The following is a 57,671-nucleotide window of genomic DNA, read 5'->3' on the forward strand; positions in this document are numbered from 1 at the left end:
ATGGGAGGATTACAAGGACAGAGCATACGCTTTCACCCATACGGAATATGGCAAGAAGATATACGCCAGAAGAAAAGAAACAATCGAGCGAAGTTTTGCAGATTCAAAAGAGCTGCATGGGCTTCGCTATTGCCGCATGCGCGGGCTTGCGAAAGCAGCGGAACAATGCCTGCTCACTGCTGCTGTGCAGAACATGAAAAAGATTGCAAATATCCTGTCAAACCGGGATATTATGCAATCCGTAAAACGTTGCCTGCTATTTTTGCCTACATACACAAAACCCGCCGGAAAAGGGCGGGTTTTGTCAGTAATCTGAGGGAGCAGTTTTAAAGCTGCTCCCTTTTGGTTTATTAATTTAAATCTGGAACTGCCTTACGGTTCTCTGCAGTGTTTCGGCCTGGGCAGAAAGCTCTTCACTGGTAGCCGCACTCTCTTCGGCGGTAGCGGCGTTATTTTGTATTACCGAGGATATCTGATCGATGCCCTGTGTCATCTGATCGATCGATTTTGCCTGATCTGCGGTAGACTGCGATATCTCGCTTACAATCTTAGCTGCCTGCTCGGAGCCTTCGATAACCTCTACAAGTGTTTCGGCAGTTTTATTGGCTATCTTGGTACCGTTTTCCACAGCCGTTATGGCATCCTGAATCAGTTGAGTGGTATCCTTGGCTGCCTGTGCGCTCTTACTGGCGAGGTTTCTTACCTCATCGGCCACCACCGCAAAGCCCTTTCCGGCAGCACCGGCTCTTGCGGCTTCAACCGCGGCATTCAGTGCCAAAATATTGGTTTGGAAGGCAATATCATCGATTGCCTTAATAATCTTTTCAATCTTCTTCGATGCAGCGCTAATGTCTTCCATCGCACTGAGCATCTTTTTCATCTCTTCGTTGCCTGCAATCAGTTTTCTGCTTGCTTCCGAAGTAAGCTTATTTGCGGTATCTGAATCCTTGGCGTTCTTGTTAACATTCTGAGATATTTCGCTAATCGTTGCCGACAGCTCCTGAATGGTTGCCGCCTGTTCGGTAGTGCTTTGAGAAAGCCCCTGCGCGCCGCCCGAAACCTGTTCGGAACCGCCTGCAACCTGATCGGCAGATTGCAGAATGTCGGAAAACGTAGTGGATAACGTGGTTTGGATGTTCAGCAGAGAATCTTTTATCTTGGCAAATTCGCCCTGATAATCGTAACTGAGCTCGTACCTGAGGTTGCCCTGCGCAATCTTATTCAGCACCTGGGATACCTCGTCTATGTAATTAATATACTCCTTCAGCCTCAGTACTGTCTTACCAATGGCGGCGGAAACCTGTCCAACCTCGTCGCTGGATTTTGTTTCAACCGTTACATCCAAATCGCCGTCCGCTATACGGTTGGAGGCAACCGACAGCTTTTTAAGCGGCTTTACAATGCCCCGTGCTATAAAAATAGTAATAAGCGCCAGCAGCGGCAGTAAGATACCCATGATGGCAAAGATAGTTCCCGCTACCGCCTTGCTTGCGGCTTCCAGTTCTTCCTGAGGCAGCCCGGTAAGAATCATCCACCCGGTATTGCCTACTGATGCAAGCTCGCCGGTAACCTTTTTCCCATTCAGCGTGTATTCCAAGGTTCCTAATTTCTTGTTCTGAATAGCTTCCACCGCATTCTTTGAAAGTGCAGTATCGGCAACGGCTTTTTGAATATCATCCTTGTTCGGGCTGTAAACAACCTGGCCGCTATCCGTACAGAGAACAATAAACCCCGATTCGCCTATCTTGTATTTACTAAGGATTGCATTCAGCTGATTCAGCTTAATATCCACCGCAGTAGCACCGATAATTTCATTGCTTGAGCTGTCAAAAACAGGGGCAACCATACTCACAATCATATTGCTGGAGGCTGAATCGACGTAAGGCTCGGTAAGCAGAGGTGCCTTGGTTTTCGTCACCTCATACAACGGTCGTGTCGTTACATCCCAATCGGCATTAGAGCTTGCGCCGTCGTGCTGAGCGTATTGGCTGGAATCAAAATCGCACACCCAGCTGGAGAGAATGTTTTGTTCATCCGTCTTTACAACGTTTTGTAGAGTACGACGAATGTTTTGCCATTCTAATGTATTGGAAATACGGGTTCCTTTTTGCGTATTCTTGAGCAGGTTCTCCACCTCATAATTCGTGGCTGCCTGCTTTGCAATTTCTACATATGTATTGAAGAACTCCCGGGTTTGGTTGGCTACGGCCTTCGATTCTGAGCTTAAACTGCGAAGGGCAACATTAGCAACCGATTGATCTACCGTGTAAATAATTACCGCACTGGCCAAGGAAAGCAATAAAACTACGGGCAAAATAATGCCGAGAAGCATTTTGGGGAGAATCCGCAGATTTTTCATAGATGTTTCCTCCATTTTTTAGTAAATTAAAATAACATAATTTGTTGAATATTGTATACATAATATACTATATATACTATATTACTATTACAGTTAAATCAACTGTATTTTAAACAGAATGTTTTATTGTGAAAGAACATATTGAATTAGCTTGGCAACAATCGGCTGTTTTTCATTACAATATGGCGTCTCTCTTATTCAAATTATTGCACTTGTATTTAAAGACGGTTTATATTATAATATGTAATGCTATTGCGGCTCAAATCAGAGTCTGCATGGCAAGTTGCACAGCAGTATAGAGCAGGTATATGTATACGTTCTGACATACGGGTGTGCGGGTCCTGTGCGACAAAGCGCCGTGAACCATGTCAGGCGGGGAACCGAGCAGCATTAAGCGGATGTCTTTGTGTGCCGCAGGGTTGCCTGCATGCCCGTATGTGAGGACGTATCTTTTTTATGCTTGGACATTGCGGCACTCAACCGCTGTTCTGAACAAGGGGGATGTTTTGTAAGATGTATAAAGCGCTTTACAGGACATGGCGACCCAAAACCTTTGAGGATGTTGTGGGGCAGGAGCACATCACCACCACCTTAAAAAACGAGGTTGTTCAGGGAAAGGTGGCGCATTCCTACCTGTTCACCGGCTCACGCGGAACGGGCAAAACCACCTGCTCTAAAATTCTTGCCAAGGCGGTAAACTGCCTGCATCCGGTAGACGGAAACCCCTGCGGTGAATGTGAGATCTGCCTCGGCATTGAGGATGGCTCGGTGACCGATGTGGTGGAGATTGACGCCGCCAGCAACAACGGCATTGACGATGTGCGCGCGCTGCGCGAGGAGGCGGTTTTCACCCCCGTTAGCGCAAAATACCGCGTATACATCATCGATGAAACCCATATGCTCTCCATCGCGGCGTTTAATGCGCTGCTTAAAATTATGGAGGAACCGCCCGAACACGTGCTGTTCATCCTGGCTACCACTGAGGTTCACAAGGTGCCCGCCACCATCCTTTCACGCTGCCAGCGGTTTGACTTTAGACGTATCGACACTGAGGTTATTAAGAACCGCCTGCTTGCCATTGCAACGGGCGAACAGATAACGCTCAATGAGGACGCGGCGGAGCTGATTGCGCGCCTTGCCGACGGCGGTATGCGCGACGCTATTTCGCTGCTCGACCAGTGTGCCACTGCCGCCGAGGTAATTGATATTCCTGTAGTGAGCAAGCTTGCGGCGCTCGCAGACACGCAGTACCTTTATGAGCTTGCCGATATCATTCTTTCTAAAGACGGCGCAAGGGCGCTGGAGCTTGTAGAACGGCTTAATGCGGAATCGGTGGATTTTGCAAGGCTGTTAAGCGAGCTGATTACCCTTTTCCGAAATCTGATGGTGGTGAAGGGAGCCAAGAAGCCCGAGAATCTGATTGTATGCACACCGGACGAGCTTTCGCAATTAAAAGGGCTTGCCGTGCGCTGCCCGATGGAGCTGACTTTACACGTTCTCACCGTGCTTGGCGACGCGCTGGACGGCATGGGCAAGACCCATTCCAAGCGGCTGGCCGCCGAAATCTGCCTGATGAGGCTTACCAACCCCGAGCTGGATACCGGTTACGATGCGCTGCTCAGGCGTATCGGCGAACTGGAGGCCCGGGTACAATCCGGCGTTGTATCCGCTACTGCGGCATCTGTTCCGCACAAGGGTGTTAAGAATTCAGCAAAGCAGCCGCAGGGCGAAGAGCCCCAAGCGGAGCTCCCCCCGCCCGTTACCCGTGAGGTGCTGGAGGTGGAGGAGAAGCTGAAATGCTGGAACGATGTGCTGGAGCATCTGGCAACCGTTAATCCCGCGCTGCACGGTACGATGGTGAACTCTACGGCATATGTGAAGGGCGACCTGATACTAATAGACGCGCCCGATTCGATGTTTACTGAAATGATGCGCAAAAATGACTACACCAAGCAAAGCCTGCGCGATGCTATCATGCTGAAAACCGGCAAGATCTACCGGCTTGGCCCTGTGAAGAAGAACACCGAGATAAAGGAAACGGGTGTTCTGCTGGCACAGCTGGAGCATGCTGCGAGGCAGGCAGGCATTGAGATAAACTAGTAAATTATTCAGACATGCAATAACAGGAGGATATCAACCATGAAATCAAGATTACCGCAGGGCTTCGGCGGAGGCCCCCAGAATATGAACAGCATGATCAAGCAGGCTCAGAAGATGCAGGAGGAGATGGCCAAGGCCACCGAGCAGATTGAGCAGATGGATTTTTCCGCTACCGTTGGCGGCGGTGCTGTTTCGATACTGATGTCGGGTAAGAAAGAGGTTAAGTCGCTTACCATTAAACCGGAGGTTGTAGACCCCGAGGACATTGATATGCTGCAGGACCTGCTGATTGCCGCCTTTAACGAGTGCATGAAGCAGATTGAAGATACCTCTTCGGAGACCATGGGCAAAATCACCGGCGGGTTGAATGTACCCGGCTTGTTTTAACGCCCCCTATGGGCAAAGGAATACTGCCCCAGCCGCTGATTCGGCTGATAGAGCAGTTTGAGCGGCTGCCGGGCATCGGACGCAAAAGCGCTCAGAAGCTAGCATTTTATGTTTTGAACCTTTCGGCGGAGCAGGCGCAGGCGTTTGCTACGGCCATTACCGACGCACAGCAAAATATTCACAACTGCCGTATCTGCCAAAACCTTACCGACGGTGAGATTTGCGCGGTATGCGACGATCCGGCCCGTGATAAATCCACTATTTGTGTGGTGGAAGACACCCGCTACGTGGTTGCAATTGAGCGAACCAAAGAGTATAATGGCTTATACCATGTGCTGCATGGATTAATCTCGCCGATGGATGGCATCGGCCCCGATGAAATCTATATCAAAGAGCTGCTGGAACGGGTAAAGCAAGGTGGAATCAAAGAGATTATCGTCGCCACCAACGCCAACGTAGAGGGCGAGGCCACCGCGATGTATATCTCCCGCCTGCTCAAGCCGCTGGGGGTTAAGGTTTCGCGTTTAGCCTATGGCATTCCGGTGGGCGGTGACCTGGAGTATGCCGATGAGGTAACGCTCTACCGCGCTATTGAAGGACGAAACGAGCTGTAAAAGATTCATCATCACGAAGGGAGGTGCCTGCGGTTGGCGAAAACGGAGAACAAGACCATCGCCCAAAACAAAAAGGCCTTTCACGATTATTTTGTGGAGGAAGCGTTTGAGGCGGGCATCGAGCTTTGCGGCACCGAGGTAAAATCCATTCGCGCGGGCGGCGTGAACCTCAAGGACAGTTGGTGCGAGATTAGTGACGGCGAAATCTACCTGCGCGGTATGCATATCAGCCCCTACGAGCATGGCAACATCTTTAACCGTGATCCGGTTCGCGTGCGTAAGCTGCTGATGCATAAACGTGAGATCTTGAAGCTGTTTGGGCTGGTAAAGCAGCAGACATTTACGCTGGTGCCGCTTTCCCTCTACTTTAAGGGCTCCCGCGTGAAGGTTCAGGTGGGTTTATGCAAGGGTAAGAAGCTGTACGACAAGCGCGACGACATGGCAAAACGCGCGGCGCAGCGCGACATTGAGCGTGCGTTCAAGGATAACGACAAGAGCAGATAGCATTAAAAACTGATTCTCGGGTATACTATAGTTACCTGAAATATATGGGGGCGTAAAGGTTTCGACGGGGATTTTGAACCATGATAAGCGAGTAGAGTTTGCTGGACACTCTTAAAACGCCGGTACTTTTAAATTAAACGCTAACAATAATAAATTAGCTTTAGCAGCTTAATTTAAGCTGCTCGTCCGGCTAAGCAGTACCACGGGCTTAGTTTGGGCGTCATTTAGTGGTGAACGTGCTGCGGGAGTTTCCCGGCCCGGAGCATGTATTAGGGAATACTGAGGCGCACAGCCTGCTTTTCGGCGGTGCGCGGAGGGAATGTAAAAAGAGAAGCTGCACTCGGAGAAGTTCATGGGAATAGGTTTTCGGACAGGGGTTCAATTCCCCTCGCCTCCACCAAACATTGACCGTAGCATTGATACAATGCTACGGTCAATCCTTTTATTATTCGTATCAAGAAAGCCTGCAATACAAGGGATTTGCCCCGTAAGGGTATGCAAAATCCTTTGTACTGCAGGCTTTTTGTGCGTTGTGTGGCCGTTCCGACACTCGCGGTTTAAGGCGCGATTTGAATACCCCTTGAGGAAAAATAAAATAGTTCTACGAAAAATAACGGAGTTCAAGGAAAAATAAAAGGGTTCAAAACGCTCTGCCCAAACACATTAAATCAAGGTGTTAATTGGGCTATTCCGGCTTTTTCGCTGAATACTTTGTGGATCTCCTCCGCTTGACGCCATCTTCACCGACCTCGATGTTGCTCCGGCGAGTACGCTCCTCCTGGACTCTGTTAAACATTTCTTCCGGGATAATCGGCTCGTTATTGCCCTCTGCGGCGTAACTACTCACTTCGCCGTCGTTGACTTTCCGTTTTGCCTTGTATTCCGGCGTGTGGGTTTTGAAGATAACGGCGGTACCATAATACTTTGTGTTGGTGAGCATGAACTCCAGCGTGTGCTTCGACCACCGATCTTTGCCCGTCGGGGACGGGATACCATCCTCCTCCAGCGCGGCTTTGATTTTCACGATGCTCATTCCACTCAAGTACATTGCGTAGACCCGACGGACGACAGCGGCTTCATTTTCCACGATTTCGAGGTCACCGTCATCGTTCTGGCGGTAACCGTAACAGGGTTTGTTGTAGAGTTTTGAAGTACCGTTTTCTGCATGGCGTTTCAAGCCCCACCGTACATTATCGCTGTGGGATTTATTCTCACCCTCGGCAACACCGCAGTAGAGGGATATCATCAATTCCGCTTCCGGGTTCAGGCTGCCAAATTTCTGGTCCTCAAAGTAGACCTCCACACCGTATTCCTGTAAGGCTCTAATGGCAATCAAAACATCCTCCGTTGAGCGTCCAAGCCGACTGACGGCTTTTGTGACTACATATTCAATTTTTCCGTCATGGGCTGATTTAATCATCCGCTGGAATTCCTGGCGGTCGACAGCATTGGAACCTCTTGCCACATCTATAAAAATATCCGCCACTTCCATGAACGGCTGTTTATGCACAAAGCGAGAAAGCCCGGACGCCTGGTCAGCGAGGCTGTGGAGCTGTGCGTGGGAATTGGAACTGACCCGGCAGTAAACGCCGACTTTTTTCATGTGGTAGTTCCACTGCGGCGGTCGATTTATTACTTGAACATCCTTTGGCATGGAACTCACCTCGTACACAATATGTTATCAGCTAATACTGCCGTATGGCCTTGCTATTATCCCGGTTTAGAGTGATATATGTAATACCAAAATAACCAGGAGGGACTGAATATGTATTATATGCGATTTATTAATGACGATGGGTCATCGGAGGAGTTTGAAGTTCATCAGGGGCATATCTTTTGCAAATGCCATGAGTGCGGTCAAGAATTTACGCCACGCTGCATCGAGTTCGATAAGCAGTTCGATTACGAAGAAGAGAGTTTCTTTTGGAACGCCTGCCCAGATTGTATTAAAATGCGTGAAGCAGAAAACAACAGACAGGCAATGAAATTGGCGCACATAGAATTGGCAGAAAAGCTTTCGCGGGTTTTTAAGAAAGAAATAACCCCAGCAGATGTACAACAATTCATTGATGACAATAAAGGCAGTGGATGCCAGGATATCGATGATGCTATACAGAAACGCTTCGGCAGCGGCTCTCGCTTTGTTTCAGCGAGAGAAGAACCCCAAATAGCCCAACAAGGAAAATCTATTACAATCTGATGTTTTTGGATTTGAATACCCTTGAATACCCCTACTGACGAAAAATAGAATTATTTCTGAGGTTTAGCCCCAACTCGTCATATAAGAACGTCAGTATTGATACAATGCTGGCGTTTTTATTTTGCACACGGTAGCCGTCAGAAGGTCTTGGTAGCAAGGCTTTCCGGCGGCTTTTTGTTTTCTGCCGTTTGTAGGGTGCAGAGAAAAAGGCCGTCTATTGAGCATATAGCTTGATTACGCCTTGCACTCGGCAAACGGCAGCTTGGGGGTATGCATAGGGTATGCACTCGGCAAACGGGAATATTGAGATTCCGAGCAGTGACTTCCCTCTGTTGTAACTGACTCCATGTTATTATCGTTTTTATACAAATTGAAAAATGCCTTTCCCGGTAGCAAGTACCGAAAAAGGCTTAAAATAAAGTGCGGCAAAAATAGAATTTATCGTTTTGATATGTTATCTCTGACCGTCTGGAACGATAGCATCAGATTGATGTCTGGTATGTGTTTTGCTGATTTTCCGTACAAGGGAACAGGTCGATAATGGATTTTATAAGCATTATCCGTGCGCGGAAACATGTCCACGGGAATTTTGGACTTTTACCCGTTCTGGAAAACAAGTCAATGGTTGGGTTTAATCCCGCCGTCTATGTTGACGTTAGTACTATCTATTGATAAGATTTACGCCCCTTGACGCGAACCGCTGAAATCGTAAAATTTGAACACCTCTACAGAAGATCGTTAAAAGGCAGATTTATTTACCTACCGATATGAACATACGCGACTCTGATCCATCGTCAGAAGGAAGGTATAGAATTTCACTATCTTCTGTAAAACTGCGTATCATTTTCTCGTCAGAACCGTCGTCAGACATAAGACCGATATACCCCTTCAAGTCAGCTTTTTTCGCATCTATTGATTGCAATTCGCCTTTTGCCTTTTTCGACTCGAACCATTGTCTTTTAACCAAGGCTACCGCTTTATCGTTAATCGGTTTATATAGGGTGTCAAGGAAGTCTGAAGCGTTGCAAATAAAAGATCTTTGGTACATAGAATTGAAAGCTTCAAAGACTTCTATTGCCTTTTGGGTCTCTCCAATTTTCATCCGTGTCGCAAACTCAGTCTTTTTACTTTCAAGCATTAGTTTACTTGCAAACAGGCAAATCTGAAAAGAATAATACAATTCATGTTCCTCGGTGTTCGCTCTCAAGTCTTTCAGTTCTTTTGCTGCAGACAGATGAGACCAGATCGTCCGGACTTGTATTTCTGTAATCTCACCTGTTTTACTTAGACGCTCAAGTCTCGTTATATACTCCATCAAAATACTATCGGCGTCACGAATTCCAGACTGTAAAGCAATAATGTCAGCTTCATCGACGTGCACCTTGCCGATGATTTCTCTCATACGGTTTTCGATGCTACGCAGTTTGCCAATGTTCGCATCGTGATGAAAACCGATAAGTCTTTCAATTCCGTGCTCTATACCATCTAACTGCTTCGAGATTTTGTCCATGTAATATTGTCCGGAAATCATAGCCATTGCCTGCATTCCAGCACCTACGACGGCTGCGGGATTTACAACTGACAAGGCTACTTCCTGAAAACCGGAATGGTTGGCCACTTTGCCGCCTTTCATCACAATAGAGCCTACAGTCCCGTCTTTGTATTTCATTAATTCGGAAAGTGGTCCAGTTGCTGTAAACAGTCCGTTTGGAGCGGCTTTTGCAATTTGGGAGAGAGTTTGCGCCTGCGCTAAAGCAGGCATTGCCCCTTGTATGAGGTTTGCTCCAATAGCACTACCTCGCGCCGTAATTTCTTGAAACTTCTTTGTGCTGAGATCGGCTGACGAATCGATCCTTGACAACATGAAACTTTGCCCAGAACGGTTAGCAATTTCGATTTTTTCAACAAGGTTCAGCATACTGGCAGATGGCTTCGTTGTCATCGGTTGCGTGTTCATTGTCGTAATTGATATTACTTCAGTTTCGGCAGCCTTTCCGCTTCCTGTTACCCGTTTTTCCCTAATAAAGAAGAACACGCCAACCACGACGATCGTAAGTATGACAGTTATGATTATTATTGCAATTGCAAAACCATCCATGTTTAATACCTCTGTTCGATTCTTCTTATAATATTACTTGATTCCAAGTAAGGCTTTTATTTCGTCGGGCTGATACGGTTCTTTGCGCCTGTGAATCATCGAGTGGCAATTTGAACAAAGAGGTATCAAATCCATTTCCGGGTCTGTACCCTCGTATCCTTCAGCGGTAGATAGCTTTCCCACTGGCGTGATGTGGTGAACCTCAATGTAGTCTTTTCCTAGTTCGCCATATACTTTCTCAAAATCAAACCCGCAAATATTGCAACGACAGCCTTTCAGCCGAATACATTCGGATCTAGCGGCTTGACTCCTGTAAATCTGCTTTGTCGATGTTATATATGTCCTGCTTTCATCGTGTAGGTGGTACTTATATTCATCACTTGAATTTGCCTGATTTATGAGTATCTCTACGTAGTCAAGCAAATCATTTTTCAATTTTTGGCGTTGTGGCTCATCAACATACCATACTGATTTTTGACCGTGTCCAACGCCGTTATTACGTGCTGAGTGTGGTAACTGTTTCACTCTGTCATTACGGTCAATCAGAATTGCATATTCCACATTGCAGATAATGTTATATTCGGCAAAGACACTTCGCCCATTAATTTCAATTATTCGTGTGCTTCTATCATCATTGACGGGTTCAGCATACACGCGAGCATGCTGATAAAAACCACAGATTATCCGTCCCTCCGATTCACGAGAACATGTAAAAACCACAAAAACATCATCAATGTAGTCTCCAAGCGCATCGTGGCTGATTTCTTTCGATATGCGCGGTAGATTAATTTTTCCGTAAGGTGGCGTATATCCATAACACTTGCCGTTATCGTGTCGGAAGTTAAAAATTTCGTGACCATATCCGTTTTGCTCGACAAATCCACCACCACCCTTGAGGTTCGCCTCAAGACCGTTGTATTCATCCATTTCAGTAAGGTTAATAAACACAACCTTACTGCGGTTAATGCTATTGCTCTGCATCGGTGTTCTCCTTTTGAAATTGTACTGGATTATACAATTTTATCTATTATGGTATCAATAACACGATTTATAAATTGCGCCAACCGATCGTCCTGTTTCTCACAACCGCCCTTTCGTTCAAGCTGGCTAAATGTCTTTTCCGGTATGTATGCGGTTACTTCATAACCAAAAGATACATGAACATAACCACGATTTGAATTATCAAACTTGCTTGCGAAGCCTTGCTCAAACTCATCTTTATCGACAAGCCCTTTGTATTCGGTCAGTAATTTCTTCTTTAGTTCGCCCCATGTCGAGCGTTTCCATTCCTTGGTTATATCTCCCCAAAGCGCCAAACATTTATCTTTATCTGTGCCAAAATGTAAGTCATAGTAAGTTTTGTCGATATAAGGTGCAAATATAGTTGACTGGAAATGCGCCAGTCTGAGATAGGGCTCCACCAAAAACTCCAAATTAATGCCATCCACAATTATTTCATTCTTATTTATCCAGCTTAAGTCATTTTTTGTTGTTTTATATAGATTATAGCCTTGCCATTTCGTATCACCGGGCCACACCGTAACCATGAGGCTTTTTTTATCATAATCCATATCCAACTGCGCTTCAGTCAAGAAGTTATAATTGAGAGGTATGATATATCTGCCTGTATATTTCTTCTCATCATCTTCGTTTTGACAGCAATTTTGAATTATCTTTAATAGCCGCTTTTCAATCGGAATCTGATTTTCTGAGGAAATGTTTATATCCGATAGCAAAGCCACCGGGAACCACTGACCATAACGGTTCTCTAAATGCTTGAGGTAGTGACCAAGAATACTGCTTTCGTATTTTCCTGTGATGTTATGAACCTGCTGAAGAAGTTCAATGACATCTTCCCAGTTTCCATTTATATATTCCACTGTGGGAGTGGTCTCATTGCGTTTTTCAATTTCATGAACTAGACTTTCGACTTGTGCCTGCACTTGCGCCCTTGCATCAGTGGCATTTCTTTTTACTTCAATTACAATAAGCGTATCTTTGCATTGAATAACAATGTCCGTGATTAGGGCTTCGCCTGGCTTTGTTGTATCTTCTGACCACTCGACATGCTTTTCTGTTGTAAGTGTTGCTCCGATTATTAGCTTTGGGCTCGAATATGCATCCACTATTTTGGTTATGCTCTGCTGTATCCCTATATCGATATCTTCTGCCTTGCTGTGTTTTTGTACCTGAGTACCAACACTGCAGTTTGAATTGATATAGTCAATAAAACGATCCAAGACCAGTGGGTTTTCGCCCAGAACAATTGCCAAACCACGGGAAATGTTATTTTCAATCGGCAAGGCATTTGCCTGCGAATAATGCTCAAAAATATTTAAGTGTCGGTTGTTGTTAAACAATCCCCATCACCTCTCAATCAGTAGTAATCCGTTCTATCGAACTCAAAGGCTTTCTCCACACGAGTGTGGGCAAAATTATAAGGTTCAGCTGAAATATTTTAACAGCAACTCGTTGGCTATACATTCGGCTTCAGGATGTTCTCGGTTGATAGGCTTTGAATTCCTGATTTTTATCAAAGCCTCTTTACCACGGCCCGCGGCGATAATTCGTGCGGCACTTGATACTCTGGTATTGCTTCCGGTCCTTTTTGCGTCAAAGCCCTTAGTATAAATCAGGTCCACAAGTTCTGCTTTGCTCCCTGACCACGACTTGATTAATTCAAACTGTGTCAGGAAAAACCATCCACCTGCTGCGGTAAAGGCGTCATCAAACTGTTTGTCCGTAATCATATATATCATCCTCCGAATTATTGGACTATACGCCCAGTCTGTGACGGATATCGTTCAGCCACTCGTCTTTATATTTGAAGAACTTTGGCCCAGCAATTGCGTATTGCTTTCCTGAGAGCAGTTTCGCCAATGCAGTCAACGACATGGTTTCTCCTTTATATTCGACATTGCGGTCATCAACTACCATAGCCTTCAAGCTAACATCATAGGCATATTCGATCGTAGCGCCGACTGGTATTTGGCACTTGGAAAACGAAAAGTTAGATGCCCTCTCCGTACAATCAGTATCAATCTCCTGTGCGATTTCTTCGGCTAGAACCTCATCCGCGTTAGGCTTAATGATCAACAGCTTGTCCGTGCAGCCATGAATTTCAGCAATGGCTTCCAGAATGGAATAGGCATCCTCCGGCGACATGGCATAAAACTCGCGTACCCGTTTTTGTCCGCTGAAGGTTTCAATAGAGCGCAGATTGGGATTCAGCTTATCGATTATGGAGTGGATTTTCAAGTCTGATAAGCGAGAATTCACCTCGTAAGTCGCATACACTCGGAAAGCAAACGGGATACATTCGCTTCTGTTAAGCTGCTGTAGTCGTTTATCGATATCGTCCGCATATCCGATTTTAACGTATTCTGGGAACGAAGGATTCGTCAATATATAGATTACACCTGTTTTATCCATTCAGCCGCCTCCTCATTCATTAGTAAACATATCGTCGATTTCCAATTGTTTATATGATACTTGATTGGATACAAGCCCCATGAAGCTTGAATTAAGCCGAACTTCATCGTGAGAGATAAGTGCATATCTCCAAGGCTTTCCACCGTTTACGGAATTCCAATCTGTAACGGCATTACAATAAACGACGGCGGCGCGAGCTTTTTCTTTTACCTCGGTAGAACCGATTTCATTGCTTGCTTTGGTCTCTATCATATAGATGCGATCTACCGTCTCTACCACAAAGTCAGGTTCGTAGCGACTGATTCCGCCAGGCCCATAGTAAATATTAAACTGCTTCGGCGAAGGGCGCAGCCATTTTAATACAGTTTTGTCGTTTTCAAGAACGATTGCAAAACGCCGTTCTGTATCGCTATCAAATTTGTAGAGAGTGTGACAGGCTTTCTTAAAGCCGTTGAACACTTTAGATCGGACTTCGCTTGCTGATAGGGTTGCCCGCAAGTCATAAATATCGTCTGTACGAATTTTGCCACCAAAGCTGTTCTCAATGCGAGAAAACGGACGCATTTCCGAAGCCTTATACTCAGTTTCCTCACGATAGAAATGCTGATTCATTTGTAGATAAATAATATCTGCAATCGTTTTTTGACGGTCTCGCATCACTTTCTCAGTTTCTTCCTCTGAGAGGTATGACAAAAAGTGATCTTTGGCATCGTTCACGAGGGAGTAAAGCAAATCTGCAGAAGTCCCATAATCCACATTATCATGCACGATGATGTGACGTACAATCTCATTTTCTACGGTATCAACCTTTGCAGATGCCATGTACTCGATATCAAGCTCAAAGGTTTGACCACCTTCTTGAAGCTCGGTACCCAGCAAGGTGTCGTCGGAGGGATGCCAGTTCATATTTTTGGTATCAAGCTTAAATGAATAAAACCCTTGCTTAACTTCCGTGAAAGGCTGAACAACAGCCTGTGGAATTGGAATTACGCTATCAGTGAGAGCCTGTACGCACGTGCTGATGGCGTTTTCGACTACTGGAGCCAAATCTTCCGGCTTCAAACCGAATGATGGGAATTGACGTAGCGTTTCGCTGATAATTGTTTTCTTCACAAAGGCGCGTGTGTCATCGTCCTTTATGGCATCAAAGGTTTTAACCTGACGGTTCAAATCCATAACAGATTTTGAAGTGTAATTTGCAACAAATTTTGCTACTTCAAGCGTCTGTGGTTGGGGTTGTGTCGGAACTTCTACGCCTTGTGGAGACACGGTCTCGTGTAGCGTTAATGCCAACTGCTCGGCAAAGCTGTGATCATTTAAAACGCTGTCATATACGGATGGCATCTCAACCGTTTCTTGCTGCTTTGATTCTTGCGTCGAAGATGTCGGATCGATATAGTACACCTTACGGACCAAAGAATTCGGATCGTTGGCCAGATTGACAATCGCTTCATATTTATCGTGGCTGACGATTGAAAGCCTGTCAACCGCCTCATCGCCAGTGCGGTTGCCATACGGCAGACGCAGGCCGCGTCCGATAGTCTGTTCAGTTAAGGTTTCAGATGCCGATGCACGGAGCGGCACAATGGTATAAAGGTTGGTGACATCCCAGCCTTCTTTCAACATATTGACATGAATGACGATTTCTATTTTATTATCCGGCTTTTCGAGCGATAAGAGTTGTTCGATATTCTCATCTTTTTCAGCACCACGCTGGGCAGAGTTAATCTCAATAACCTTGTCATGATAGTAGCCACCAAAGAAATCGCCGGACTTGATGTATTCCATGATTTCTTTGGAATGGTCGGTATCCCTTGCAACGACCAAAACAAAGGGTTTGACAATACGCTTGCCAAAAGTACGGGCATAGATTTCAAGCTTACTCTTCGTTTCTTCGTGAATACGAACGCCGTCATTGAGCTTCTCACGGTCAAGCTGAGTGGGCGTGTATTCCTCCGGTCTGAAATCTTTACGGGTAAAAACTGCCGGTACCTTCACATATAACCCATCGTTCAGAGCATGAGCCAGTGAGTACTCATAAACCACATTACGAAAGTCCACCTTCTTCGCGCCCTTCTGAATCTGCGGCGTAGCCGTCAACTCGACACCGAGGAGCGGATGCAAGTCGTTTATAACCTCAAAGCTTTTATCGGCATGGTAGTGGTGACTCTCGTCCATGAAAATGCACAAGTCAGGCAGCGAACGCAGATATGAGAAGTAGGATTCGCCCAGCACCTCGTTTAAGCGCTTAATCCTTGCGGGAGTGCCCTTTGCCACTTTACTGTCGGAATTCAGCTTTGCAATATTGAAAACATTGATTACGACGTCATTTACGCCGAACTGTCCCTGACGGAACGCCTCATAGTTGTCACCGTCAATAATACGCGGTGGGTCTACGAATTTATCCAAACCGCGAAACACATACTTTGGATTGGATGTGTTGCCGAGGTCATCCTTGAGCTTCCGGTAAATGGTCAAGTTCGGAGCCATTACGAAGAAGTTACGGACACCTTTTTCATAATGGAGGTACGCAATACACGCTCCCATAAGCCGTGTTTTGCCGATGCCGGTCGCCAAAGCAAAGCAAACAGACGGAAAGTCGCGTTCAAAGCTGGTCAGGGTTGGAAAATGCTCCCGAACCGCAGCCAAGTCCTCATTATAAAAATCCTCGCCGTCATCATCTGATTTCTTCTTCAAGCTCAAAATATCGCAGAGCTTTGCAAAGATTTCAAGGCTCTCGTGCTGCGGTGGACGCAGGGCAAGAATATTGCTGATGTATTTGGAGTGATAAGTATAAAACTTATCGGTATATGATTCCTTAATCATCCTCCCATTCCTCCTCGTCAAGTTCCGGGACATCTACGATATTCAAATTGTAGTTATCCGCGCCGAATTCACACTTGGAAAGCACTGACTGCGGTATCTTGCGAACATTGATATTATCATAGCGTTTGCCAAGACCAATATCAAAAGCCGGAGCACAAATGAGTAGATTTTCCATGGGAGAAAGCTCCGCCGCGATACCGTCCAGCATGGCGGCCGTCAGATACTGCGTGGTGACATAAATATAGCTGCTGTCCTGACTAAATCCCTGCTTCCAGAAGAGTTCACGGTCTGGCGCATAGTGGAAGCCGTTTATTTTAGCAACAGCGGCAACCAGCATTTCAGAATTGTATTTATCGGAGAAAACAGGATTACCATGCTTGTCCTTTTCAATCAGTGTCGGAGCAAGTTCATAGAACTTGAAGCCCCCGCCACCTTTCCAATTTACAGCATTGGAAATACCGCCCTGTTCTCCATCTACTACTTTTTGCAGGCGTGGTAAGCAATGAGTATAGCAGTGATTACCGAGCTCAATGCCAATGTACCGTCTGCCCATTTTATGAGCAACGGCTGCGGTTGTACCAGAGCCGAGAAAACTATCAAGCACGAGGTCATATTCATCAGTTGCTAAAGTCAATACGCGTTGGATAAGCTTTTCTGGCTTTGGCGTCGCGAACCATGTGTTTTTATTCATTTCCGGAAACAACTTTTTCTGCTCATATTTTGCCTGTCTTGTATGCCCGGTTTCTTCTAAGTCTGCCCACAGTGATGAGGCAGGCAACCCCTTTTGCTCATATAAATATGTTCTTCTTTTTATTGCAGTACAATCATTATTAAATCTGATTTCTCCTGTTTCCATTTTTTCCTTTAGAGTTTCCTCAGACCATCTCCATCCATTAAATGGAGGCTTAATAACGTTCCCGTTAGGGGCAATAATGTCATATGTTAAATTTGGACGTGGGTTTGGAGAACCTAATGGATTCCCGTCGAACCAAGGCCCGCGTGGGTCATTATCCGGGTTACTGTAGTGCTTCGCTTGTTCTTCAGTTCGTTGTAGCTTCTTTGGCTGCCAATTCGGTGCTTTGGAATAAACTAAGATATAATTGTGGTCTTGTGAAAACTGTTTAGAGTCGTTATTACTATTATCACTTGACCTCCATATTACAGTCTGAACATGGCAAACACGTCCAAATATCTCGTCACACAGTATTTGCAGATATGCTTGTTCATGGTCATCGATACTTATCCATATAGTTCCCTCGTTAGACAATAAGTTTTTCAGAATATCCAATCTTGTTTTCATGAGTTGAAGCCAGATAGAATGCTCCAAGTTATCGTCATAGTGCTCGAAGGCCGCTCCGGTGTTATAGGGCGGATCGATATAGATACATTTAACTCGTCCCGCAAAATCCTGCTCCAGCGCCTTTAGAGCCAGCAGGTTATCCCCGTGAATCAACATATTCTCAGAATTGGGGTCGCCGTAATCCTTTGAGGTGTCATGAAGAAGGATACGCGGCTCTATTGCCGGGTCTTCACCTTTCCCGATCCATGTAAGTTCAAGTCTTTGCATAATGTTTTCCTCCTACACAATCTCAAAGGAGATCGTCATGATATGTTCTATCTGGCAATTGCCTTTGAGCTTTTCCTGCATTTCATCCTGCAGGCGCTGATTCTGCTGTTCGATTTCATCTTCGTGATTGTAGATTTCCCGTTGCATCTTTTTACGCTTCTCATCGAGCTTGTTAATTTCATCCTTCAGAGCAAGCATTTCTTCAAGTGGAAGGCTGGTGCTGGCACGGAAGGTCTTTCTCTTCTCGGCAATCAGTTTTTTAAGTTCCTTAAGATTGCGCTGCAAACCTTCTTTTAAGTCCTCGCTGTAAGCATCGAGTTTTGCGCATTCATCAAGGAAATATTGCTTGTTCTCGTTTTCGATTTTCTGCTGTTGCATGGCAATACGCTCTTGTCGCATTTTTACTAGAGATTCTGTTTCCGGCGGACACTGTCCGGCGGTTTCGGCAGGCAGTTCCAGCATCGCATTCAGCATCTCGTCATCAACTACAGTACCGTCCTCGGTCACAGCGGAAAAAACAAGATGTTCTTCGTCGCCAATGCCAGAATATGACAGTTTATCAATAGAAAGGATGCCACTCAATCCTGGATGGTTGTCAAAAAATGAAATGTGCCGTGTGCATTCGTCATAATCGAATTTGATATGTACCGGAGGCAGTTCTTCGTGCAGTGCCTCAGAAAGCCACGATTCATAAAGCGGGTCTTCCCGGCGGAGAAAGATATCGCCTTCCTCATCAGCATCCTGCCAATTCAGATTATAGATTCTTTCATGACCATCGAATGTTTTTAAGCGAAGTCTCCATTTATCAAGCGGTTCCACGCGTTCGGCGCCATGTATCATGAAGAAGTAATAAATCCACTGGCTGAACTTGCCGAGGCTGGCAATCGTATCGCTTTGGCAATGTTTCAGTCTTGCTGCAACTTCTTCATCGAAGTTTTCAAGAATGGATTGCCTTGCTTGCACCATCTTTTCGTTTATATGGTCTGCCAGCTCTTCCTGTAGACTATCAAACTCGGCTTGTATTTCTTCGGAGGTCTTGCATTTCTGGTAAATCTCCGATATGCGTTTTTCAAAATCAACGCCGGATTCGATAGAACCGATGACCTCGTCCGAGGAGCCAAACACGCCGCTGAACAGGTTGAATTTTTGCGAAAGCAACTCATAAACTCTGACGTCGGCAGCGTTTCTCCTGTTCAGGAAATTTATAACGACAACATCATTCTTTTGACCATATCGGTGACAACGACCGATTCGCTGCTCAATACGCTGTGGATTCCAAGGCAGATCATAGTTTACAATCAAGCTACAGAACTGAAGGTTAATGCCCTCGGCAGCAGCCTCCGTACCAATGAGGATACTTGCTCTGTCGCGGAATTCCTCGACAACAGCGGCTTTCATATCTGCTTGCTTTGAGCCAGAAATCTTACCATCGTTCTGGTGGCGTTTTTTCCATTCCTCATATATTTGCTTTGATATTGAGTCATTATTAGAACCATTAAGGAATATGATCTTGCCGTCGTACCCGTTATCCGAGAGCAGCCGAAGCAAATATTCCTGCGTTCTGCGAGACTCAGTAAAAATCACCGCTTTACGCTGGCCGCCGAGTTCCTCGATCTTGTCAAAGCCCTCTTCAAGTGCTAACAGCAAATTGTCGCCTTTGGCGTTGCTGTGAATGCTCTTAGCTAATTCTGCATAGTCGTTGAGACGTTCCAGCTCTTTAATTATCCCGGCACGGTCATGCTCCAAGTCGGCCGTAAGGACATCGTCTTCAGTGTCACTATCGCTGTCGTCCAATTCCTCGTAAGTGTCAAAGTCGCTCATATCAAGTTCACTCTCGATACCTTTGAGAAGATCGTCGAGCCGGTTGATAAGCGAATTTAATGTGCCAGAAATGGCAAATGAGGAGGACGCCAGCAATTTCCGAAGCACCATTGTAATAAGGGTACGCTGACCTTCTGGCAAAGCATATAGCTTGTCGGTTTGCAGATATTCAGAAATAAAATTGTAGAGTTTTTCTTCTTCTTCTGAAGGAACATATTCCTGCAGAATAGCATGACGGTTTGTGTATCGGACATACTCCGTTACCTGTTTGCGTAGAGTGCGTTGGCATACACCGTGCAGTCTATTCCTCAAATTTCGGTTCCGAATATCCGGGTTCGTTGAGGAAACATACATATCCCTAAAAGTCTTAGCATCACCGAAAACATGCTCATCGATGATGCTGGTGAGGCCGTAAAGTTCCATCAAGTTATTCTGTAGTGGAGTTGCCGTAAGCAATAGTTTCTTTCTGCCGCTCAATGCATTTTTTAGCTTGTTGCCCATGACGTTGTTTGGCTTGTATACATTTCTGAGACGGTGAGCTTCATCCATGATAACCAAGTCCCACGGAATGTTGCGGATTTCAAAATCTTTTCGAGCCGCAAAATTATATGAGCAAATGACCACGGCGTTTCTAACCTCAAAAGGGTTTAGCGCCCCGGCCTTTTTTGCATTGTTAAAGGATGCTGATTCCATCAAAACAGAGTCGATAAAGAATTTTTCAGAAAGTTCACTTCGCCATTGCATACGCAAGGACGCAGGTACAATCAGCAGAATTTTTCGTTTTCTCTCTGCCCAGCACTGTGCCAACACGAGTCCAGCTTCAATAGTTTTTCCCAGGCCAACCTCGTCGGCAAGTAAAGCACCCGTTGATAGCGGGGACTTAACGGCAAACAAAGCTGCATCAACCTGATGCGGATTTAAATCGACCTTAACACCGGACATGGCTGAAGCAAGCCCATCAATGCTCGATTGAGGGCGTTTCAACACTATTTGTTCGGCAAAATAGCGTGATTGATACTCTGTCATAATCATCCTCTATTCTTCATGGGTACCGTCTTCAACGATCTCCATAACATCGGAGACATCACATTTCAGAGCGACACAGATTTTCATTATAATATCAGTATTTACATTTTCATTTTTTCCGAGTTTCGTAATTGACGCCGAACTGACACCCGCTAGCTTCTGCAGATCCTTTTTCTTCAGGTCTTTGTCTATTAACAATTTCCATAGCTTTTTGTAACTGATGGCCATATTCGCTACCTCACTGTCCATACAGATTAATAAGAACGAAAATATTATAGCACACAATCAAAGAATAATCAAGAATTACTCCAGAGATGTCAGGATTGTTTCATCCAATCTATTGATTTTAGCAATAACATCTGCTATAATATGCCTATATAAATCTGGCGAAGGAGGCAATGGTGGGTATGATATTTATCAGCGGCGTTCACGGAGTTGGAAAATCGTTTTTCTGTGATAAAGTAAAATCCAAGTTAAACATTGAAACATATTCAGCGAGTACGCTCATTTCGGAAAGAAAACATAAACCCTTTTCTTCCGACAAATTGATTCCGGATATTGATGAAAATCAACAATACCTCCTCTCCGCTGTTGATGAACTGCGAGCCCGTGATATTCACTTTTTGCTTGATGGGCATTTCTGCCTGTTAAATGGGGATGGCATCGTAACTCGGATTGGAATTGAAACGTTTACATCTTTAAAACCAGATGCAATTGTTTTACTGACTGAGCTGCCGGAAATAATCGCCGAACGTCGGAAATTACGCGATGGGCTTACCTATGATGTAGGAGAACTACGGAATTTTCAAAATGCGGAGATCGCTTATGCAAAGGAAGTTACAACACTACTTGGAGTCGAGCTTAAAATAAGCAAGGGTCGTGATGACCTTGATTCCACTATAGTGTTCGTTCAAAATCATTAGGAGGTGCACTATGGCTGGAAAGTTTTCCTTAAGGAAATTCTCAGATATCAATCTCGCTGACCGTTTCTTTGACTCGCTAAAAGCCGATTATCCTGGAACTGACAGCAGTCCCGGCTTTGTTACGTGGTTTAACAAGAAAGCTGGTGAAGGTCGTACCGCTCTTGTTTTCGATGATGAAGAAGGTCTCGGTGCTTTTATTTCGCTTAAGGCGGAAATAGAAGAAATTGAGCTTCAAAGTGGAAATCTTCCGGTAAAGCAAAGGACAAAAATTAGCACTCTGCGTATCGCTGAACGCTATCGTGGTCAACGGCTTGGTGAAGGTGCAATTGGGCTTGTTTTATGGAAATGGCAACAGTTAGGGCATGAAGAAATATACGTAACAGTGTATCCATCGCACAATGACTTGATTGGGCAACTTGAAAAATTCGGTTTCACCTTCGCCGGCTATAATCCAAATGGCGAATGTGTTTATATGCGTAGCAGAAAAGCCGTTGATTACAGTGACCCATATAAGCCTTTTCCGTTCATAAAACCAGACTTCCTCAAGGCTGGTTATTTGTTGATAAATGATTATTATCATGATACACTTTTTCCGTATTCCGAATTAAAAAACACCTTACAGACAGGTGTAGCATTAAAAGTCACCAACGGATTAAGTAAGATATATGTTGGTGCCCAATATACTCCTCCTCATTACAACCCGGGTGAGCCGATTCTGATTTATCGAATACACAATGGAAGCGGAACAAAAAGATATAAATCCTGCCTTACATCATTTTGTGTTGTAACTGATGTTATTCAGGCCAAGCAAAACTACCGCATTATGCTGCCGTTTGATGACCTTCTCAAGCGCATTGGTAACAAGTCGGTATATGATTCGCAGGAGCTTAAGACGAAATATGATAATGATAAAAATGTTGTTATAATAGAGATGCTTTATTATGGGTACTTTGGAGAAGGTCATAATATAAACATGGATTGGCTTGATAGTAATGGTTTGTGGAGTAGCAGTACATATCCGGCATTGATACAGCTTAGCCCTGACCAGTTTAAACATATCCTTAGGGAGGGCAATATTGATGTCGACAATGTTATTGTCAATTAAACCTGAATACGCAAAACTCATAATGCAGGGAAAAAAGCAATTTGAATTCAGAAAAACAAAATGTAGAAATGGGATTACCCGAATTGTTTTCTATGCCTCCTCTCCACAAAAAGAGGTTGTTGGTGAAGCTGAGATAGACGAAATTCTAAAAGATACACCAGCTCGGATATGGAAACAAACAAAAGATGCTGCAGGTATAAGCAAGAAATTCTTCAGCCAGTACTATGCTGGAAAAGACAGGGCTATAGCTTATCGATTGAAAAATGTTGTTGTCTATGATCAACCCCGCGCACTTTCTGAATATGGCATTGAGCACGCCCCACAGTCTTTTGTATACATCGATTAAATTTAGTCACACTGAAATTTTACAGTGTGACTTTTTCTTTCTGACCTCTTGACAAAACAAAACCTCTGTGATATGCTAATAAGCAGATTAGCGAAGTTGCTTATTAGCGAATATGGAAAGGAGAATGATAATGGCAGGCGAATTTGGTAAATTCATTGATGACAAGCGTCGGGGTCGTGCCGCCGGTGGTGGCGACATACTTTTGAAAGATATCGCAACAGCTATGGGAACAACAGCAACTTATCTTTCAGATATTGTCAAGGGAAGACGTAATCCACCGGAAATGACAATGCTCAATAAAATTGCGGAGGTGCTTCATCTCTCGTCTCAAGAAACAAAAGAACTATATGACTTGGCAGGCAGAGAACGTAACGAGGCCGCTCCGGATTTACCAGACTATTTAATGGACAAAGAAATTCCTCATGTTCGAGCAGCCCTACGGCGTGCCAGCGAAAAAAAGCTCGGTGACGATTTTTGGAAAAAAGTCTTTGATGAGATTGACAAGGAGGATAAGGATTGAGTAACGATAGATACCTACAAAGCTATGTTCCACATATCAGTAAAACATCATTCGATGACAAGGCTACAGAATTTCTCAAAAAGTATTATCCTGATGCACTGGTAACTCCCATGTCAGTACCGATTGAGGATATCGCCAAAAAGAAGATCGGTTTAATGATTATTGAGGAACGTCTGACTGAGGATTTAAGTATTCTCGGACAAATGTGTTTCACAAAAGGATTAGCTGAAATCTATGACAAAGAAAATGATGAATACCGTGAAATTCTGGTTAGAGGTGGGACAATGATTATTGACCCGGATACTCTCATCGAAAGGAATCTCGGTTGCAAGCGTAACACAGTATCCCATGAATGTGTTCACTGGACTGAGCACCGAAATTATCATTTAATGGCTGCTGTCAAAAACAGCAAAACCAGTCGAGCCTGCCGCTGCCCTGCCGAACAAAAAAGTGACCAGTTCACTGAGCAATGGGATGATGAAGATTGGATGGAGTGGCAGGCCAACGGAATTGCTCCTCGTATTTTAATGCCTCATGAAACGGTAGGTTCCATGTTTAATCGTCTTGTCGAAAGCAGTGCAAAACAGCCCTTCATCAAAGCTGGTCTCATCCCAGCAAGAACGTGGATAATCGAGCAAATCGCCGGATTCTATCAAGTTTCCAAGCAATCGGCTCAGATTAGGTTATGCGAATTAGGGTATCTCCCTGATTAAGAGATACCCTTCAACGCATATTTTTTTAGCTTAATACTTCGCTAAAAAGCGGATAAGCGTATTGACGAAAATATTTTAGCGCAGGACAGAAAGGAGATGGTGCCTATGACATATCACAGAAAGGAGGGCCAATATGGTGGAGTTCCGTGACTGTATAGGTCGCCTTACCGCGACAGGCGATGCTATAACTGGACTCGTTGAAAACCATTATAAGGGACAAAAGACAAAAGCTTTACTACGAATCGGCGAGTCTCTTACGATTGAACGTGAGAATGTTATTACAATAATCACACGCATTAGCACAACTGCTTTTAATGTAGAAAGCCGCCTTCTCGCAGCGTAAGCGAGTAACAATAACTGAACATAAAATCCGCAGAGCTGCATGACGGCCAGGATTAGTTCTCATTCCGAGGACTATCCCGGCCGTTTTTCTGTTTCTACGGATTAATTGGCTCCTGCGGATTTCATGCAAATCTGAAAGGAGTCAATTAGATGACAAAACACAATAACCAGAACTCAGACCGCGAGTACAAGGTCTATATCCCCAGCACCCACCAGTTCATCCCGGTGACGAAGGAGTTCTACTATGAATACTACCGTCCCATCTGGCGCACACAGAAGCAAGCACAGAAACTTGGTCAGTGTATGTGTCCGAAAAGCAAGCTGTGGCGCTGCGATGGCTGCTGCCTCGACTGCCCGTATCACTCTTCCGGCAATGTATGGTCGCTTGAGTATGAGCAGGAGCTTATGGGGGACAAGCATGAGGACCCCAGTGCTAACATTGAGTCCATCGTGACAGACAAAATCGTACTGCAGCAGCTTTTCAAGCGTCTGGACAAGCTCTTTCCTGAAGCCCGTCGTATTGGAGAGCTTCGCATGGAGGGTATCTCGGAGCGTGACATTGCAGACATTCTTGGAATACCCCGCAGCACCTTCAGGTCTCGTCTTGAAAAGGTTGAAGCCCTGCTCCGCGAGGAGTATGGTGACATCCTGTAATTAGTCATAATCTCCGGCTGCCCTAATACGGTGGTCGGAGATTTTTACAAAAAAGTTTTTCTGCTTTTCGTCCAAACGGGCCTTTTCGTTCCAGTGAGTTGTGAAAGCGATAAGCAACCAGCTTTCAGAACGGAGGTGAAACGAAATGGACCAGACCCAAACGAACCCCCAGGGTGTCGCTGCTGACGAGGAACTCGTTGATATTCTCACCGCAATCAGCGTCGTATCCATGCGGCTGGCAAGAAAACTGACCTTACTTGCCGGACAAAGACAATCTACGGAAGGAGGAAAAACAGATGAGCAAAATGAGCGAAATGGCCGCAACCATCGAAGACCTACGCAGATGCGCTGCCACTATTAACGAAGCCGCCAATTGGCTGGCGGAGCAGTTTGGCGGCAATGAGCCAGTAACTGCGGAGTCTGTTCCCGTTGAACCGGTACTTACGCTGGAAGTGGTCAGAGCCGTCCTTGCAGACAAGTCTCGTGCGGGCTTCACCGCTCAGATTCGCTCTCTGCTCCAGAAGTACGGAGCCAGTAAGCTGTCTGAGATAGACCCCACCCGGTACGGGGGATTACTTGCCGATGTGGAGGGATTGAACGATGCCACCTAAAGGACATGCCCTTCTATCCGCATCATCGTCGGAGCGCTGGCTTCGATGCCCACCCAGTGCACGACTATGTGAGAGTTACGAGGACAAAGGAAGTGACTTCGCGGCCGAGGGTACTGATGCCCACGCGCTTTGTGAATACAAGCTTCGCCAGGCGCTGGGTATGGAGGCCGAAGACCCAACTGAAAACCTCACCTGGTTCAATGAGGAAATGGACGACTGCGCCACCGGCTATGCCACCTATGTTCTCGAACAGATGGAAGCTGCTAAGCAAACCTGCGCCGATCCTGTTGTCCTGATCGAGCAGCGTGTAGACTTCTCCCGCTGGGTAGCGTCCGGCTTCGGTACCGCAGATTGCCTTATCATTGCAGACGGCACCCTGAAAATCATCGACTACAAGCACGGTCGTGGAATCATGGTCGATTCAACCGAAAACCCACAAATGCAGTGTTACGCCCTCGGTGCTCTGGAACTGTTCGACGGAATCTACGACATTGATACCGTTCGCATGACCATTTATCAGCCACGCCGCGATAACATCAGCACATACGAGCTCTCGAAAGATGAACTTTACCACTGGGCAGACGAGGTACTAAAACCTACAGCCGACCTTGCTTTCGCTGGAGATGGAAACTTCCTCTGCGGCGAATGGTGTGGCTTCTGTAAGGCAAAGCACGACTGCCGTGCCAGAGCTGACGCCAATATGGAGCTTGCCCGTTATGACTTCAAGCTGCCGCCGTTGCTTACAGACGAGGACATTGAAGATATCCTCTCAAAGGTCGATGACCTTGTCGCTTGGGCGGCGGACATCAAGGAATACGCATTGCAGCAGGCAATCAGCGGTAAGGAGTGGGCCGGCTGGAAGCTGGTCGAGGGCCGCTCCAACAGGAAATATGTGAGTGACGCAGTTGTCGCCGATGTTGTTGAGCATGCCGGCTTCGACCCGTATGAGCGCAAAGTGCTCGGCGTCACTGCCATGCAGAAGCTTCTCGGTAAATCCCGCTTTGATGAACTTCTCGCGGCTTACATTGAAAAGCCGCAAGGTAAACCCACGCTTGTGCCGGAGAGCGATAAACGCCCGGCCATGAACACAGCCAAAAATGATTTTATGGAGGAAAACGATTATGAATAACAACACAAACAAAGTAAACAACCCCATGAAGGTTATTACCGGCCCCGACACCCGCTGGAGTTATGCGAATGTATGGGAAGCCAAGAGTATTAACGGCGGTACGCCAAAGTTCTCTGTCAGCCTTATCGTTCCCAAGTCTGACACAAAGACCGTCGCCAAGATCAGAGCCGCTATCGAAGCTGCATACCATGACGGCGAGTCCAAGCTGAAGGGCAACGGCAAGTCTGTGCCTCCACTGGCGGCACTCAAAATTCCTCTCAGGGACGGAGATTCTGAGCGTCCTGACGATCCCGCTTATGCCAACGCTTACTTCATCAACGCAAACTCTGCCACCGCTCCCGGTATTGTCGATGCTGACCGCAATCCCGTTCTTACCCGCTCCGAGGTTTACTCCGGTGTTTACGGCAGGGCAAGCATCAGTTTTTATGCCTTCAATAGCAATGGAAACAAGGGAATCGCATGTGGTTTGAACAACCTGCAGAAGGTACGCGACGGCGAGCCTCTCGGCGGCAAGACCAGTGCTGAGTCCGATTTCGCAACCGACGATGACAACGATTTTCTGAACTGAGAAAGGAAGGGTGAAAAGCTATGACAACCTTACAAACCATCTTGTTGACCGTCCTTATTGCCATCTGGCTCTGTTTCAGCATTGTATTCCTGATTAATGCGATTCAGAGCGCAGTGTATGACCGCAAGCGTGAGAAGCGTGAAAAAGCACAGGCCGTCCGTGATAAGGAATACCATGAGCTGCGCATGAAGGAAATCAGCAAGTAACAGTATCTATGAGGGCGGCAGAGACATTCTTTGCCGCCTTCTTCTCAATAAAGGATGGTTGATTATGAAAACACTCAGTATAGATATTGAAACCTATAGCAGCGTCAATCTCGCAAAATCAGGTGTTTACCGCTATGTCGAGTCACCGGATTTTGAGATTATTTTGTTCGGCTATTCCGTAGATGGTGGCTCTGTTCAGGTCGTTGACCTTGCCTGCGGTGAAATGCTCCCGCCTGAGATCACGACGGCGCTTACCGATGAAGCTGTAACAAAGTGGGCCTTCAATGCAAACTTTGAGCGGGTCTGCCTGTCTCATTTTCTTGGACTCCCAACCAGCGAATATATCAACCCTGCCTCGTGGAAGTGCTCCATGATATGGGCTGCGACAATGGGACTGCCGCTTTCACTGGAAGGCGTCGGATCGGTGCTTAAGCTGGATAAGCAAAAGCTCACCGAGGGCAAAGACCTCATTAAATACTTCTGCCAGCCTTGTGCTCCGACGAAATCCAACGGTCAGCGCTCCCGAAATTACCCGTACCACGCGCCGGACAAGTGGTCGGCGTTCAAAAAATATAACGCCCGCGATGTTGAAGCGGAGATGTCCATACAGGCCAAGCTCGCCAAGTTTCCGGTACCAGACAGTGTCTGGGATGAATATCACCTCGACCAAGAGATAAATGACCGAGGCGTTGCGCTGGATATGACGCTGGTGCAGGAGGCCATTGCTATGGACGGTCGTTCCCGTTCTGAACTCACCACTGCCATGAAATCACTGACTGAGCTGGATAATCCAAATTCGGTACAGCAAATGAAGCAGTGGCTTGCCGATAACGGCATGGAGACGGATACGCTTGGCAAAAAGGCAGTCATCGAGTTACTGAAAACGGCACCACCGGAACTTGCAGATGTTCTCTCCCTCCGTCAGCAACTCGCCAAATCGTCGGTACGAAAATATCAGGCGATGCAAAATGCAGTCTGCTCCGATGGTCGCGCCCGTGGGATGTTTCAGTTTTGTGGAGCCAATCGCACAGGTCGCTGGGCAGGCAGGCTTATACAGATGCAAAACCTGCCGCAGAACCATTTGGAGGATTTAGCTGAAGCCCGCTCCCTTGTTCGCTGCGGCGACTTTGATGCGCTGGAAATGCTCTACGAGGATGTGCCAGACACACTGTCGCAGCTCATTCGCACAGCATTTGTGCCAAGAACCGATGCAAAGTTCATCGTTTCCGACTTTAGCGCCATCGAAGCCCGAGTGATCGCATGGCTCGCCGGTGAACAGTGGCGGCAGGACGTGTTTGCCAAAGGCGGCGACATCTACTGCGCCTCAGCCAGTCAGATGTTCAAGGTGCCAGTTGAGAAGCATGGTGTCAATGGCCATCTACGCCAGAAAGGCAAAATCGCCGAACTTGCCCTCGGTTATGGCGGAGCAGTTGGTGCGCTCAAGGCAATGGGTGCTCTTGAAATGGGGCTTACTGAAGATGAGCTCCCTCCACTCGTTGACGCATGGCGGCAGTCCAATCCGCACATCGTGAAATTCTGGTGGGACGTTGACCGCGCCGCGATGGAGGCAGTTCGTCACAAGCATACCAATGAAACCCACGGCATCGTTTTTACCTGCCGGAGCGGGATGCTGTTCATCACACTTCCGTCTGGTAGGCAGCTTGCCTATGTAAAGCCGCGCATCGGTGAGAACAAGTTCGGTAGCAGTTGCATTACTTACGAAGGCGTCGGCGGCACAAAAAAATGGGAGCGGCTGGATTCTTATGGGCCGAAGCTCGTTGAAAACATCGTTCAGGCTACAGCTCGTGACATTCTCTGCTACGCCATGCAGACGCTCCGGTGCTGCTCGATTGTCATGCATATCCACGACGAAGTAGTAATCGAAGCCGATACGCACATGTCGCTGGATGCTGTCTGCCAACAGATGGGTCGGACGCCGCCATGGGCAAAAGGGCTGCTGCTCCGTGCCGATGGCTACGAGACAGATTTTTATAAAAAAGATTAAAAGGTTTCGTCCAAAGTGGGCTTTTTGTTCCAGTGAGATTTAGAGGTGGGCAAAAAGTCCGCCGTGAAAGGAGTGTTCCTAATGAGTATAGACAAATACAACAGTGAGGGATATTACGACCCAACTGCCTATGAAGCAATGTCCATTATTGAAAAAGAGGAACGGGCGCTTCGAGCATTCCGGCCTATCATATATATTTGCTCTCCATTTTCAGGAGATGTGGAAGGTAACGTGAGGGCCGCGCAGGGCTACAGCCGATATGCCGTGGACAATGGCTACATTCCAGTCGCACCGCACCTGCTGTTCCCACAGTTTCTAAACGATGATAATCCCGCGGAGCGCCAGCTTGGGTTGTTCTTCGGAAACGCCCTGATGAGCAAATGCTCAGAGGTATGGGTATTCGGCAGCATTATCTCGGCCGGTATGGAGGCTGAAATCAAAAGGGCCAAGTGGAAGAACTACCGTTTGCGCTACTTTACCGAAAACTGCGAGGAGGTGCAGGTTTGATGTTCACCCTTTATCATTCTGATTTTATCGGCAACCCCGGCAATTGCTCCTATCCTTACAAGGTGGAAATTACCGATTCAGCATCACTGGCCGCTGCGGTCGGTCGAGACTATGTGTGCGCAGAGTACAAAAATAACTATCGAAACGGCGATAACTTCATAGGCAGCGACTGCCTGCCGGTGGACTGTGATAACGACCACTCGGAAAACCCTGAAGATTGGATTCTGCCAGCCGATGTTATGGAGGCTTTTCCCGGTGTGACCTTTGCCGTTCACTACAGCCGGTCTAATATGCGTGAAAAGAACGGTAAACCCGCTCGGCCGAAATTTCATGTTCTTTTTCCCATCGACCACATTACAGACGCAGCCTGCTACAGTGATATGAAGAAACTGGTTAATGCCATCTTTCCATATTTCGACACCAAGGCGCTGGATGCCGCTCGTTTTTTCTTCGGTACCAATTCGCCGGAGGTAGAGATTTACGAAGGCGGCATGAACTTAAGCGAGTTTTTGGAAAGCGATGATTTCGATGTGGATATGACCAGTGGTCATCATGCCAATCAGGTCATCCCGGAAGGAAGTCGTAACGCTACCATGTCCCGCTTCGCCGGTCGCGTCATTAAAAAGTATGGTGATGGTGATGCCGCTTATCAGTGCTTTTTGGAAGAAGCCGCAAAATGCTCTCCGCCACTTGGGGAGCAGGAGCTATTTACCATCTGGCACAGCGCCCAGCGCTTCTTTGCAAAGGTTCAACAGCAGGACGGATATGTGCCACCGGAGGTATATAACGACCCAGTGTCATATAAACCCGGAGATTACTCCGATGTAGGACAGGCGGAAGTACTGGCAAAATACTTCTCTTGTGGGCTGCGGTACTCTCCGGCTACGCACTTCATCCGCTACAACGAGCACTATTGGCAGGAAAGCGAACCCGGCGCACAAGCCGTCGCCCATGAGCTTACCCGTCGCCAGCTCACAGAAGCCACGAAAGACCTGCAATCGGCGATGAAACTGCTGATGGAAAACGGCGGTCAGGAAATCGTCGAGAATACCTCCAAGTCAAAGGCGGAGTCTCTTATGAACAACGCGCAGCTTGAAGCATATCGGGATTTTCTTGCAGCCAAAGTATATCAGTCCTTCGCCATTCGTCGCCGGGATTCCAAGAATATCACCGCGACGCTTAAGGAGTCGCACCCAATGCTGGAAATATCACCGCGTGACCTCGATGCCGACTGTTTTCTGCTGTGTACGCCTGCTGCTACTTACGATCTACGGAAAGGCATGGCTGGGGCCAGAGAACATTCGCCAGAGGACTTTATCACCAAAATGACCTCGGTCTCACCCAGCGACAAGTGCGAACAACTTTGGCTGGACAGCTTAAACCTCATCTTCTGCAGCAATCAGGAGCTTATCGACTATGTACAGATGATTTGTGGACTCGCTGCTATCGGTAAGGTTTATGTGGAAGCTCTGATTATTGCTTACGGTGGCGGCCGCAACGGTAAGTCCACCTTCTGGAATGCAGTCTCCCGTGTACTCGGCCTTTACAGCGGCAACATCTCTGCTGATACGCTGACGGTCGGATGCCGCCGGAACATCAAACCAGAGATGGCCGAGGTCAAGGGCAAGCGACTGCTCATTGCGGCTGAAATGCAGGAAGGCGCAAGGCTTAACGATTCTACTGTCAAGCAGCTTTGCTCCACAGACGATGTTTTTGCCGAGAAAAAGTACAAGGACCCATTCAGCTTCACGCCCTGTCACACGCTCGTCCTCTATACCAACCATCTGCCGAAGGTCAGTGCCTCTGATGACGGTATCTGGCGTAGGCTGATTGTCATACCCTTCGACGCTAAAATCGAGGGCAGCAGCGACATCAAGAACTACGGCGAGTACCTCTATCAGAACGCCGGTGAAAGTATTCTCGCGTGGATTATTGATGGTGCTAAAAAAGTCATTGCGCTGGATTACAAAATCCCGGTACCGGAATGTGTGCAGAAAGCCATTGCGGAGTACCGGGCGCAAAACGACTGGTTTGGCCATTTCCTTGAGGACAAATGTGAGCTTGGTGCGAGTTTCCGGGAAAGTTCCAGTGCACTGTATCAGACGTATCGGAATTACTGCATTGACACCAATGAGTATATCCGTAGCACGACGGACTTCTATGCTGCGCTGGAGGCTGCCGGGTATGGGCGAATTAAGGCAAAAAACAAGCGGTTCTTTACAGGACTACGACTGAAAATCGACGACGGAGATTTTGAGGATTTCCTGAACTGATGGACTATGGGGTAACCTCGATAAAGGTCATATACAAAAAGTCTCTTAAGACCTTAAAAAATAAGTCTAAGAAAAGTTTTAGAAATGACCTGCGTCGAGGTTACCCCTCCTTTAAATCCCTGATGGAGCGTGAGAATATGAGAGAAAAAGCAATTGAGAAAAAACTGGTTCAGGCAGTCAAAGCAGCTGGCGGTATCGCACCGAAGTTCACAAGCCCTGGCTTTGACGGTATGCCCGACCGCATCATACTTTTACCGGGTGGACACATGGGTTTCGCGGAAGTAAAGGCTCCCGGTGAAAAGCCGAGACCGCTGCAACTGGCAAGACACAGAATACTACGAGGGCTTGGTTTCAGAGTTTATGTTTTGGATGACGAGCGGCAGATTGGAGGAATTCTTGATGAAATACGAACCACATGACTATCAGAAATACGCCATCGGCTACATTGAAGAACACCCCATCGCCGCCGTTCTGTTGGATATGGGCCTTGGCAAGACGAGTATCACGCTGACGGCGCTGAATGACCTGTTGTTTGACAGCTTCGAGGCGCATCGCATTTTGGTAATCGCACCACTGCGAGTGGCACGGGACACATGGCCAACTGAAGCAGATAAGTGGGACCACCTGCAGAACCTCATCTGCTCCGTGGCAGTCGGCACCGAATCTGAGCGCCGTGCGGCACTGATAAAACCCGCTGACATTTACATCATTAACAGAGAAAATGTCCAGTGGCTCATTGAGGAAAGCAAGCTGCCCTTCAGTTATGACACCATTGTGGTTGATGAGCTGTCATCTTTCAAAAACTACCAAGCAAAGCGATTCCGAGCGCTGATGAAGGTTCGCCCCACGGTAAAACGCATCATCGGATTAACCGGAACGCCGAGCAGCAATGGCCTCATGGATTTATGGGCTGAGTTCCGACTGCTGGATTTGGGCGTTCGCCTCGGACGGTTCATCAGCCACTACCGGCTTGACTATTTCATGCCGGACAAGCGCAATGGGCAGGTCATCTTTAGCTACAAACTGCTGCCCGGAGCCGAACAACGGATCTATGACAAAATCGCTGACATCACCATCTCTATGAAATCAACCGATCTTCTGAGAATGCCGGAGCTGATCAACAGCGAATACACCGTCCACCTCTCCGAAGAGGAACACCAACGTTATGATGACCTAAAAAATGATCTCGTGCTGCAGCTCCCGGACGGCGACATCACCGCCGCAAATGCCGCTGCTCTCACCGGGAAGCTGTGCCAAATGGCAAACGGTGCTATATATACCGACGACGGCGGGACCCTTACCATCCATGAACAAAAGCTGGATGCACTGGAGGATATCATCGAAGCCGCTGGTGGCAAGCCGCTTCTTGTGGCCTATTGGTTTAAGCATGACCTTGCCCGGATCACCGAGCGTCTACAAAAGCTCCATATCCCGTTCTCCAAGCTGGACAGTGCCGACAGTATCCGCAGGTGGAACACCGGTGAACTGCCCGTGGCGCTAATCCACCCCGCCTCCGCCGGTCACGGGCTGAACCTTCAAAGCGGCGGCTCCTGCATCGTCTGGTTTGGGCTGACCTGGTCACTGGAATTATATCAGCAGACCAACGCCCGTCTGTGGCGGCAGGGCCAGAGCGCCGAAACGGTTGTGGTACAGCACATCGTCGCCAAAGACACTATTGACGAGCGGATTTTGCGGGTACTGTCGAAAAAGGACAGTACACAGGCCGCTTTGATAGAGGCGGTAAAAGCCGACCTGCACATCTGAGAAAATCTATGACAATCCGTGCCAATCCGAGAGAAATAAAAATTCGGAGGTACAGATTATGAACAACCCCTATGAAAACTTAGCAAACGCTATCATTTTGAAATCCGCGCAGGATTATCGGGAGGCTCTTGGTATCCTGCGATTCAGCCCCAAAGATAAGGATGCCAGTATTACCAAGAATGAAATTGAGCGGTTCTTTCGTTCAGGTTGGTTTGGACTTCTGACAAATATCGACCCTGAAATGCTTATCAGCAAGCTTCGCAAGGAGGTGGTGTGACATGAGGGCAAGAGAATATCTTTCCCAAGCCTACCGCCTTGATCAGCGCATAAACTCTAAACTGGATCAGGTACAATCGCTTAATGAACTGGCTACAAAAGCAACCTCGACACTCACCGGTATGCCGCGTAACCCAAACCGTGCTACTTCCACGATGGCAGATGCCGTTGCAAAAATTATTGACTTACAAGCGGAGATCAACCGTGACATAGACCGACTTGTTGACCTTAAACGAGACATTGTTGCACTTGTGAAATCTGTTGACAACACGGAGTTTCAGACTCTTCTGGAAAAACGCTACCTTTGCTACATGAGTTGGGAGCAGATTGCCGTCGACATGAACTACAGCATCCACCACCTATACAAGATACACACTGGCGCATTGGACACTTGCGACGAAATCCTCCATCGTGATACCTGATGATACCACCTGATACCCGCCTCTTATGATAGTATTATAATGTAGAGACAAAATGTAGAGAGCCTTGTGGGAGCAATCCCGCAGGGCTTTCTTTATGCCCCGAAGGAGGTGAACCAAATGCCATACAAACCGAAACGTCCCTGTGCCTACCCCGGCTGCGGTCGGCTTGCCGTGCGCGAGCAATACTGTGCCGAGCATCAGAAGGTCATGGACAAACGCTACAACCAGTACGAGCGTGACCCTGCGTCAAATAAACGGTACGGCCGTAGCTGGAAACGAATCCGTGACCGTTACATCAAGGCACATCCTCTCTGCGAGGAATGCCAAAAGCAAGGAAAGCTGACACCCGCCGAGGAGGTGCACCACATTCTCCCGCTCTCCAAAGGCGGCAACAGCAATGCCGAGAACCTCATGGCTCTTTGCAAAGCCTGTCACTCTCGTATCACTGCCGAGAGCGGCGACCGATGGGGAAAAGGATATTGAAAGAGGCATCGTTTACATTTTAGTACGATGCCTCAAAGCAATCCATTTTTCATGGTCTCTCCCGGTGGGGGTATCAAAATCTCTAAAACAAAAAAATCTGGACAGCGGCGTGGAGCTTCGTGTTGAAAAACGCGGTTTCAAACGGTGGAATAGCCCCGGCGCGCAAGGAGTGTGATGAATATGGCGAAAGACGGCACCTGCAGAGGCGGTGCTCGCATCGGTGCTGGTGCGAAAAAGAAGCCTCTCGCCGATAAAATATCAGCCCGCAATCCCTGCGGAAGAAAATTGACTGTGATGGAGTTTTCTGACACTGCCGACCTGCAAGGTCAGGCGATGCCGGAACCGAACAAAATGCTCGAAGCCGTGCAGAAGGACGGTAAGACGCTCGTTGCGGCAGACATCTACAAAAATACATGGCACTGGCTGAACGAGCGCGGATGCGCCGCTCTTGTTTCACCCCAGCTTCTGGAACGCTACGCCATGAGCGTGGCTCGGTGGATTCAGTGTGAAGAGGCGGTTACCGAATACGGTTTTTTGGCAAAGCACCCCACCACGGGCAACGCCATTCAAAGTCCTTATGTGGCGATGGGTCAGAACTACATGAACCAGACAAATCGGTTGTGGATGGAGATTTTCCAGATCGTCAAGGAAAACTGCACCGGTGAGTATGGCGGAACTAATCCGCAGGACGATGTGATGGAGCGGCTGCTTACCGCTCGGAAAGGCGGCTGAAAGCTATGCTGATAGAAAAAATTCAAACTGATCGACTCGTTCCCGCCAATTACAATCCTCGCAAAGACCTGAAACCAGGTGATCCAGAATATGAAAAGCTGAGACGCTCGCTTGAGGAGTTCGGCTATGTCGAACCCGTTATATGGAATAAAGCCACCTCCCATATCGTTGGCGGTCATCAGAGATTAAAGGTGCTGCTCGATATGGGTGTCACCGAGGTTGATTGCGTAGTTGTCGAGATGGACGCTGAAAAGGAAAAGGCGCTCAATGTTGCGCTTAATAAAATCAGCGGTGACTGGGATAAAGACAAGCTGGCTCTGCTCATTGCAGATTTGCAGGGTGCGGACTTTGATGTGTCGCTCACGGGCTTCGACCCCGGAGAAATTGACGACCTATTCAAGGACTCGCTCAAGGACGGTATCAAAGATGATGATTTTGATGTTGACGCGGAACTTAAAAAGCCCGCCGTTACAAAGCTCGGTGATATCTGGACGCTTGGCCGCCATCGGCTGGTCTGCGGCGATTCTACCAAAGCCGTCACCTTCACCGCTTTGATGAACGGGAAGCTCGCCAATCTGGTGGTGACCGACCCGCCGTACAATGTCAACTATGAAGGAACGGCTGGAAAGATTAAAAACGACAATATGGGCGATGAAGCGTTCTATGACTTCCTGCTTGCGGCGTTTACAAACACCGAAGCGGCGATGGCACAGGACGCTTCCATTTATGTGTTCCATGCCGACACTGAAGGGTTGAATTTCCGTAAGGCATTCTCAGATGCAGGCTTTCAGCTTTCCGGGTGCTGCATCTGGAAGAAGCCGTCGCTGGTGCTGGGACGCTCACCATATCAATGGCAGCATGAACCTGTCCTCTTCGGCTGGAAGAAAAAAGGCAAGCACAACTGGTATGCCGACCGCAAGCAGACGACCATCTGGGAATTTGATAAGTCGAAGAAAAACGCTGACCATCCCACCATGAAGCCGGTTGCACTGCTGGCATATCCCATTATGAACAGCAGCCTCACCAACTGTATCGTGCTTGACCCTTTCGGCGGCAGCGGTTCTACGCTCATCGCATGCGAGCAGTCTGACAGGATTTGCTTTACCATAGAACTTGATGAAAAATACTGCGACGTCATTATAAAGCGGTATATCGAGCAAGTCAGCGCTGCAGACGGTGTTTCCGTTACCCGCGATGGTGTCACGATGAAATATACAGATGTGGCTGTCAATGAATAAGCTCACGCTCGGCTCTCTTTTCGAATACAAAGATGCCATGCCATGCGTCTGTTTTGTACTGTCCGGCATTGTGTTATCTACACAAAAACCGCCGAATAATGGGTACAGTATTCTACACAAAAATCGCATAAAACCGTTGCTATATAAGCGGTTTAGAGTGATTAATGTAATACCGAAAAAAGAAAGGCGGTTTGAAAAATGAAACTCAAATACAATGTAACAGGCAGCGAACGCAAATCACTGGTCGGAGCAATCAGCACGGCGCTTGGTGCCCCAACTAATTACCTCGGTGCTCCTACCTTTTCCTACGAGGTCGGCAGTTATCACATCGACAAGAACGGAACACTTGCGGGTCCAGACAACCTTGACTTGGAGGACGCGCTCCACCAGGCAGGCTTTGATGCAGACGGTAACAGCCGCAAGTATGACGAACCTGACACCTACGAAAGCAACCTTGGTGTCATGGGTGCACCGGATGAGGCTCCAGATATTGACCAGCACCACCCCGGGCAGTATGCAGATCTGGAAATTCCGTTCACACCCGAAATGCAAAAACAGATTGACGATTATTTTCTCAGCCTTCCGATGACCGAGGAAGAAGAACTGGGGCTCGGGCGCACCCACCGGGAGGATTTCCACGGCGAGAACGGTATGCAAGCAAGCGATGTCCCAGAATCCGATGAGGACATCGGGCTGATGATTGAAATGCCGCGCTCCTCTTTCACCGAAACGGCACTCGACAACCTCAAGCGGCTGGTCGAAAGCAAAGGCAGCCTTATTAAAAAGGCCCTCGGTGCGGAAACGCTCGAACTTGAAATAACAGATGACAAGGTGCGGTTCCCTTGGTTTGAGGACGGCACCGATGCAGATGCAGTCAAGGCATACACACATTTTGTGGCTGCACTCTGCGAGATGGCAAGAGTGCAAAAGCGCATCACGGCAAAGGAAAAGGAAACCGACAACGACAAATATGCTTTCCGCTGCTTTCTCCTGCGGCTCGGCTTCATAGGCTCGGCATACAAAGAGGAACGGAAAATTCTGCTCCGCAACCTCTCCGGCAGTTCGGCTTTCAAAGACGGTCAGAAAAAAGGCTTCTCGCAGGACGACCTTGATAAAGCAAAAGCCGACCCTGCTGTATGCGCCGAAATTAAAGCTATTTTGGGAGGAACCGACGATGAACAATAATTTTCCATCAAGAGAAACAGTCGAGCGTATCCTAAAGCAGTATCCGGTCGGCTGCCGTGTGGAGCTTCTCCGTATGGACGATGTCCAAGCGCCGCCAATCGGGACAAAAGGCACCGTGCGGTATGTGGACGACCTCGGCAGCCTGGGTGTTGCGTGGGACAACGGGAGTTCGCTCCAAGTAGTCTACGGTGAGGACCTTTGCAGGAAATGCGACGATGACAAATAAGGTGCGTGAGCAAATCCTTGTCATCCGCCATACCGGGCTGACAAATATGTTTGATGTCAATACCGTTCAGCGCATTGCCCATGAAATGAACTTCTTTGAGCTGGTGGTTTTCCTTGAAGAGCATAAGGACCAATATGTCCACTTTATCCTCACAGGAGAAGAATAACGGCTGTAAACTACACAATTGCGGTAACCGAAATGCTCTGAAAGATTGTACAGTATACGCTGGTTTATATGGGGTAATTGACTTGCTATTATCCTCTTTTAGAGCGAATATGTACCTACCGAAATGGAAAACACACAAACGGAGGAAACAAAAATGACCGAAAAACAGATTAAGCAAATTGAAAGCCAACTGCCGCAGGGCGAGAAAATCGACAGAATGTACTCAGCTTTTGAAGGCGGCATTCGAGTGATTACCAAAAACGCCGACGGCTGTGAAATCCGCTACAACGTGAGCTTCGATGCCGACAGCAATGCCAGCATCAAGAGATTTTAAGGAGGACGCGGCGATGTGGAAAGAAGGAAGCCTGAAAATTCACGACAGCGTTTTTCATTACTGGATGAAGCAGTACGACGAAGGTTCGCAATTTGGTATCGACGGCGGCAGAATCAGCAAGCTGATGCTCAAGCGTAACGGCGAGGTCGTGTGCAACTATGACAGAGGCTGGGATGTGGAACCCTCCGACCCAGACACACAGCTTGCCTTTGAACTTCTGCTGCACAGCGAAAACTACTAACCCACGCTAATAAGATAGCCGAGATTCCGCCCTGCATGGGGCTGTATCTCGTACAGATAAATTTTGAAGGACTGCCGATGGCGGTCTATTTTTATGCCCGGAAGGAGGCGGTCGATATCCGTAAACTAAAAAAGTATAAATCGACACGGTTTAAGGCCACGGATTCCGTTTACGACAAAACCGCCGCCGACTATGCCGTAGCTTTTGTCGAAGCACTTTGCCATACCAAAGGCACCTGGGCGGGCAAACCATTTGAACTGATCGATTGGCAGGAACAGATTATCCGTGATATTTTTGGAACCCTCAAACCCAATGGCTACCGCCAGTTCAATACCGCCTATGTAGAAATTCCGAAGAAAATGGGAAAAAGTGAGCTTGCGGCAGCTGTTGCCCTGTTGCTCACCTGCGGCGATGATGAGGAACGCGCCGAGGTCTATGGATGTGCCGCAGACCGAAATCAAGCGTCCATTGTTTTCAACGTGGCAGCAGATATGGTGCGAATGTGTCCGGCGCTCTCAAAGCGTGTCAAAATACTGGATGCAACCAAGCGGCTCATCTATCAGCCGACTGGGAGCATCTATCAGGTGCTGTCCGCCGACGTCGGAAACAAGCACGGCTTTAACACCCACGGTGTGGTATTCGATGAGCTGCACACCCAGCCGAACAGAAAATTATATGACGTCATGACCAAGGGAAGCGGTGACGCCCGGATGCAGCCGCTGTACTTTCTGATCACAACAGCCGGTGACAACCAGAACAGCATCTGCTGGGAAGTACACCAGAAGGCGCTGGATATCATAAACGGCAGAAAACACGACTCGACATTCTATCCGGTGATTTACGGCGCGGCGCAGGAAGACGATTGGACAGACCCCAAGGTGTGGAAAAAAGCAAATCCCTCCCTCGGCATCACGGTAGGCATGGATAAAGTCAGAGCTGCATTTGAGTCAGCAAAGCAGAACCCCGCCGAGGAAAACAGTTTCCGGCAGCTTCGTCTGAACCAATGGGTAAAGCAGGCGGTGCGCTGGATGCCGATGGATAAATGGGACGCCTGCGCATTCCCCGTGGATGAAAAATTGCTTGAAGGGCGGGTCTGCTACGGTGGCCTTGACCTCTCGTCCTCTACCGATATCACGGCATTCGTGTTGGTGTTCCCGCCGGAAGATGAGGCAGATAAATACGCTATACTGCCGTACTTCTGGATACCGGAGGACAATATCGACCTGCGTGTTCGGCGCGACCATGTAAATTACGACGTTTGGAAAAAGCAAGACTTTCTGCAAACCACCGAGGGCAATGTAGTACATTACGGCTACATCGAGCAGTTCATTGAAACCCTCGGCGAGAAGTACAATATCCGTGAAATTGCTTTTGACCGCTGGGGCGCTGTGCAAATGACGCAGAATCTTGAAACGCTCGGATTCTCGGTCGTGCCGTTCGGACAGGGCTTTAAGGATATGAGCTCTCCGACCAAAGAACTGATGAAGCTGACGCTAGAAGAAAAGCTCGCCCACGGCGGCCACCCAGTGCTTCGCTGGATGATGGACAACATCTATATTCGCACCGACCCGGCTGGAAATATCAAAGCAGATAAGGAAAAATCCACAGAGAAAATCGACGGCGCAGTCGCTACTATTATGGCGCTCGACCGGGCAATTCGGTGCGGCAACGATACGGGCCAAAGCGTGTATGACACACGCGGACTGCTCGTTTTTTAATTGGAGGGAACTGCCTATGAACATCTTTCAAGGAATTTTCAAAGCCCGTGATAAGCCTAAGAACTTAGGCAGCACCAGCTTTTTGTGGGGCGGCTCGTCCTCCGGCAAGGTAGTCAATGAAAGAACAGCCATGCAAATGACTGCGGTTTATTCTTGCGTCCGTATATTATCCGAAGCAATCGCGGGGCTTCCGCTGTTTGTGTATAAATACGGCGACGACGGCAGCAAGGACAAACATCTCGACCACCCGCTGTGGCGTGTACTGCACGACGAGCCAAACCCGGAAATGACGTCGTTTGTTTTCCGGGAGACGATGATGAATCATCTGTTGCTGACAGGCAATGCCTACGCCCAGATTATCCGAAACGCTCGCGGCGACGTTGTGGCGCTGTATCCCCTCATGCCAGACCGTATGACCGTGGACAGAGATTCACAAGGTCGGCTGTATTACCGCTACAGAAAAAATAGCGATGACGCGCCAGAGGTCAGCAGGAACAAGCCGAGCGATGTTATCCTCGCTCCAAGCGATGTGCTACACATTCTCGGTTTAGGCTTTGACGGACTGGTCGGCTACTCGCCGATTGCAATGGCAAAAAACGCCGTAGGGCTCGCTATTGCCGCCGAGGAATACGGCGCTAAATTTTTCGCCAACGGCGCAGCACCCAGCGGCGTGTTGGAGCACCCCGGCACCATAAAGGACCCGGAGCGGATAAGGCAAAGCTGGCAGTCCACCTTTGGCGGCAGCGTCAACAGCAACAAAATCGCCGTGCTTGAGGAAGGACTTAAGTATACGCCCATTGCCATTTCACCCGAACAGGCGCAGTTTTTGGAGACACGAAAATTTCAGATCAATGAGATAGCTCGAATTTTCAGGGTCCCGCCCCATATGTTGGCGGATCTCGAGAAGTCGAGCTTTTCTAATATTGAGCAACAGTCACTGGAATTTGTGAAATACACACTCGACCCGTGGGTCGTTCGCTGGGAACAGGCAATGAACAAGTCGCTCCTGCTCGAAAGCGAAAAGCGTGATGTGTTTACAAAATTCAATGTGGATGGCTTGCTTCGCGGCGACTATGCAAGCCGCATGACAGGTTACGCGACAGCACGGCAGAACGGCTGGATGAGCGCAAACGATATCAGACAGCTTGAAAACCTCGACCGGATACCGGCGGAACTCGGCGGCGATCTTTACCTCATCAATGGCGCAATGACCAAATTGCAGGACGCTGGCGCGTTCGCAAACACAACTATAACAGAAACGGAGGAACCCTCAGATGGACAAAGCAATACGGGCAGTAAGCCCAAACAAGTCCCTCGGCAAAGCAAGCAATAAGCACTTCTGGAACTGGGACAAAGACGAGGAATTAGGCGTCAGGACCCTTTATCTCGACGGAACCATTGCAGACGAAAGCTGGTGGGACGATGAAATCACACCCAGGATGTTCAAAGATGAGCTGCTTTCCGGTAGCGGAGACATCGTTGTGTGGATTAACTCGCCTGGTGGGGACTGCGTGGCAGCTTCTCAGATTTACGCCATGCTCATGGACTACACAGGCAATGTCACCGTAAAAATTGACGGTCTGGCGGCGAGCGCCGCTTCGGTTATCGCAATGGCAGGTACGCAGGTGCTCATGGCTCCAACAGCGCTGCTCATGATTCACAATCCAATGTCAATTGCTATCGGAGATACCGAAGAAATGCAAAAAGCCATCGCCATGCTGGACGAAGTCAAGGAATCCATCATCAACGCTTATGAAATCAAGACCGGGCAGTCGCGAGCGAAAATCTCGCATCTCATGGACGGTGAAACCTGGATGAATGCGAATAAGGCTATCGAGCTGGGCTTCGCAGACGGCATCTTGGAGGACTCCAAGCGCGGTCATACCGAAGATGTGGTCTTTGCGTTTTCCCGCAGGGCGGTTACCAATTCACTTATGAACAAGCTCGTCTCTAAATCTGCTCCGAAGCCGGAGCAAAAGAAGAATGATGCGCCGGTCGGCGTTTCCATCGAAGTGGCTATGCAGAAACTGCAAGCCCGTAAATACATTTGACGGAGGTATTTGATTATGAAAAAAGTACTTGAAATGCGTGAAAAACGCGCAAAGGCATGGGACGCGGCAAAGGCGTTTCTGGACACTCGCGCCAAGGACGGCGTCCTCTCTCCCGAAGACAACGCGACCTATGACAAGATGCTCGCGGATGTGGACGCAATGGCGCATCAGATTGCCATTGAGGAAGACCGCGTGGCAAGAGACGCCGCTATGGCTCAGCCGACCAGCTCTCCCATTACGGCAAAACCCAATGCACAGAACGGAAAACCCATCAGTCCCAGAGCGACCGCTGAATACCGTGAGGATTTCTTAAACCTCGTGCGCGGTAAGCGACCGATTCACAACGTTATGGAGGAAGGCACTCCTTCAACCGGCGGCTATATCGTTCCGGTGGAATTCGACAGCACCCTTGTGCAGGCGCTTGCCCGTGAGAATGTAATTCGTTCTCTGGCAAAAGTCATCACCACCGCTGCACCGCACAGAATTAACGTAGCACTCACCGATGTGTCTGCCGACTGGGTAGCAGAAAGTGGTACGTTTACGCCCAGCACTCCCACCTTCAATCAGCTATCCCTCGACGCTTTTACGCTTCGTGCGGCAGCACTGGTTTCGGAGGAACTGCTTCAGGACTCTATGTTTGATCTCGAAGCCTACCTCATCGACAACTTCGCCCGCGCTTTTGCAGCGAAGGAAGAGCAGGCATTCTGCGTCGGTACCGGCAGTGGTCAGCCCACCGGCATTTTCACCGCGAATGGCGGCGACGTCGGCGTGACCACCGCAACTGCGGCGGATATAAAAGCTGATGAAATCATCGACCTAACCTATTCCCTCAAGGACGGTTACAAGAAAAATGCCGCGTTTGTTTTGAGCAGCGCCACTCTCGCGGGCATCCGCAAACTGAAGGATGGCAACGGCGCATATATGTGGCAGCCGTCGCTGCAGGCAGGTCAGCCTGATCGTCTGCTCGGTTTCCCGGTGTATGTCTCCCAGTATGCTCCGACCATCGCGGCAGGTGCATATACCGTTGCTTTCGGTGACTTCCAGAACTACTGGATTGCTGACCGCAGCGGCAGAACCGTGCGCCGTGCGGATGAACTGCATATCGCCAACCTGCAGACCGGCTTCTACGCTTTCCAACGTGTGGACGGCAAGACTGTACTGCCCGAAGGCATCAAGCTGCTCAAGCAGCACGCTTAAGGAGGGCTGATCTATGAGTGACTATAACGCAAAAAACTATACCGAACAGGGTGGAGAAAAAACCGTCATCGGTGGAACGTTGGAAATCAAGGAGGGAGCCTCGGTAACGGGGCTTCCTATTGCAGAAAATCAGGCGGACAGCACCGCCACCGATGCCGCCGGTCTGGTTACAGATTTCAATGCCCTGCTTGCCAAGCTGAAAGCGGCTGGTCTGATGGCGGTGGACGAATAATGACAAGGAGGCGGACGGCATGACGACAGATAATCTTCTACCCAAAGTCAAAGCGCACCTTATTTTGTCATACGACGAGGACGACGGCCTGCTGCTGAGCTATATTGCCGCCGCCGTCTCCTATGCCGAAAGTTACCAGCACGTTGCTAAGGGCTATTATGAGGAAACTTCCATGCCGCCCGCCACAGAACAGGCTGTGATTATGCTGTCTAGCCACTTTTACGAAAGTCGGGACGGCAGTACAGCCGGCTTTTTTGGCGATAGTGTGCAGGCGGGGCAGCAGGTGTGGGATACGGTCAATATGCTTCTTCGGCTTGACCGGGATTGGAAGGTGTGATGATGAGCTACGGCAAAATGAACACCTTTATTGATATCGTCTCCACCGCTCCGGTGAAGGATGCGGACGGATTTGTTATTAATGGCGACCATATTGTCGCTTCTGTCCGCGCATACAAAGAGGACCGCCACGGAAACGAGCGGTGGGCAAACATGGCTGCGTTCAGCGAAGCGACGGCCCTCTTCCGTTTTCGGAAGATTCCCGACGTAGATATAACGACCTCTCTGTTTATCGTCTGCGGCGGTGAGCAATATCAAATTATCAGCGCAGAGGATGTTCGCGGGCGCGGGATGTATGTCGAGGTGCTCGCGGAAAAGCAGGAAGGGACGGTCAGGTAATGGGAAAAGTTCAAATACAAATGCCAGAGGAATTTCTTTTGAAGGTTTCTAGGATAGCTGACCAGACAGACATAATAATCCCCAAGGTGCTGGAAGCTGGCGGCGAGGTTGTTCTATCCAAAGTGAAATCTAATCTGTCAAGTGTGGTCGGCAGCGACACAAAGAAAAAAAGCCGCTCCACCGGAGAACTGGAACGCTCCCTCGGACTCTCTCCCGCCAAGCAGAACCGGGATGGTAACTGGGATGTTAAAATCGGTTTTGCCGAGCCGCGCTCTGACGGGAATTCCAACGCCAAAATTGCCAACATTCTCGAATACGGTAAATCCGGGCAGCCGCCCAAGCCTTTTTTAAAGCCTGCAAGAAATCAGAGCAAAAGCGCCTGCATTGAAACCATGAAGTCAAAGCTTCAGGAGGAGGTCGACGGAATATGAGCATTTTAACAGAATTGAACACGTTGCTTTTGCCTGTTCTTCCTGTGGAGACAGGCGTTTTTTCTGGCGTTCCTCCCGACGAATACCTTGTATTTACACCGATGACGGACGAATTTGCCCTGTTTGGAAATAACACACCGATCTTCGAACTATCCGAAGTGCGGATTTCGCTGTTTTCTAAAGGCAACTACCTCCAGAGGAAAAGGCAGATAACATCGCTGCTTCTGGGAGCAGAATTTACGATTACTGACCGCCGGTACATCGGCCATGAGGACGATACTGGCTACCACCACTACGCCATTGATGTGGAAAAATCATACGAAACGGAGGAATAAATTATGGCGACAATCGGTCTTGATAAACTATATTACTCAAAGATAACCGAGGATTCCAACGGCGAAGAAACCTACTCTACGCCTTTGGTGCTTGCCAAAGCCATCACTGCCGAACTCTCGGTGGAACTGGTTGAGGCAATATTATACGCTGACGACGGTGCCGCCGAAGTGGTGAAAGACTTCAACAGCGGTACGCTCACACTCGGCGTTGACGACATCGGCCCCACGGCAGCGGCAGATCTGACCGGCGCATCCACAGACGATAATGGTGTACTGATCTCTGCCAGTGAAAATGTGGGAACGCCTGTCGCGGTAGGCTTCCGCGCAAAGAAAGCGAACGGTACCTACCGCTATTTCTGGCTTTACCGCGTGAAATTCGGCCTGCCCGCGACCAATCTGCAGACCAAGGCAGATTCCATCACCTTCTCCACACCGACAATCGAAGGAACGGTCATGCGCCGCAACAAACTGGACGCTTTTGGTAAGCACCCGTGGAAGGCGGAGGTTACCGAAGGTGACGCCGGAGTTGCTTCCGCCACAATCACCGGCTGGTTTACCGAGGTTTACGAACCGGTCTACACGCCGGTACCATAAGGAGGATGCAGAATGGATAACGTCATTTATACAAACACCGCTGAAAGAAGCGCCGCTATCAATATCGGCGGCAAGGAATATGAACTGGTACTGACCACCCGCGCGACCAAGGCGATTGCAGGACGGTACGGTGGACTTGAAAACCTCGGCGAAAAGCTGATGAAATCAGAAAATTTTGAGATGGCATTGGATGAGATTGTGTGGCTTCTGACTTTACTTGCCAACCAATCCATCTTGATTCGCAACCTTAAGAATAAGAACGTACCGGAAGAATTGCTCACTGAGGAAGAGGTAGAACTTCTCACCTCGCCGCTTGATTTGGCGGCATACAAAAATGCGATTACAGAAGCGATGTTCAAGGGTACCAAGCGCAATGTGGAAAGTGAGGATGATACCTCCTTAAAAAACGCGGAAGTCGAGTAAACGGACAGTGTCAACAAACTGACGCGGAAACCTTTACTCGACTTCTATATTACGGAACGGTGCAGATGGGTATGGGCTCAGAGGAATTCTGGCTTATGCCCATCGGCCTGTTTCTGGACCTGTGGGCCTGCCACAAACAGTTTCTCGGCATGGAAAAGCCGAAGAAAACCCGGACGATTGACGATATCATTCCGCCCGGAATTTAAGGAGGTGAGCACAAATGGCGGACAATTTTGGCATAAAAATCGGCGTTGAGGGCGAGCGCGAATTTAAAAAGGCTCTTTCGGATATCAACCAGAGCTTTAAGGTCCTCGGTTCGGAAATGCAGCTGGTCACCAGCCAATTTGATAAAAACGATAAATCCGTGCAGGCGCTCACCTCACGCAACGAAGTCCTAAACAAGGAAATCGACGCTCAGAAAAGCAAGATTGAAACCCTGCGTGCCGCTCTACAGAATGCCTCCGAATCCTTCGGTGAAAACGACCGCCGCACCCAAAATTGGCAGATTCAGCTGAACAAGGCGCAGGCGGAGCTTAATGGCATGGAGCGTGAGCTTGCACAGTCAACGGAAGCTACCGACAACCTTGGCGACGAACTGAAGGATACCGCCGACGAAGCCGAAAAATCCGGCCCGAAATTTGAAAAACTGGGCGGTGTCCTCAAAGGCATCGGCGTAACAATAGGTGCGGTGGCTGTTGCGGCAGGCGCGGCGGCAATCAAGCTGGGTAAAGAGGTCGTGCAGCAGTTCGGCGAGCTGGAACAGAATCTCGGAGGCTCGGAAGCGGTCTTCGGCGCATATGCCGCATCAATTCAGAAAACCGGTGAGGAAGCGTATAAAAATCTCGGTGTATCCCAGTCGGAATATCTGGCTACGGCCAACAAAATGGGCGCTCTGTTTCAGGGCTCCGGCATCGCACAGCAAAAAAGTCTGGAGCTGACCGAAAAGGCCATGCAACGTGCTGCGGATATGGCGTCAGTCATGGGCATCGATATGTCCACAGCCATGGAAGCCGTTACCGGCGCGGCGAAGGGCAACTTCACCATGATGGACAATTTGGGTGTCGCAATGAACGCGACCAGCGTTCAGGCTTACGCCGCCTCGAAGGGTCTGGATTTCGTATGGAATAGCGCGAGCAATGCCGAAAAAGCCGAAGTCGCCATGCAGATGTTTTTTGAAAACACGGAGCAATACGCCGGCAACTTTGCAAGGGAATCCACTCAAACCATCAGCGGCTCTATCGGGCTGCTCCAAGCTGCCCTATCTTCATTCACGGCGGGGCTTGGCAACGCAGATGCGGATATGACGAACCTGACGCAGAACCTTGTGGACGCGTTCCAATCTGTAGTAAAGAATGTCGTGCCAGTACTTGAAAACATTGTGGCGGCGCTTCCGCAGGCGACGGGAGCAATTTTGCAGGCGGTAGGTGACCTTCTCCCCATGCTGCTTAAAACGGTGACGAACATCTTCACCCAGGTATTAAACACGATTCTGAATCTACTGCCAGAGCTTATTCCTGCCGCTGTTTCTGCTGTGATGACGATAATCGGCGCGCTGATTGACAGCCTTCCGCTCCTCGTCGATGCTGCAGTGCAATTGGTAATGGCTCTGGTCGGCGGCATCGGCTCGGCTCTGCCAAAACTTATCCCAGCGGCAGTAAGCGCGGTCTCAACCATTGTTCAAGGCTTGGCGGATAACCTGCCCATGATTCTGGATGCGGCGCTGCAGCTCATTCTTGGGCTTGCTCAGGGTCTACTGGATGCGATTCCGCAGTTAATCGCCGCTCTGCCAGCCATCATTACCGCCATCGTTTCCTTTATCATTGCAGCGATACCACAGATTATCGACGCGGGCATCCAGCTATTGGTGTCACTGGTAGAGGCACTGCCTGTAATTATTGAGGAAATTGTGGAAGCCATCCCGCAAATTATCGACGGAATTATTACGGCAGTCATTCAATCTATCCCACTCATTATTGATGCGGGGGTGCGGCTCCTCATATCGCTGATTAAAAACCTACCCCTAATTATTACAACGGTGGTCAAAGCTATCCCGCAGATTGTCGGCAGTCTGGTGAACGCCATCGTCGGGAACATCGATAAGATTATCCTTGCGGGTGTTCAGCTGCTGGTCGCATTGATTGCGAACCTGCCGAAAATCATCGTCGAGGTGGTCAAGGCGGTTCCGCAGATTATCACGGGACTGGTTAGAGCGTTCGCCAGCTATATTGGGAAGGTGGCTCAGGTTGGCGGTAACCTCATCAAAGGACTGTGGCAGGGCATCTCGGACGCGGGCGCATGGCTGTGGAACAAAATCAGCAGCTTTTTCGGTGGGATTGTAAACCGCATCAAGGACTTCTTCGGCATCCACTCTCCCTCCACTCTTTTTGCCGGGCTTGGCAAAAACATGGGTGAAGGCATCGGCGTAGGCTTTGAGGATGCTATGTCCGCCGTTTCACGAGATATGCAGAACGCCATTCCCACACGGTTTGACATCAACGCGGGCGGCGTGTCCGGGCAAGGCGGGTACGCTTCCGGTGCTGGTATCACGCAGAACATCTCGGTGGTAACGCCAAAGGCGCTGTCCGAAAAGGAACTGGCGCGGGAATTCAGAAACCTCTCGCGCAAGCTGGCACTGGAGTATTAAAGGAGGGACGGCTATGGAAATAACCTATATCAATGCAAACGGCAAAAGCATCACGCTCAAACAAAGCCGCCCGTATTTTCTTAAGAAAATAGACGGCACTGGCGACATCCGTCAGACCGTTAACACGTTCAAGGCACCGGATCAGGACGGTGCTTTTTACATCTCCTCAACGCTGGATATGCGTAATATCACGCTGGAAGGCACAGTCATCGCGGACACACCTGATGAAGCCTACGCACGAAGGCACAGTTTCCTTCAAATATTCAGCCCCAAGGTGAACGGAACGCTCCTGTACCGGGAGCGGCAGATTTCCTGCGTGGTGGAGGAAGCGGGGTTTACCGTCTCCACCCGGCAGCGGATACCCGGCTTTTTTGTCAGTTTGCTCTGCCCGTCTCCCTTCTTCGAGACACAGGATGAAGTTCGCGAGGAACTGGCATCATGGATACCGATGTTCGAATTTGAACTGGGTATACCGGAAAGCGGTATGGAATTCGGAATGCGCCAGCCCAGCCAGATCATCACGGTAGACAACATTGGCGACGTTTCATGCGGCTGTGAAATTGTGTTTCGGGCGCTGGGTACGGTGACAAATCCGGAACTGCTGAATATGGACACGGGGGGATACATCCGGCTCCTCACGACAATGAGCATCGGGGATGAGCTCCGGGTATACACGCATTTTGCCGGAAAGCGCGTGGTCAGCGTTGACGGTTCGACAATAACAAACGCATTCTCTCTATTGGATACCGGGTCGGCGTTTTTCCAACTTGCCGCCGGGGTGAATACTTTGCGTTATGACGCTTCAGTCAATATGGAACTACTGGAGGTCAGCATTTATTATCGGCCACAGTTTCTGGGGGTGTAAGGATGGAACTGTATATCTATAATTCGGACCGGGAGCTTACGGGCATTGTGGAATCCTTTGAATATCTGCGCTGGACGAGGCGTTATTCCCAGTGTGGCTCCTTCGAACTGCGGGCCATAGCGACACCGGAAAATACCACGCTCCTGCAAGAAGGTAACTTTATCTGGAAGAACGACGATGAGGAAGCCGGAATCATTGAACATCTGGAAATGCTTCAGGCAGAGCAGGAAATTATCACGGCAAGCGGCCGTTTTGCAACCTCTTTCCTATCTCGACGTATCGTCTGGCAAACGGAGGTACTGTCCGGTGACCTTTCTGCCTGTGTGGAGCAGCTTTTAAATAATAACCTCATCAGTCCAACTGATACGGCGCGGCAAATCGACGGCATAGTTTTCTCGTCCCCTAACCTGAGCGTACCCGTCAGCACACAAATATCGTACCGGGGCCTGATGGATGTAATAACGGAATTATGCGGTGCTTCAGAAATCGGCATTAAGACCGTATTCACTCCGGCAACGCACATCTTTACCGTAACACTGTATAAAGGTGCCGACTCTCAGGCGGTGTTCTCCAAGGAATACGAAAACCTAACGGAACAAAGCTATACGGAGAGCGCGGCGGATTACGCCAACACCGCTCTCATCGGCGGCGAGGGTGAAGGCGAAAGCCGCACATTTGTCGCTATTACAAGCGGCTCCGGAGAGACCCGGCGAGAAATTTTCGTAGATGCCAAGGACCTGCAAGCGGCAGATTTCGGTACAGGTTACACCGACGCGCTAATCTTCCGGGGACAGAGCAAGCTGAGCGAGCAGGGAATCCGATATTCGTTCGACACATCGGTAAACCCTCACGGCAACCTGACCTACAAGACAGATTTTGACCTTGGGCAGACAGTTAAAGTCATTTCCAAGGCGTGGGGCGTATCCATGACGACACGCATCACTGAAATCGAAGAAACTTATGACGCGGACGGTCTGAGTATCAGCGTTGTGTTTGGCAAGGCGGAGTTAACAATAGCGCAGAAGATCCGGTCCGACATGAGCGAGGTCAAAACAGCACTTTCTGCTCCGACCGGGATAACCGAAGTAACAGAAGCCCTGGACGCGGTGGAGGGAACGCTGGGAAATCTGTCGGAGGTGGACCCGGAAATTCAAGGAGAAACCTTTACAGCCACCGTGAACAATTTGTTTGGAAAGCTGCCTGCGCTTGAAATAACTGTGGGCGCAGGCACGATATCGGTCGGGCAATATGCCCTACATCATATGGAGCCGGGAGACTCGTTATATTTCACCTCGTGGAGCGGCAACAAATTCAGCGACCAGCCAAGTGACGACGGTCATGTCTTTCTGGTAAAGCACAATGGTGACAATACGGGAAGCGGATACCAGCGGGCAATGGGCTTCTTTATATCTCGCAATACCATGACGTTTTATGTGATTTCCATTTTCGTTTACAACAATCCATCCGGCGAGGCGAACTGGCTGAATATCAACAATGAACCTATCACTACAACGCGGATTGCAACCGGAGCGGTCACCGGAGTAAAGATCGCGGACCGCACCATTACCGCTGTTAAAATTGCGTCTGCGCTGACCGATTACTCCGCAACAGAACAAAACACCGGGCGACTATGGATAGACGGCAAGACCATTTACCGAAAAGAAATCAATCTCGGCTATCTTCCGAATGCGGTGCCGGGAAGCGTAGCGCACGGTATATCCAATCTTAGCACAGTTGTCAGCCTATCGGGCTTCGCTACAAACGGGACGGTGTTCCTGCCGTTACCGCTTGCACGATACAACAACTTTGCTTCCCAGATTGGTCTCTACGCGGATACCACCAATATTATCGTCGAACCCGGAAATGACCGAACCGCATATACGGGCTACGTGATAATTGAATATACAAAAACAAGCTAAGCAAGGAGGAAACAGCGCATGGAGAAAAGCGGATTTTTTAACTCATCGGATGGAGACAGAGTCTATGACGCGACGGATTTCGCGGCATATTTCGGAAACCTTGTGTCAAACGGTGTATTTTACGCATCTGCGACGAACCTGCAGGCAACGCCTGGAAACGGGCTGGCGGTGAGCGTGGCGGAAGGTAGCGCTTGGATTAACGGATACCGGTATGAAAATACAGACGACCTAAACCTGCCGCTCACCACGGCAAACGGAAGTAATCCCCGAATTGACCGAATTGTGGTTCGTTTAAGCCAGGTCAGCCGGAATATTCAGCTTGCCGTTGTCGATGGCACTCCCGCCGCGACGCCGTCAGCTCCGGCGCTGACAAGGACCAGCGACGTCTATGAGCTTGGCATCGCCGATGTGCTGATACCGGCCGCTGCAACATCAATAGCCACAAATAACATCACAGATACCCGGCTGAATACCAGCCTTTGCGGGCTGGTTAATTCTCTTGTGACGGCAGTCTATGAATGAGGAGGTGAACAACGATGGCGGATATTTACGGCGTAACGCTACAGGCAGGTTCAAGCCCAACCGTCTATTACACCATTACCTATTCCAAGAGCCGACCGAACAATAGCCAGATGACCTATAACTTCACCATTTCCGCCGCGCTGGGTTCCTCTGGCTCCTACATCCACAGCGGCTACGCCCTGCTCTGTACCATGACTGTAAACGGCTCATCTGCACAAGTGCGCATCAAGGCGGCGGACGGCGACGACTGGGATGGAACCACACCGAGGCTTAGATATGTTTCGGTCACATGTGCTTCCACTACGGGAAACACCGCACAGGGCGTGCGCTTTCAGGTGGTGTCGGACGGACGGCTTCCTCTATCCTCCGGCGTAATCGATAACTCAAGCTACACCGTGTTAAGTTCGGCTCTTCTGACCACGGCCTGCGGAGCACCGACCTCCTGCTCGGTCAGTCCGATACTTGCGGAAGGAACCGTGAGCCTTTCCTGGAGCGGAGCTTCCGGGGGCATAAACAACGCGATTTCCAGTTATGAAATCCAATACAGTGATTCCACTGACAATCTCACTTGGGGAGCCTGGACTGCACTGACAACGGTGACTACCACGGCTACAAGCGGCAGTGTATCAGTTGATCCGCCTTCGACGCGCGGGAATTACCGCAGATTCCAGGTGCGAACGCGTGGTACGGCAGGAGCAAGTTATTACTCCGGCTGGAAAGTATCCACGAACTCCGTCCGCAGGAATACGGCACCGAGTCCAGCTGCATCAGTCGTTGCTTCTCCCGCAGCCTACAGTAATGAGACAATAACGCTGACTTGGAGCGGAGCCTCCGGCGGCACCAGTCCGGTTAAGGGCTACCAGATCGCCAGCCGAACATCATTGGACAACAGCTCCTGGAGCGCGTGGAATGTGTTGGCCATTCTGATACTTTCCGCCAGCGGTGGCAGCTACAACCCGGTTGTATCAAGCACACCGGGGACTTATACGCAGTTTGGTATCTGGACAATCGACACCTTTGATGTCTATTCTGTAGAGAAAATCAGTAACAGCGTCTACTGCGACGTCACAGCTTGCGGAGCGCCGACCGTCTGCTCGGTAAGCGCGGCATTAGCTGAAGGAAATGTCACTCTCTCGTGGAGCGGCGCAACTAATGGCGCGGGCAACGCCATCACGTCCTATGAAATACAATACAGCGACTCTCCCGACAACAGCAGCTGGGGCGATTGGATGGCTCTGACCACGGTGAGCACCTCGGCGACAAATGGCAGCTTGAGTGTCGGCCCTCCCGCCATGCGCGGCAATTACCGCCGGTTTCGGATACGGACGCGAGGTGCCGCCGGTGAAAGTTTCTATTCCGACTGGACGGTGTCCAGCAATACTGTTCGCAGAAATACATTGCCAACTCCGCCGACATCTTTTACCGCCGCACCCGCGATTTATGAAGGCGTTGTCGTAACACTTGCATGGAGTGGAGCAGCGCCCGGAACCAGCACCATCAAGCAGTACGTTATCCAACGTTCAATCTCTACGGATGGAACGAACTGGTCGGCATACGAGGCTCTTACAATTGTTGTTTCAAGTTCCACCTCGGGAATGTATTCGGCGAACGCTTCCCAGATAGCCGGAACGTATACTCGTTACCGTATCAGTGTTACCGATACTTTAGACGCGGTTTCCGCTTATGTAATCAGCGGGACGGTAAAGAAAAACAGTCCTCCGTCTGCTCCGGTAATCGTCTGCCCGCCGTCCGGCGGTTCCAGCTACAATACCACACCGCGTTTTATGATTACAACAGGCGTCGAACCGGACGGCCAGTCGCAGATTGTGGAAGTAAGAATCGATACAGGTGCTTGGATCAACAGTGTGGACAATCCCGAGCGGTTTTCCACGAGCGGATACCTTGGGAACGGCGTTAAAACAGTTTCTCAGGCGGAAACACTGGCAGCGGGAAGTCATTCCATTACCATCCGCTGCCTCGACAGCGATATCGAGTCGGCCAGTCCGGAGGTTGTCCGCACTTTTACAATACTGACGACGCCGTTCGAGACAATTACCGCGAACGAAACCCATGTGAAGGTGGCGCATATCCAGACACTCCGAACCGCTGTAAACATGGTACGAAGCTATTATGGCCTGTCTCCTGCAACTTGGAGCGAGGAAATTGCAGTTGGAAAAACCACGGTCAAAAACTGGCCGTTCCACATCACGGAACTTCGAAAAGCCATCGAGCCTGTCATTACGGCGGTCAACGGTTTCGATTCCTCATCGTCTTTTGATATCCCGCCCTTAACTTGGCTGTCCATCGGAGCAGGACGGCCCAAAGCGGATGTGATGCAGCAAATTCATAATTTAATTCTAACACTTTAACACAGTGTGGATGATGCGCCTTTGCGGTTGTGGGGCGCATTTTTCATATGCAAAACTAAAAGGAGGACTCCCAATGAAAGAAGTATGGAACTGGATTCAAATATTGGTGGCAGCGGCCGGAGGCTTCTTCGGCTGGTTTTTCGGCGGCTTTGACGGCTTTTTGTATGCGCTGCTTGTGTTCGTAGTTGTAGACTACATCACCGGTGTCATGTGCGCCATAGCAGATAAAAAGCTATCCAGCGAGGTCGGCTTCAAGGGCATATGCAAGAAGGTACTGATTTTTGTAATGGTGGGCGTCGCGCACATTATGGACATCTATCTCATCGGCAACGGCGAGGTACTCCGTACCGCCGTCATCTTTTTCTACTGCTCCAACGAGGGTGTGTCCATGCTGGAAAATGCGGCTCACCTGGGGCTGCCCATTCCCGAAAAGCTCAAAGCGGCTCTGGAGCAGCTTCACGGGCGGAGCGACGATTCGTCAAGGCCGGGTGACGGAGCATGATTGATTTAACAAAAGCCGCGACAGTATTCATCGGTCGACAGGGCGAAAACCATTTTCGCAATCTGGAGTTTGATGTCTCCAGCCTGCTTGGTGACGAATATCCCGGTGAGACGTTGACCGCCATTTACAAACGGCCGGACGGCGTCGCTTATCCCGTAGTCACAAGCTATGCGGACGGCGTGCTGACCTGGTCGCCTAGTTCGACGGAAACTGAAATTGTCGGCGTGGGACAACTGGAAATCAGAGTTACCCAAGAGGACGTTGTCGGGAAAAGCGTGCGGGTACTCACCATCGTGGAGGAGGCTCTTGCGGACGGGATAGCCGAACCGCCGGAGCCGCCCGCACAGGAATGGCTGAATCAGGTGCTGACAGCTCTCGCCGCAATTGATGTGAATGACACCTACGCGCTGCTCAATCTTACGTACAACCTATTAAATGATAACTATACTTTGCTCGGTACCACACATGACCAGATGGAAAGCATGCGTGATACGCTGTATACCCGCACCGGGATTATTCTCAATCATCTGCATCCGGTGGAGACTGCCTCGGCACCGGACATGGCAAGCCGCAGAGCATCCATTACCTTTACCGGAATCTCGGCGGGCAGCAATATGGTGATGGACAGCGTGACCTATTTGTTTGTTGCGGCACTGGGAAGTCCGGTGGCAAATACCGTGCAGGTACTGATTCAGAGCAATCTCAGCGACACTGTCAAAAAGATTGCCGAAGCCATACGGGGCGTTCAGGATGCGGAAAACATCGCATATGGCAGCGGAACCAATCCGCACCCCACCTGTACGGGGTACTGGACAAAGCAGAGGTTTTCCATTGGGGACATTTCCGTTGCTCCCGGAGAAAGCCTGTTCCTGCTGGAAAAAGCAGAGGACGTCAATACCGCCCTGACGCTGACCTCCACCGCCGCATCAACCATCAACGCATTCATTCGGATGCCGCACCTGCGGTATGTTTTGTCGGGCAATGTCCTCGGCTCGGGCGGCACCAACAGCGTAAGAGGGCCTTTGCATACCATTCTGCCCATCGGCAGCATTGTAATCGGCGGTCAGGACGACCCTCTTATCCCGGTACCTTACGACTGCCACCTGGTCACCATTTGCCGCCAATCGGACACCACCGAAAAGGAGCTGGACTTCTATATCTCAAACAACGAGCAGACCTTTACCCGAATTTCGAGAAGTACGCCACTCGGTGCGGATAGCTCCACAGAGGCCCAGCACGCTCAGATCGCTATGCGGCAAAGCAGAGTGCCTGCCGGCTACGGGCTATACGCT

The 57,671-nt window shown here is 49.0% G+C and carries 62 protein-coding genes and 2 other RNA genes (1 of these 64 running past the window's edge); 53 read left to right on the top strand and 11 right to left on the bottom strand.

What is annotated here, in order from left to right:
• A partial coding sequence (locus tag BLR50_RS04575; RefSeq protein WP_242871689.1) for a transposase occupies window positions 1–316 on the top strand: 316 nt, incomplete at its 5' end.
• Between the two features lie 39 nt (window positions 317–355).
• On the opposite strand, the gene BLR50_RS04580 is transcribed toward BLR50_RS04575, so the two are convergent.
• Window positions 356–2,359: a methyl-accepting chemotaxis protein gene (locus BLR50_RS04580; protein ID WP_162840322.1), complete on the bottom strand. Its 2,004-nt coding sequence runs from the start codon at window positions 2,357–2,359 to the stop codon at window positions 356–358.
• 332 nt (window positions 2,360–2,691) lie between these two features.
• Between BLR50_RS04580 and ffs the strand changes: the two genes are divergently transcribed.
• From ffs to ssrA, 6 genes are all read left to right on the top strand, one after another.
• Window positions 2,692–2,791, top strand: an RNA gene (gene ffs, locus BLR50_RS04585) — signal recognition particle sRNA small type.
• 81 nt (window positions 2,792–2,872) lie between these two features.
• Window positions 2,873–4,459: a DNA polymerase III subunit gamma/tau gene (dnaX, locus tag BLR50_RS04590; protein ID WP_092639034.1), complete on the top strand. Its 1,587-nt coding sequence runs from the start codon at window positions 2,873–2,875 to the stop codon at window positions 4,457–4,459.
• A 39-nt stretch (window positions 4,460–4,498) separates the two neighbouring features.
• Window positions 4,499–4,846: a YbaB/EbfC family nucleoid-associated protein gene (locus BLR50_RS04595; RefSeq protein ID WP_092639036.1), complete on the top strand. Its 348-nt coding sequence runs from the start codon at window positions 4,499–4,501 to the stop codon at window positions 4,844–4,846.
• An 8-nt stretch (window positions 4,847–4,854) separates the two neighbouring features.
• Window positions 4,855–5,460, top strand: coding sequence for a recombination mediator RecR (gene recR / locus BLR50_RS04600; RefSeq protein ID WP_092639038.1), 606 nt, complete (start codon window positions 4,855–4,857; stop codon window positions 5,458–5,460).
• 33 nt (window positions 5,461–5,493) lie between these two features.
• Window positions 5,494–5,964, top strand: coding sequence for an SsrA-binding protein SmpB (gene smpB / locus BLR50_RS04605; protein ID WP_092639040.1), 471 nt, complete (start codon window positions 5,494–5,496; stop codon window positions 5,962–5,964).
• A gap of 46 nt (window positions 5,965–6,010) precedes the next feature.
• Window positions 6,011–6,364: a transfer-messenger RNA gene (gene ssrA / locus BLR50_RS04610) on the top strand.
• A gap of 285 nt (window positions 6,365–6,649) precedes the next feature.
• Here ssrA and BLR50_RS04615 read toward each other — a convergent pair.
• Window positions 6,650–7,618 carry a recombinase family protein gene (locus BLR50_RS04615; RefSeq protein WP_092639042.1) on the bottom strand — a complete coding sequence of 323 codons (969 nt, stop codon included), beginning with the start codon at window positions 7,616–7,618 and terminating at the stop codon, window positions 6,650–6,652.
• A gap of 111 nt (window positions 7,619–7,729) precedes the next feature.
• Between BLR50_RS04615 and BLR50_RS04620 the strand changes: the two genes are divergently transcribed.
• Entirely contained in the window at window positions 7,730–8,164 is a 435-nt protein-coding gene (locus tag BLR50_RS04620) for a hypothetical protein (RefSeq protein ID WP_092639044.1), read from the top strand.
• Between the two features lie 751 nt (window positions 8,165–8,915).
• On the opposite strand, the gene BLR50_RS04625 is transcribed toward BLR50_RS04620, so the two are convergent.
• From BLR50_RS04625 to BLR50_RS04665, 9 genes are all read right to left on the bottom strand, one after another.
• Window positions 8,916–10,262 carry a hypothetical protein gene (locus BLR50_RS04625; RefSeq protein WP_092639046.1) on the bottom strand — a complete coding sequence of 449 codons (1,347 nt, stop codon included), beginning with the start codon at window positions 10,260–10,262 and terminating at the stop codon, window positions 8,916–8,918.
• Window positions 10,263–10,295: 33 nt separating this feature from the next.
• Window positions 10,296–11,243 carry an HNH endonuclease gene (locus BLR50_RS04630; protein WP_092639048.1) on the bottom strand — a complete coding sequence of 316 codons (948 nt, stop codon included), beginning with the start codon at window positions 11,241–11,243 and terminating at the stop codon, window positions 10,296–10,298.
• Between the two features lie 29 nt (window positions 11,244–11,272).
• The gene (locus BLR50_RS04635) at window positions 11,273–12,622 is read right to left on the bottom strand and encodes a hypothetical protein (RefSeq protein WP_092639050.1); all 1,350 of its coding nucleotides are present in this window, start codon (window positions 12,620–12,622) and stop codon (window positions 11,273–11,275) included.
• An 84-nt stretch (window positions 12,623–12,706) separates the two neighbouring features.
• On the bottom strand, window positions 12,707–13,012 hold the full coding sequence (locus BLR50_RS04640) for a hypothetical protein (RefSeq protein WP_092639052.1): 306 nt from the start codon (window positions 13,010–13,012) through the stop codon (window positions 12,707–12,709).
• 25 nt (window positions 13,013–13,037) lie between these two features.
• A complete protein-coding gene (locus tag BLR50_RS04645) occupies window positions 13,038–13,694 on the bottom strand; it encodes a GIY-YIG nuclease family protein (protein ID WP_092639054.1) in 657 nt (218 codons plus the stop codon).
• A 12-nt stretch (window positions 13,695–13,706) separates the two neighbouring features.
• Entirely contained in the window at window positions 13,707–16,520 is a 2,814-nt protein-coding gene (locus tag BLR50_RS04650) for a DEAD/DEAH box helicase family protein (RefSeq protein ID WP_162840323.1), read from the bottom strand.
• Window positions 16,513–18,087 (bottom strand): site-specific DNA-methyltransferase, encoded by a 1,575-nt coding sequence (locus BLR50_RS04655; protein ID WP_205408663.1) that lies wholly within the window; start codon window positions 18,085–18,087, stop codon window positions 16,513–16,515. The genes BLR50_RS04650 and BLR50_RS04655 overlap by 8 nt, the downstream gene beginning before the upstream one ends.
• A 12-nt stretch (window positions 18,088–18,099) precedes the next feature.
• Entirely contained in the window at window positions 18,100–20,934 is a 2,835-nt protein-coding gene (locus BLR50_RS04660; RefSeq protein ID WP_205408664.1) for an SNF2-related protein, read from the bottom strand.
• Between the two features lie 9 nt (window positions 20,935–20,943).
• Complete coding sequence (locus tag BLR50_RS04665; protein ID WP_092639060.1) at window positions 20,944–21,162, bottom strand: helix-turn-helix domain-containing protein; 219 nt, start codon at window positions 21,160–21,162, stop codon at window positions 20,944–20,946.
• A 179-nt stretch (window positions 21,163–21,341) separates the two neighbouring features.
• On the opposite strand from BLR50_RS04665, the gene BLR50_RS04670 reads away from it, so the two are divergent.
• From BLR50_RS04670 to BLR50_RS04890, 45 genes are all read left to right on the top strand, one after another.
• Window positions 21,342–21,857 (top strand): ATP-binding protein, encoded by a 516-nt coding sequence (locus tag BLR50_RS04670; protein WP_162840324.1) that lies wholly within the window; start codon window positions 21,342–21,344, stop codon window positions 21,855–21,857.
• A gap of 10 nt (window positions 21,858–21,867) precedes the next feature.
• Window positions 21,868–22,962 (top strand): GNAT family N-acetyltransferase, encoded by a 1,095-nt coding sequence (locus tag BLR50_RS04675; RefSeq protein WP_092639064.1) that lies wholly within the window; start codon window positions 21,868–21,870, stop codon window positions 22,960–22,962.
• Window positions 22,937–23,308, top strand: coding sequence for an ASCH domain-containing protein (locus tag BLR50_RS04680; RefSeq protein ID WP_092639066.1), 372 nt, complete (start codon window positions 22,937–22,939; stop codon window positions 23,306–23,308). Before BLR50_RS04675 ends, BLR50_RS04680 begins: the two co-directional genes overlap by 26 nt.
• Before the next feature lie 130 nt (window positions 23,309–23,438).
• The gene (locus BLR50_RS04685) at window positions 23,439–23,828 is read left to right on the top strand and encodes a helix-turn-helix domain-containing protein (protein WP_092639068.1); all 390 of its coding nucleotides are present in this window, start codon (window positions 23,439–23,441) and stop codon (window positions 23,826–23,828) included.
• The gene (locus BLR50_RS04690; protein ID WP_092639070.1) at window positions 23,825–24,541 is read left to right on the top strand and encodes an ImmA/IrrE family metallo-endopeptidase; all 717 of its coding nucleotides are present in this window, start codon (window positions 23,825–23,827) and stop codon (window positions 24,539–24,541) included. Before BLR50_RS04685 ends, BLR50_RS04690 begins: the two co-directional genes overlap by 4 nt.
• 492 nt (window positions 24,542–25,033) lie before the next feature.
• Entirely contained in the window at window positions 25,034–25,537 is a 504-nt protein-coding gene (locus tag BLR50_RS04700; protein ID WP_092639074.1) for a hypothetical protein, read from the top strand.
• A gap of 145 nt (window positions 25,538–25,682) precedes the next feature.
• A complete protein-coding gene (locus BLR50_RS04705; RefSeq protein WP_092639076.1) occupies window positions 25,683–25,898 on the top strand; it encodes a hypothetical protein in 216 nt (71 codons plus the stop codon).
• Window positions 25,834–26,148, top strand: a complete 315-nt coding sequence (locus BLR50_RS04710) for a DNA ligase (RefSeq protein ID WP_092639078.1) — start codon at window positions 25,834–25,836, stop codon at window positions 26,146–26,148. The genes BLR50_RS04705 and BLR50_RS04710 overlap by 65 nt, the downstream gene beginning before the upstream one ends.
• The gene (locus tag BLR50_RS04715; protein ID WP_092639080.1) at window positions 26,138–27,277 is read left to right on the top strand and encodes a DUF2800 domain-containing protein; all 1,140 of its coding nucleotides are present in this window, start codon (window positions 26,138–26,140) and stop codon (window positions 27,275–27,277) included. The genes BLR50_RS04710 and BLR50_RS04715 overlap by 11 nt, the downstream gene beginning before the upstream one ends.
• The gene (locus BLR50_RS04720; protein WP_092639082.1) at window positions 27,270–27,845 is read left to right on the top strand and encodes a DUF2815 family protein; all 576 of its coding nucleotides are present in this window, start codon (window positions 27,270–27,272) and stop codon (window positions 27,843–27,845) included. Before BLR50_RS04715 ends, BLR50_RS04720 begins: the two co-directional genes overlap by 8 nt.
• Window positions 27,846–27,865: 20 nt before the next feature.
• On the top strand, window positions 27,866–28,051 hold the full coding sequence (locus tag BLR50_RS04725) for a hypothetical protein (RefSeq protein WP_092639084.1): 186 nt from the start codon (window positions 27,866–27,868) through the stop codon (window positions 28,049–28,051).
• Between the two features lie 64 nt (window positions 28,052–28,115).
• Window positions 28,116–30,056 carry a DNA polymerase gene (locus tag BLR50_RS04730; protein WP_092639086.1) on the top strand — a complete coding sequence of 647 codons (1,941 nt, stop codon included), beginning with the start codon at window positions 28,116–28,118 and terminating at the stop codon, window positions 30,054–30,056.
• A gap of 81 nt (window positions 30,057–30,137) precedes the next feature.
• Window positions 30,138–30,563, top strand: coding sequence for a DUF7768 domain-containing protein (locus BLR50_RS04735; RefSeq protein WP_092639088.1), 426 nt, complete (start codon window positions 30,138–30,140; stop codon window positions 30,561–30,563).
• Window positions 30,563–32,836: a phage/plasmid primase, P4 family gene (locus tag BLR50_RS04740; RefSeq protein WP_092639090.1), complete on the top strand. Its 2,274-nt coding sequence runs from the start codon at window positions 30,563–30,565 to the stop codon at window positions 32,834–32,836. The genes BLR50_RS04735 and BLR50_RS04740 overlap by 1 nt, the downstream gene beginning before the upstream one ends.
• A 137-nt stretch (window positions 32,837–32,973) precedes the next feature.
• Window positions 32,974–33,255, top strand: a complete 282-nt coding sequence (locus BLR50_RS04745; protein WP_092639200.1) for a VRR-NUC domain-containing protein — start codon at window positions 32,974–32,976, stop codon at window positions 33,253–33,255.
• A complete protein-coding gene (locus tag BLR50_RS04750; protein ID WP_092639092.1) occupies window positions 33,236–34,600 on the top strand; it encodes a DEAD/DEAH box helicase in 1,365 nt (454 codons plus the stop codon). Before BLR50_RS04745 ends, BLR50_RS04750 begins: the two co-directional genes overlap by 20 nt.
• A 58-nt stretch (window positions 34,601–34,658) precedes the next feature.
• On the top strand, window positions 34,659–34,877 hold the full coding sequence (locus BLR50_RS04755) for a hypothetical protein (protein ID WP_092639094.1): 219 nt from the start codon (window positions 34,659–34,661) through the stop codon (window positions 34,875–34,877).
• A 1-nt stretch (window position 34,878) separates the two neighbouring features.
• Window positions 34,879–35,298, top strand: coding sequence for a DUF1492 domain-containing protein (locus tag BLR50_RS04760; RefSeq protein WP_092639096.1), 420 nt, complete (start codon window positions 34,879–34,881; stop codon window positions 35,296–35,298).
• Window positions 35,299–35,415: 117 nt separating this feature from the next.
• A complete protein-coding gene (locus tag BLR50_RS04765) occupies window positions 35,416–35,781 on the top strand; it encodes an HNH endonuclease (protein WP_092639202.1) in 366 nt (121 codons plus the stop codon).
• Between the two features lie 180 nt (window positions 35,782–35,961).
• On the top strand, window positions 35,962–36,513 hold the full coding sequence (locus tag BLR50_RS04770; protein WP_092639098.1) for a P27 family phage terminase small subunit: 552 nt from the start codon (window positions 35,962–35,964) through the stop codon (window positions 36,511–36,513).
• Window positions 36,514–36,518: 5 nt separating this feature from the next.
• Complete coding sequence (locus BLR50_RS04775; protein ID WP_092639100.1) at window positions 36,519–37,751, top strand: site-specific DNA-methyltransferase; 1,233 nt, start codon at window positions 36,519–36,521, stop codon at window positions 37,749–37,751.
• A gap of 198 nt (window positions 37,752–37,949) precedes the next feature.
• A complete protein-coding gene (locus BLR50_RS04780) occupies window positions 37,950–38,936 on the top strand; it encodes a hypothetical protein (RefSeq protein ID WP_092639102.1) in 987 nt (328 codons plus the stop codon).
• Window positions 38,926–39,162: a DUF4314 domain-containing protein gene (locus tag BLR50_RS04785; RefSeq protein ID WP_092639104.1), complete on the top strand. Its 237-nt coding sequence runs from the start codon at window positions 38,926–38,928 to the stop codon at window positions 39,160–39,162. Before BLR50_RS04780 ends, BLR50_RS04785 begins: the two co-directional genes overlap by 11 nt.
• Window positions 39,152–39,328 carry a DUF5049 domain-containing protein gene (locus BLR50_RS04790; RefSeq protein WP_092639106.1) on the top strand — a complete coding sequence of 59 codons (177 nt, stop codon included), beginning with the start codon at window positions 39,152–39,154 and terminating at the stop codon, window positions 39,326–39,328. The genes BLR50_RS04785 and BLR50_RS04790 overlap by 11 nt, the downstream gene beginning before the upstream one ends.
• A 153-nt stretch (window positions 39,329–39,481) precedes the next feature.
• Window positions 39,482–39,661 carry a hypothetical protein gene (locus tag BLR50_RS04795; RefSeq protein WP_092639108.1) on the top strand — a complete coding sequence of 60 codons (180 nt, stop codon included), beginning with the start codon at window positions 39,482–39,484 and terminating at the stop codon, window positions 39,659–39,661.
• Window positions 39,662–39,674: 13 nt separating this feature from the next.
• Entirely contained in the window at window positions 39,675–39,902 is a 228-nt protein-coding gene (locus tag BLR50_RS04800; RefSeq protein ID WP_092639110.1) for a DUF7678 domain-containing protein, read from the top strand.
• A gap of 116 nt (window positions 39,903–40,018) precedes the next feature.
• Complete coding sequence (locus tag BLR50_RS04805) at window positions 40,019–41,620, top strand: terminase large subunit (protein WP_092639204.1); 1,602 nt, start codon at window positions 40,019–40,021, stop codon at window positions 41,618–41,620.
• A 16-nt stretch (window positions 41,621–41,636) separates the two neighbouring features.
• Window positions 41,637–42,953, top strand: coding sequence for a phage portal protein (locus BLR50_RS04810; RefSeq protein WP_092639112.1), 1,317 nt, complete (start codon window positions 41,637–41,639; stop codon window positions 42,951–42,953).
• Complete coding sequence (locus BLR50_RS04815; protein ID WP_092639114.1) at window positions 42,895–43,671, top strand: head maturation protease, ClpP-related; 777 nt, start codon at window positions 42,895–42,897, stop codon at window positions 43,669–43,671. Before BLR50_RS04810 ends, BLR50_RS04815 begins: the two co-directional genes overlap by 59 nt.
• Before the next feature lie 15 nt (window positions 43,672–43,686).
• Window positions 43,687–44,868: a phage major capsid protein gene (locus BLR50_RS04820; RefSeq protein WP_092639116.1), complete on the top strand. Its 1,182-nt coding sequence runs from the start codon at window positions 43,687–43,689 to the stop codon at window positions 44,866–44,868.
• 13 nt (window positions 44,869–44,881) lie between these two features.
• On the top strand, window positions 44,882–45,100 hold the full coding sequence (locus tag BLR50_RS04825; RefSeq protein ID WP_092639118.1) for a head fiber protein: 219 nt from the start codon (window positions 44,882–44,884) through the stop codon (window positions 45,098–45,100).
• Between the two features lie 19 nt (window positions 45,101–45,119).
• Complete coding sequence (locus BLR50_RS04830; RefSeq protein ID WP_092639120.1) at window positions 45,120–45,437, top strand: head-tail connector protein; 318 nt, start codon at window positions 45,120–45,122, stop codon at window positions 45,435–45,437.
• A 2-nt stretch (window positions 45,438–45,439) separates the two neighbouring features.
• Window positions 45,440–45,775 (top strand): head-tail adaptor protein, encoded by a 336-nt coding sequence (locus tag BLR50_RS04835; RefSeq protein ID WP_092639122.1) that lies wholly within the window; start codon window positions 45,440–45,442, stop codon window positions 45,773–45,775.
• Window positions 45,775–46,206, top strand: coding sequence for an HK97-gp10 family putative phage morphogenesis protein (locus BLR50_RS04840; RefSeq protein WP_092639124.1), 432 nt, complete (start codon window positions 45,775–45,777; stop codon window positions 46,204–46,206). Before BLR50_RS04835 ends, BLR50_RS04840 begins: the two co-directional genes overlap by 1 nt.
• Window positions 46,203–46,541 carry a hypothetical protein gene (locus tag BLR50_RS04845; protein ID WP_092639126.1) on the top strand — a complete coding sequence of 113 codons (339 nt, stop codon included), beginning with the start codon at window positions 46,203–46,205 and terminating at the stop codon, window positions 46,539–46,541. Before BLR50_RS04840 ends, BLR50_RS04845 begins: the two co-directional genes overlap by 4 nt.
• 3 nt (window positions 46,542–46,544) lie before the next feature.
• The gene (locus BLR50_RS04850) at window positions 46,545–47,135 is read left to right on the top strand and encodes a major tail protein (protein WP_092639128.1); all 591 of its coding nucleotides are present in this window, start codon (window positions 46,545–46,547) and stop codon (window positions 47,133–47,135) included.
• Window positions 47,136–47,147: 12 nt separating this feature from the next.
• Window positions 47,148–47,558 carry a hypothetical protein gene (locus BLR50_RS04855; protein WP_092639130.1) on the top strand — a complete coding sequence of 137 codons (411 nt, stop codon included), beginning with the start codon at window positions 47,148–47,150 and terminating at the stop codon, window positions 47,556–47,558.
• Between the two features lie 71 nt (window positions 47,559–47,629).
• Window positions 47,630–47,764, top strand: coding sequence for a hypothetical protein (locus tag BLR50_RS14775; RefSeq protein WP_266163544.1), 135 nt, complete (start codon window positions 47,630–47,632; stop codon window positions 47,762–47,764).
• 14 nt (window positions 47,765–47,778) lie between these two features.
• On the top strand, window positions 47,779–50,202 hold the full coding sequence (locus BLR50_RS04860) for a phage tail protein (protein ID WP_092639132.1): 2,424 nt from the start codon (window positions 47,779–47,781) through the stop codon (window positions 50,200–50,202).
• A 13-nt stretch (window positions 50,203–50,215) separates the two neighbouring features.
• Window positions 50,216–51,067 (top strand): phage tail family protein, encoded by an 852-nt coding sequence (locus BLR50_RS04865; RefSeq protein ID WP_092639134.1) that lies wholly within the window; start codon window positions 50,216–50,218, stop codon window positions 51,065–51,067.
• Window positions 51,068–51,069: 2 nt separating this feature from the next.
• Window positions 51,070–52,986 (top strand): siphovirus ReqiPepy6 Gp37-like family protein, encoded by a 1,917-nt coding sequence (locus BLR50_RS04870; protein ID WP_092639136.1) that lies wholly within the window; start codon window positions 51,070–51,072, stop codon window positions 52,984–52,986.
• An 18-nt stretch (window positions 52,987–53,004) separates the two neighbouring features.
• The gene (locus BLR50_RS04875; protein ID WP_092639138.1) at window positions 53,005–53,508 is read left to right on the top strand and encodes a hypothetical protein; all 504 of its coding nucleotides are present in this window, start codon (window positions 53,005–53,007) and stop codon (window positions 53,506–53,508) included.
• 14 nt (window positions 53,509–53,522) lie between these two features.
• Complete coding sequence (locus tag BLR50_RS04880; RefSeq protein ID WP_092639140.1) at window positions 53,523–55,877, top strand: hypothetical protein; 2,355 nt, start codon at window positions 53,523–53,525, stop codon at window positions 55,875–55,877.
• Window positions 55,878–55,950: 73 nt separating this feature from the next.
• On the top strand, window positions 55,951–56,379 hold the full coding sequence (locus BLR50_RS04885) for a phage holin family protein (RefSeq protein ID WP_092639142.1): 429 nt from the start codon (window positions 55,951–55,953) through the stop codon (window positions 56,377–56,379).
• Window positions 56,380–56,558: 179 nt separating this feature from the next.
• Window positions 56,559–57,671, top strand: the 5' portion of a protein-coding gene (locus BLR50_RS04890; RefSeq protein ID WP_242871690.1) for a hypothetical protein. It continues 93 nt past the right edge of the window; 1,113 of the gene's 1,206 nt are visible here — the first part of the coding sequence; the start codon lies at window positions 56,559–56,561; the stop codon falls past the right edge of the window.

It is taken from the genome of Acetanaerobacterium elongatum, from assembly GCF_900103835.1.
GTDB classification, from domain to species: Bacteria; Bacillota; Clostridia; order Oscillospirales; family Ruminococcaceae; genus Acetanaerobacterium; species Acetanaerobacterium elongatum.

Coding starts and splice junctions, on each gene's coding strand:
- BLR50_RS04640 (WP_092639052.1), bottom strand. CDS start 13,012: ATGATTACGGACAAACAGTTTGATGACGCCTTTACCGCAGCAGGTGGA.
- BLR50_RS04885 (WP_092639142.1), top strand. CDS start 55,951: ATGAAAGAAGTATGGAACTGGATTCAAATATTGGTGGCAGCGGCCGGA.
- BLR50_RS04620 (WP_092639044.1), top strand. CDS start 7,730: ATGTATTATATGCGATTTATTAATGACGATGGGTCATCGGAGGAGTTT.
- BLR50_RS04680 (WP_092639066.1), top strand. CDS start 22,937: ATGTCGACAATGTTATTGTCAATTAAACCTGAATACGCAAAACTCATA.
- BLR50_RS04850 (WP_092639128.1), top strand. CDS start 46,545: ATGGCGACAATCGGTCTTGATAAACTATATTACTCAAAGATAACCGAG.
- BLR50_RS04790 (WP_092639106.1), top strand. CDS start 39,152: ATGACAAATAAGGTGCGTGAGCAAATCCTTGTCATCCGCCATACCGGG.
- BLR50_RS04615 (WP_092639042.1), bottom strand. CDS start 7,618: ATGCCAAAGGATGTTCAAGTAATAAATCGACCGCCGCAGTGGAACTAC.
- BLR50_RS04650 (WP_162840323.1), bottom strand. CDS start 16,520: ATGATTAAGGAATCATATACCGATAAGTTTTATACTTATCACTCCAAA.
- BLR50_RS04815 (WP_092639114.1), top strand. CDS start 42,895: ATGGACAAAGCAATACGGGCAGTAAGCCCAAACAAGTCCCTCGGCAAA.
- BLR50_RS04755 (WP_092639094.1), top strand. CDS start 34,659: ATGAACAACCCCTATGAAAACTTAGCAAACGCTATCATTTTGAAATCC.
- BLR50_RS04870 (WP_092639136.1), top strand. CDS start 51,070: ATGGAACTGTATATCTATAATTCGGACCGGGAGCTTACGGGCATTGTG.
- BLR50_RS04660 (WP_205408664.1), bottom strand. CDS start 20,934: ATGACAGAGTATCAATCACGCTATTTTGCCGAACAAATAGTGTTGAAA.
- BLR50_RS04840 (WP_092639124.1), top strand. CDS start 45,775: ATGGGAAAAGTTCAAATACAAATGCCAGAGGAATTTCTTTTGAAGGTT.
- BLR50_RS04705 (WP_092639076.1), top strand. CDS start 25,683: ATGGACCAGACCCAAACGAACCCCCAGGGTGTCGCTGCTGACGAGGAA.
- BLR50_RS04625 (WP_092639046.1), bottom strand. CDS start 10,262: ATGGATGGTTTTGCAATTGCAATAATAATCATAACTGTCATACTTACG.
- BLR50_RS04645 (WP_092639054.1), bottom strand. CDS start 13,694: ATGGATAAAACAGGTGTAATCTATATATTGACGAATCCTTCGTTCCCA.
- BLR50_RS04830 (WP_092639120.1), top strand. CDS start 45,120: ATGACGACAGATAATCTTCTACCCAAAGTCAAAGCGCACCTTATTTTG.
- BLR50_RS04880 (WP_092639140.1), top strand. CDS start 53,523: ATGGCGGATATTTACGGCGTAACGCTACAGGCAGGTTCAAGCCCAACC.
- BLR50_RS04720 (WP_092639082.1), top strand. CDS start 27,270: ATGAATAACAACACAAACAAAGTAAACAACCCCATGAAGGTTATTACC.
- BLR50_RS04595 (WP_092639036.1), top strand. CDS start 4,499: ATGAAATCAAGATTACCGCAGGGCTTCGGCGGAGGCCCCCAGAATATG.
- BLR50_RS04820 (WP_092639116.1), top strand. CDS start 43,687: ATGAAAAAAGTACTTGAAATGCGTGAAAAACGCGCAAAGGCATGGGAC.
- recR (WP_092639038.1), top strand. CDS start 4,855: ATGGGCAAAGGAATACTGCCCCAGCCGCTGATTCGGCTGATAGAGCAG.
- BLR50_RS04580 (WP_162840322.1), bottom strand. CDS start 2,359: ATGAAAAATCTGCGGATTCTCCCCAAAATGCTTCTCGGCATTATTTTG.
- BLR50_RS04770 (WP_092639098.1), top strand. CDS start 35,962: ATGGCGAAAGACGGCACCTGCAGAGGCGGTGCTCGCATCGGTGCTGGT.
- BLR50_RS04665 (WP_092639060.1), bottom strand. CDS start 21,162: ATGGCCATCAGTTACAAAAAGCTATGGAAATTGTTAATAGACAAAGAC.
- BLR50_RS04710 (WP_092639078.1), top strand. CDS start 25,834: ATGAGCAAAATGAGCGAAATGGCCGCAACCATCGAAGACCTACGCAGA.
- BLR50_RS04855 (WP_092639130.1), top strand. CDS start 47,148: ATGGATAACGTCATTTATACAAACACCGCTGAAAGAAGCGCCGCTATC.
- BLR50_RS04810 (WP_092639112.1), top strand. CDS start 41,637: ATGAACATCTTTCAAGGAATTTTCAAAGCCCGTGATAAGCCTAAGAAC.
- BLR50_RS04670 (WP_162840324.1), top strand. CDS start 21,342: ATGATATTTATCAGCGGCGTTCACGGAGTTGGAAAATCGTTTTTCTGT.
- BLR50_RS04735 (WP_092639088.1), top strand. CDS start 30,138: ATGAGTATAGACAAATACAACAGTGAGGGATATTACGACCCAACTGCC.
- BLR50_RS04725 (WP_092639084.1), top strand. CDS start 27,866: ATGACAACCTTACAAACCATCTTGTTGACCGTCCTTATTGCCATCTGG.
- BLR50_RS04860 (WP_092639132.1), top strand. CDS start 47,779: ATGGCGGACAATTTTGGCATAAAAATCGGCGTTGAGGGCGAGCGCGAA.
- BLR50_RS04675 (WP_092639064.1), top strand. CDS start 21,868: ATGGCTGGAAAGTTTTCCTTAAGGAAATTCTCAGATATCAATCTCGCT.
- BLR50_RS04655 (WP_205408663.1), bottom strand. CDS start 18,087: ATGCAAAGACTTGAACTTACATGGATCGGGAAAGGTGAAGACCCGGCA.
- BLR50_RS04685 (WP_092639068.1), top strand. CDS start 23,439: ATGGCAGGCGAATTTGGTAAATTCATTGATGACAAGCGTCGGGGTCGT.
- BLR50_RS04745 (WP_092639200.1), top strand. CDS start 32,974: ATGAGAGAAAAAGCAATTGAGAAAAAACTGGTTCAGGCAGTCAAAGCA.
- BLR50_RS04800 (WP_092639110.1), top strand. CDS start 39,675: ATGTGGAAAGAAGGAAGCCTGAAAATTCACGACAGCGTTTTTCATTAC.
- BLR50_RS04740 (WP_092639090.1), top strand. CDS start 30,563: ATGTTCACCCTTTATCATTCTGATTTTATCGGCAACCCCGGCAATTGC.
- BLR50_RS14775 (WP_266163544.1), top strand. CDS start 47,630: ATGGGCTCAGAGGAATTCTGGCTTATGCCCATCGGCCTGTTTCTGGAC.
- BLR50_RS04835 (WP_092639122.1), top strand. CDS start 45,440: ATGAGCTACGGCAAAATGAACACCTTTATTGATATCGTCTCCACCGCT.
- BLR50_RS04825 (WP_092639118.1), top strand. CDS start 44,882: ATGAGTGACTATAACGCAAAAAACTATACCGAACAGGGTGGAGAAAAA.
- BLR50_RS04785 (WP_092639104.1), top strand. CDS start 38,926: ATGAACAATAATTTTCCATCAAGAGAAACAGTCGAGCGTATCCTAAAG.
- BLR50_RS04630 (WP_092639048.1), bottom strand. CDS start 11,243: ATGCAGAGCAATAGCATTAACCGCAGTAAGGTTGTGTTTATTAACCTT.
- BLR50_RS04765 (WP_092639202.1), top strand. CDS start 35,416: ATGCCATACAAACCGAAACGTCCCTGTGCCTACCCCGGCTGCGGTCGG.
- BLR50_RS04780 (WP_092639102.1), top strand. CDS start 37,950: ATGAAACTCAAATACAATGTAACAGGCAGCGAACGCAAATCACTGGTC.
- BLR50_RS04715 (WP_092639080.1), top strand. CDS start 26,138: ATGCCACCTAAAGGACATGCCCTTCTATCCGCATCATCGTCGGAGCGC.
- BLR50_RS04760 (WP_092639096.1), top strand. CDS start 34,879: ATGAGGGCAAGAGAATATCTTTCCCAAGCCTACCGCCTTGATCAGCGC.
- BLR50_RS04795 (WP_092639108.1), top strand. CDS start 39,482: ATGACCGAAAAACAGATTAAGCAAATTGAAAGCCAACTGCCGCAGGGC.
- BLR50_RS04865 (WP_092639134.1), top strand. CDS start 50,216: ATGGAAATAACCTATATCAATGCAAACGGCAAAAGCATCACGCTCAAA.
- BLR50_RS04775 (WP_092639100.1), top strand. CDS start 36,519: ATGCTGATAGAAAAAATTCAAACTGATCGACTCGTTCCCGCCAATTAC.
- BLR50_RS04700 (WP_092639074.1), top strand. CDS start 25,034: ATGACAAAACACAATAACCAGAACTCAGACCGCGAGTACAAGGTCTAT.
- BLR50_RS04730 (WP_092639086.1), top strand. CDS start 28,116: ATGAAAACACTCAGTATAGATATTGAAACCTATAGCAGCGTCAATCTC.
- BLR50_RS04750 (WP_092639092.1), top strand. CDS start 33,236: ATGAAATACGAACCACATGACTATCAGAAATACGCCATCGGCTACATT.
- dnaX (WP_092639034.1), top strand. CDS start 2,873: ATGTATAAAGCGCTTTACAGGACATGGCGACCCAAAACCTTTGAGGAT.
- BLR50_RS04845 (WP_092639126.1), top strand. CDS start 46,203: ATGAGCATTTTAACAGAATTGAACACGTTGCTTTTGCCTGTTCTTCCT.
- BLR50_RS04875 (WP_092639138.1), top strand. CDS start 53,005: ATGGAGAAAAGCGGATTTTTTAACTCATCGGATGGAGACAGAGTCTAT.